At 71.7% G+C, this 57,259-nt stretch carries 47 protein-coding genes and 4 tRNA genes; 36 read left to right on the forward strand and 15 right to left on the reverse strand.

Annotated elements, in window-relative coordinates:
• Positions 1-150 precede the first annotated feature (150 nt).
• The 3 genes from murJ to ABZ806_RS18745 are packed head-to-tail and all read left to right on the forward strand — an operon-like array spanning position 151 to position 3,120.
• Positions 151-1,947, forward strand: coding sequence for a murein biosynthesis integral membrane protein MurJ (gene murJ, locus ABZ806_RS18735; RefSeq protein WP_500218572.1), 1,797 nt, complete (start codon positions 151-153; stop codon positions 1,945-1,947).
• Positions 1,948-1,994: 47 nt separating this feature from the next.
• Complete coding sequence (locus tag ABZ806_RS18740) at positions 1,995-2,420, forward strand: OB-fold nucleic acid binding domain-containing protein (RefSeq protein WP_500218573.1); 426 nt, start codon at positions 1,995-1,997, stop codon at positions 2,418-2,420.
• Between the two features lie 22 nt (positions 2,421-2,442).
• The gene (locus ABZ806_RS18745) at positions 2,443-3,120 is read left to right on the forward strand and encodes a DUF3159 domain-containing protein (protein WP_500218574.1); all 678 of its coding nucleotides are present in this window, start codon (positions 2,443-2,445) and stop codon (positions 3,118-3,120) included.
• A gap of 31 nt (positions 3,121-3,151) precedes the next feature.
• On the opposite strand, the gene ABZ806_RS18750 is transcribed toward ABZ806_RS18745, so the two are convergent.
• Both ABZ806_RS18750 and ABZ806_RS18755 read right to left on the reverse strand, forming a co-directional pair.
• Positions 3,152-3,811 (reverse strand): potassium channel family protein, encoded by a 660-nt coding sequence (locus ABZ806_RS18750; protein ID WP_500218575.1) that lies wholly within the window; start codon positions 3,809-3,811, stop codon positions 3,152-3,154.
• Complete coding sequence (locus ABZ806_RS18755) at positions 3,811-4,476, reverse strand: potassium channel family protein (RefSeq protein WP_500218576.1); 666 nt, start codon at positions 4,474-4,476, stop codon at positions 3,811-3,813. Before ABZ806_RS18755 ends, ABZ806_RS18750 begins: the two co-directional genes overlap by 1 nt.
• Positions 4,477-4,611: 135 nt before the next feature.
• Between ABZ806_RS18755 and ABZ806_RS18760 the strand changes: the two genes are divergently transcribed.
• The 3 genes from ABZ806_RS18760 to ABZ806_RS18770 are packed head-to-tail and all read left to right on the forward strand — an operon-like array spanning position 4,612 to position 9,188.
• Complete coding sequence (locus ABZ806_RS18760; RefSeq protein ID WP_500218577.1) at positions 4,612-6,645, forward strand: APC family permease; 2,034 nt, start codon at positions 4,612-4,614, stop codon at positions 6,643-6,645.
• Positions 6,638-7,975 carry a class I SAM-dependent RNA methyltransferase gene (locus ABZ806_RS18765; RefSeq protein WP_500218578.1) on the forward strand — a complete coding sequence of 446 codons (1,338 nt, stop codon included), beginning with the start codon at positions 6,638-6,640 and terminating at the stop codon, positions 7,973-7,975. Before ABZ806_RS18760 ends, ABZ806_RS18765 begins: the two co-directional genes overlap by 8 nt.
• A gap of 34 nt (positions 7,976-8,009) precedes the next feature.
• The gene (locus tag ABZ806_RS18770) at positions 8,010-9,188 is read left to right on the forward strand and encodes a GNAT family N-acetyltransferase (protein WP_500218579.1); all 1,179 of its coding nucleotides are present in this window, start codon (positions 8,010-8,012) and stop codon (positions 9,186-9,188) included.
• Positions 9,189-9,203: 15 nt separating this feature from the next.
• Here the strand turns inward: ABZ806_RS18770 and ABZ806_RS18775 are convergent, their stop codons facing one another.
• Positions 9,204-10,235, reverse strand: coding sequence for a glycoside hydrolase domain-containing protein (locus ABZ806_RS18775; protein ID WP_500218580.1), 1,032 nt, complete (start codon positions 10,233-10,235; stop codon positions 9,204-9,206).
• 191 nt (positions 10,236-10,426) lie between these two features.
• Here ABZ806_RS18775 and ABZ806_RS18780 point away from each other — a divergent pair, with 191 nt between their 5' ends.
• Together ABZ806_RS18780 and ABZ806_RS18785 are read left to right on the forward strand one after the other, a co-directional pair.
• Complete coding sequence (locus ABZ806_RS18780; RefSeq protein WP_500218581.1) at positions 10,427-11,071, forward strand: hypothetical protein; 645 nt, start codon at positions 10,427-10,429, stop codon at positions 11,069-11,071.
• Between the two features lie 43 nt (positions 11,072-11,114).
• On the forward strand, positions 11,115-12,041 hold the full coding sequence (locus ABZ806_RS18785) for an LLM class F420-dependent oxidoreductase (protein ID WP_500218582.1): 927 nt from the start codon (positions 11,115-11,117) through the stop codon (positions 12,039-12,041).
• A 60-nt stretch (positions 12,042-12,101) separates the two neighbouring features.
• Here the strand turns inward: ABZ806_RS18785 and ABZ806_RS18790 are convergent, their stop codons facing one another.
• Positions 12,102-13,808, reverse strand: a complete 1,707-nt coding sequence (locus ABZ806_RS18790; protein ID WP_500218583.1) for an MFS transporter — start codon at positions 13,806-13,808, stop codon at positions 12,102-12,104.
• A 173-nt stretch (positions 13,809-13,981) separates the two neighbouring features.
• On the opposite strand from ABZ806_RS18790, the gene ABZ806_RS18795 reads away from it, so the two are divergent.
• Positions 13,982-14,740, forward strand: coding sequence for a TetR/AcrR family transcriptional regulator (locus ABZ806_RS18795; protein ID WP_500218584.1), 759 nt, complete (start codon positions 13,982-13,984; stop codon positions 14,738-14,740).
• 8 nt (positions 14,741-14,748) lie between these two features.
• On the opposite strand, the gene ABZ806_RS18800 is transcribed toward ABZ806_RS18795, so the two are convergent.
• Positions 14,749-15,576, reverse strand: coding sequence for a TIGR02452 family protein (locus ABZ806_RS18800; RefSeq protein ID WP_500218585.1), 828 nt, complete (start codon positions 15,574-15,576; stop codon positions 14,749-14,751).
• Between the two features lie 65 nt (positions 15,577-15,641).
• On the opposite strand from ABZ806_RS18800, the gene ABZ806_RS18805 reads away from it, so the two are divergent.
• Complete coding sequence (locus ABZ806_RS18805; RefSeq protein ID WP_500218586.1) at positions 15,642-17,069, forward strand: 3' terminal RNA ribose 2'-O-methyltransferase Hen1; 1,428 nt, start codon at positions 15,642-15,644, stop codon at positions 17,067-17,069.
• Positions 17,066-19,612 carry a polynucleotide kinase-phosphatase gene (locus ABZ806_RS18810; RefSeq protein ID WP_500218587.1) on the forward strand — a complete coding sequence of 849 codons (2,547 nt, stop codon included), beginning with the start codon at positions 17,066-17,068 and terminating at the stop codon, positions 19,610-19,612. The genes ABZ806_RS18805 and ABZ806_RS18810 overlap by 4 nt, the downstream gene beginning before the upstream one ends.
• A gap of 74 nt (positions 19,613-19,686) precedes the next feature.
• Here ABZ806_RS18810 and ABZ806_RS18815 read toward each other — a convergent pair whose 3' ends face one another.
• The 3 genes from ABZ806_RS18815 to ABZ806_RS18825 all read right to left on the reverse strand — a co-directional run bounded on the left by ABZ806_RS18815 (position 19,687) and on the right by ABZ806_RS18825 (position 22,692).
• Positions 19,687-19,953: a TFIIB-type zinc ribbon-containing protein gene (locus tag ABZ806_RS18815; protein ID WP_500218588.1), complete on the reverse strand. Its 267-nt coding sequence runs from the start codon at positions 19,951-19,953 to the stop codon at positions 19,687-19,689.
• 67 nt (positions 19,954-20,020) lie between these two features.
• Positions 20,021-20,914: a phosphotransferase family protein gene (locus ABZ806_RS18820; protein ID WP_500218589.1), complete on the reverse strand. Its 894-nt coding sequence runs from the start codon at positions 20,912-20,914 to the stop codon at positions 20,021-20,023.
• An 8-nt stretch (positions 20,915-20,922) separates the two neighbouring features.
• Positions 20,923-22,692, reverse strand: coding sequence for an AMP-binding protein (locus ABZ806_RS18825; RefSeq protein WP_500218590.1), 1,770 nt, complete (start codon positions 22,690-22,692; stop codon positions 20,923-20,925).
• 675 nt (positions 22,693-23,367) lie between these two features.
• Here ABZ806_RS18825 and manA point away from each other — a divergent pair.
• From manA to ABZ806_RS18865, 8 genes are all read left to right on the forward strand, one after another.
• Positions 23,368-24,483: a mannose-6-phosphate isomerase, class I gene (manA, locus tag ABZ806_RS18830; protein WP_500218656.1), complete on the forward strand. Its 1,116-nt coding sequence runs from the start codon at positions 23,368-23,370 to the stop codon at positions 24,481-24,483.
• A complete protein-coding gene (locus tag ABZ806_RS18835; RefSeq protein WP_500218591.1) occupies positions 24,480-25,415 on the forward strand; it encodes an ROK family protein in 936 nt (311 codons plus the stop codon). The genes manA and ABZ806_RS18835 overlap by 4 nt, the downstream gene beginning before the upstream one ends.
• 51 nt (positions 25,416-25,466) lie before the next feature.
• Positions 25,467-25,733: a sigma factor-like helix-turn-helix DNA-binding protein gene (locus ABZ806_RS18840; RefSeq protein ID WP_500218592.1), complete on the forward strand. Its 267-nt coding sequence runs from the start codon at positions 25,467-25,469 to the stop codon at positions 25,731-25,733.
• A gap of 252 nt (positions 25,734-25,985) precedes the next feature.
• A tRNA-Ser gene (locus ABZ806_RS18845) sits at positions 25,986-26,070 on the forward strand.
• Position 26,071: 1 nt separating this feature from the next.
• A tRNA-Met gene (locus ABZ806_RS18850) sits at positions 26,072-26,144 on the forward strand.
• Positions 26,145-26,155: 11 nt separating this feature from the next.
• Positions 26,156-26,224 (forward strand) — tRNA-Arg (locus tag ABZ806_RS18855).
• 24 nt (positions 26,225-26,248) lie between these two features.
• Positions 26,249-26,320 (forward strand) — tRNA-His (locus ABZ806_RS18860).
• Between the two features lie 86 nt (positions 26,321-26,406).
• Positions 26,407-28,257, forward strand: coding sequence for a glycoside hydrolase family 3 protein (locus tag ABZ806_RS18865; protein WP_500218593.1), 1,851 nt, complete (start codon positions 26,407-26,409; stop codon positions 28,255-28,257).
• A gap of 76 nt (positions 28,258-28,333) precedes the next feature.
• On the opposite strand, the gene ABZ806_RS18870 is transcribed toward ABZ806_RS18865, so the two are convergent.
• The 5 genes from ABZ806_RS18870 to pdhA form a co-directional block, all read right to left on the reverse strand.
• Positions 28,334-29,443: an AAA family ATPase gene (locus ABZ806_RS18870; RefSeq protein WP_500218594.1), complete on the reverse strand. Its 1,110-nt coding sequence runs from the start codon at positions 29,441-29,443 to the stop codon at positions 28,334-28,336.
• Entirely contained in the window at positions 29,440-30,090 is a 651-nt protein-coding gene (gene pnuC, locus ABZ806_RS18875) for a nicotinamide riboside transporter PnuC (RefSeq protein ID WP_500218595.1), read from the reverse strand. Before pnuC ends, ABZ806_RS18870 begins: the two co-directional genes overlap by 4 nt.
• 165 nt (positions 30,091-30,255) lie before the next feature.
• Positions 30,256-31,590: a dihydrolipoamide acetyltransferase family protein gene (locus tag ABZ806_RS18880; RefSeq protein ID WP_500218596.1), complete on the reverse strand. Its 1,335-nt coding sequence runs from the start codon at positions 31,588-31,590 to the stop codon at positions 30,256-30,258.
• Complete coding sequence (locus tag ABZ806_RS18885; RefSeq protein ID WP_500218597.1) at positions 31,587-32,603, reverse strand: alpha-ketoacid dehydrogenase subunit beta; 1,017 nt, start codon at positions 32,601-32,603, stop codon at positions 31,587-31,589. Before ABZ806_RS18885 ends, ABZ806_RS18880 begins: the two co-directional genes overlap by 4 nt.
• Positions 32,604-32,614: 11 nt before the next feature.
• The gene (pdhA, locus tag ABZ806_RS18890) at positions 32,615-33,733 is read right to left on the reverse strand and encodes a pyruvate dehydrogenase (acetyl-transferring) E1 component subunit alpha (RefSeq protein WP_500218598.1); all 1,119 of its coding nucleotides are present in this window, start codon (positions 33,731-33,733) and stop codon (positions 32,615-32,617) included.
• A 151-nt stretch (positions 33,734-33,884) separates the two neighbouring features.
• On the opposite strand from pdhA, the gene ABZ806_RS18895 reads away from it, so the two are divergent.
• Positions 33,885-34,514, forward strand: coding sequence for a GntR family transcriptional regulator (locus tag ABZ806_RS18895; RefSeq protein ID WP_500218599.1), 630 nt, complete (start codon positions 33,885-33,887; stop codon positions 34,512-34,514).
• Positions 34,515-34,540: 26 nt separating this feature from the next.
• On the opposite strand, the gene ABZ806_RS18900 is transcribed toward ABZ806_RS18895, so the two are convergent.
• Entirely contained in the window at positions 34,541-35,230 is a 690-nt protein-coding gene (locus ABZ806_RS18900; RefSeq protein ID WP_500218600.1) for a GntR family transcriptional regulator, read from the reverse strand.
• Between the two features lie 130 nt (positions 35,231-35,360).
• Here ABZ806_RS18900 and ABZ806_RS18905 point away from each other — a divergent pair, with 130 nt between their 5' ends.
• The 14 genes from ABZ806_RS18905 (at position 35,361) to ABZ806_RS18970 (ending at position 55,397) form a co-directional block, all read left to right on the forward strand.
• Positions 35,361-36,590, forward strand: a complete 1,230-nt coding sequence (locus ABZ806_RS18905) for an NRAMP family divalent metal transporter (protein WP_500218601.1) — start codon at positions 35,361-35,363, stop codon at positions 36,588-36,590.
• A 3-nt stretch (positions 36,591-36,593) separates the two neighbouring features.
• On the forward strand, positions 36,594-37,193 hold the full coding sequence (locus ABZ806_RS18910) for a 5-oxoprolinase subunit B family protein (RefSeq protein WP_500218602.1): 600 nt from the start codon (positions 36,594-36,596) through the stop codon (positions 37,191-37,193).
• Positions 37,190-38,080: a 5-oxoprolinase subunit C family protein gene (locus tag ABZ806_RS18915; RefSeq protein ID WP_500218603.1), complete on the forward strand. Its 891-nt coding sequence runs from the start codon at positions 37,190-37,192 to the stop codon at positions 38,078-38,080. Before ABZ806_RS18910 ends, ABZ806_RS18915 begins: the two co-directional genes overlap by 4 nt.
• Positions 38,077-38,868 carry a putative hydro-lyase gene (locus ABZ806_RS18920; RefSeq protein ID WP_500218604.1) on the forward strand — a complete coding sequence of 264 codons (792 nt, stop codon included), beginning with the start codon at positions 38,077-38,079 and terminating at the stop codon, positions 38,866-38,868. Before ABZ806_RS18915 ends, ABZ806_RS18920 begins: the two co-directional genes overlap by 4 nt.
• Positions 38,869-38,888: 20 nt before the next feature.
• Positions 38,889-40,256, forward strand: coding sequence for a protein kinase domain-containing protein (locus ABZ806_RS18925; protein WP_500218605.1), 1,368 nt, complete (start codon positions 38,889-38,891; stop codon positions 40,254-40,256).
• Positions 40,257-40,441: 185 nt separating this feature from the next.
• A complete protein-coding gene (locus ABZ806_RS18930; RefSeq protein WP_500218606.1) occupies positions 40,442-41,725 on the forward strand; it encodes an ABC transporter substrate-binding protein in 1,284 nt (427 codons plus the stop codon).
• The gene (locus tag ABZ806_RS18935; protein ID WP_500218607.1) at positions 41,722-42,633 is read left to right on the forward strand and encodes a carbohydrate ABC transporter permease; all 912 of its coding nucleotides are present in this window, start codon (positions 41,722-41,724) and stop codon (positions 42,631-42,633) included. Before ABZ806_RS18930 ends, ABZ806_RS18935 begins: the two co-directional genes overlap by 4 nt.
• Complete coding sequence (locus ABZ806_RS18940; protein ID WP_500218608.1) at positions 42,630-43,520, forward strand: carbohydrate ABC transporter permease; 891 nt, start codon at positions 42,630-42,632, stop codon at positions 43,518-43,520. The genes ABZ806_RS18935 and ABZ806_RS18940 overlap by 4 nt, the downstream gene beginning before the upstream one ends.
• On the forward strand, positions 43,520-45,811 hold the full coding sequence (gene yicI / locus ABZ806_RS18945; protein ID WP_500218609.1) for an alpha-xylosidase: 2,292 nt from the start codon (positions 43,520-43,522) through the stop codon (positions 45,809-45,811). Before ABZ806_RS18940 ends, yicI begins: the two co-directional genes overlap by 1 nt.
• A complete protein-coding gene (locus ABZ806_RS18950; RefSeq protein ID WP_500218610.1) occupies positions 45,811-47,178 on the forward strand; it encodes a GH1 family beta-glucosidase in 1,368 nt (455 codons plus the stop codon). Before yicI ends, ABZ806_RS18950 begins: the two co-directional genes overlap by 1 nt.
• A 14-nt stretch (positions 47,179-47,192) precedes the next feature.
• A complete protein-coding gene (locus ABZ806_RS18955) occupies positions 47,193-48,443 on the forward strand; it encodes an MFS transporter (protein WP_500218611.1) in 1,251 nt (416 codons plus the stop codon).
• Positions 48,427-49,431, forward strand: coding sequence for a LacI family DNA-binding transcriptional regulator (locus ABZ806_RS18960; RefSeq protein WP_500218612.1), 1,005 nt, complete (start codon positions 48,427-48,429; stop codon positions 49,429-49,431). Before ABZ806_RS18955 ends, ABZ806_RS18960 begins: the two co-directional genes overlap by 17 nt.
• An 89-nt stretch (positions 49,432-49,520) precedes the next feature.
• On the forward strand, positions 49,521-52,511 hold the full coding sequence (locus ABZ806_RS18965; RefSeq protein WP_500218613.1) for a glycoside hydrolase family 3 protein: 2,991 nt from the start codon (positions 49,521-49,523) through the stop codon (positions 52,509-52,511).
• A 60-nt stretch (positions 52,512-52,571) separates the two neighbouring features.
• Positions 52,572-55,397: a beta-galactosidase gene (locus tag ABZ806_RS18970; RefSeq protein WP_500218614.1), complete on the forward strand. Its 2,826-nt coding sequence runs from the start codon at positions 52,572-52,574 to the stop codon at positions 55,395-55,397.
• 7 nt (positions 55,398-55,404) lie between these two features.
• On the opposite strand, the gene ABZ806_RS18975 is transcribed toward ABZ806_RS18970, so the two are convergent.
• Positions 55,405-56,238 carry a helix-turn-helix transcriptional regulator gene (locus ABZ806_RS18975; protein WP_500218615.1) on the reverse strand — a complete coding sequence of 278 codons (834 nt, stop codon included), beginning with the start codon at positions 56,236-56,238 and terminating at the stop codon, positions 55,405-55,407.
• Positions 56,239-56,340: 102 nt separating this feature from the next.
• On the opposite strand from ABZ806_RS18975, the gene ABZ806_RS18980 reads away from it, so the two are divergent.
• A complete protein-coding gene (locus tag ABZ806_RS18980; RefSeq protein WP_500218616.1) occupies positions 56,341-57,066 on the forward strand; it encodes an SDR family NAD(P)-dependent oxidoreductase in 726 nt (241 codons plus the stop codon).
• Complete coding sequence (locus ABZ806_RS18985) at positions 57,063-57,239, forward strand: hypothetical protein (protein ID WP_500218617.1); 177 nt, start codon at positions 57,063-57,065, stop codon at positions 57,237-57,239. The genes ABZ806_RS18980 and ABZ806_RS18985 overlap by 4 nt, the downstream gene beginning before the upstream one ends.
• The last annotated feature ends 20 nt before the right edge of the window (positions 57,240-57,259 follow it).

Consider the following 57,259-nt stretch of genomic DNA (forward strand, 5'->3'; position numbering starts at 1 on the left):
GTTCGACGTCCGCGAGGGCGAGGCGCCGCCGTTCCACATGCACACCCGCGAGGACGAGATCTTCATGCTGATCGAGGGCACCGCCCTGCTGTGGGACGAGGACGGGGACGCGCGCCCGCGGGCATACTGGCGCTTCCGGGGGTGGTGCCGATGGACGGGCCGGGCAAGCGCCGGATCCTCATGCCGCGGGTCATCGAGGAGGCCGAGCGCGCCGAGCCGCCCGGCGCGCCGGAACCGGGCCTCGTCCCGGTCCGCGACCCCGGCGACGTCGCCGATCCCGGCACCGCCGACCGGCAGGCCCCGGAGGGCGACGAGATCGGCGGCGCCGCGCAGGCCGCCCCGCCCGGCGTCGCGCACTCCAGCGCCGTCATGGCGGTCGGCACGGTCTTCGCGCGGCTGACCGGCTTCCTGCGCACCGCCGTGATCGGCGCCGCGCTCGGCACCGCCCTGCTCGGCGACGCCTACCAGGCCGCCGAGATGATCCCGTACACCGTGTACGAGTTGCTGCTCGGCGGGCTGCTCGCCAGCGTCTTCATCCCGTTCCTGGTGAAGCGCCGGATGCGGGACGCCGACGGGGGAGCGGCGACCGAGCAGCGGCTGCTCACCGTCGTCCTGCTCGCCCTCGCCGTCCTGACCGCCCTCGCCGTGCTGGGCGCCGGCCGGCTGATCGACCTCTACGCCGGCTCCTACGCCGGGCGGCAGCGCGAGGTCGCGGTGCTGCTCACCCGGCTGCTGCTGGTCCAGATCTTCTTCATCGGCGTGAGCGGCCTCGCCAGCACGCTGCTGAACGTCCGGCAGCGGTTCGGCGCGCCGATGTGGGCGCCCGTCGTGAACAACGTCATCACGATGGGCGCCGGGCTGCTGTTCCTCTGGATCGCCGGGCGCGGGCAGACCACCGAGACCGTCACCGACGGGCAGCTCACCCTCCTCGGCCTCGGCTCGGCGACCGGGACCGTCGTGCAGAGCGCCGTCCTCGCCTGGATGCTGCGCTCGGCCGGGTTCCGCTGGCGCCCCCGCCTCGGCCTGCGCGGCTCCGGCCTCGGGGAGGCCGCCCGCACCGCGACGTGGATGCTGCTCTACATCGTCGTCGCGCAGATCGGGGTCCTGGTGACCGCGAACGTCGCGACGCGCGCGGGCGACCGCGCCGGCGCCGCCGGGAGCGGCCTGGCCGCCTACAAGTTCGCCCTCGTCGTCTTCCAGCTCCCGTACGCGATCATCGCGGTCTCGGTCATCACGGCGCTGCTCCCGCGGATGAGCGCCCATGTGGCGGACGGGCGGCGCGACCTCGTCCGCGACGACTTCTCCCGCGGCCTGCGGCTGGCCAGCGCCCTGCTCGTCCCGCTGTGGCTCGGGATGCTGGTGTTCGCGATCCCCGGCTCCGTCACGTTCTTCGCCTACGGAAGCCTCACGGTGGACGGGGCCCGCCGCATCGGCGTCATCCTCATGGTGTTCGCCGTGATGGTGCTGCCGTTCACCCTGCACCAGCTGCTCATGCGGGTCTTCTACGCCCTCGGCGACACCCGGACGCCCGGCCTGATCGCCGTCCCCGCCGGGATCGCCCAGGCGGCCACCGCGTTCGCGCTGCTGTGGACGGTCCCGGCGCGGCAGGTCGTGATCGGGCTGCCGGCCGCCTACGGGCTGTTCTACGCGCTCGGCGCCGCGGGCGCCGCGCTCGTCCTGCGCCGGCGGCTCGGCGGCATGGACGGCCGCCGCATCCTCCGCGCGCTCACCCGCCTGCACCTGGCCGCCCTGCCCGCCCTGGCGTTCGCGGCGGCCGCCGTGTGGGCGTTCGGCCGGCTGCCCGGCGACCGCGTTCCCAGCCTGCTGGCGCTCCTGGTCGGCGGCCTCGGCGGCGGGACGCTCTACCTCCTCACGGCCCGCCGGATGCGCGTCCCGGAGATCGGCTACTTCACCGCGATGGCCCGGACGCGGCTGCGCCGTTCCTGACCGGGCGAAGGGGTCGATTCGCGTGGGGATGTCATACGCTTCGAGGTATGGACGAGGTTTCGGCCCGCACGCCGCCCCCGGCGGGCCCCGAGCCGCGCGGGCGCGGCCGGAGCGGCCTGCGGCGGTTCCTGCGGCGGATGACCGCCGGCAACGCCGAGCTCGAGGCCGAGGAGCTGCAGAAGACCACCGGCCACGAGGGCGCGACGCCGATCACCGACTGCGCCGCGCGCAAGCGGCACTGCGTGGCGGGTACGCTGCGTACCGTGACCCTGCGCCCGCGCGGCGGCGCGCCCGCGCTGGAGGCCGAGCTCTACGACGGCACCGACGTGATCAGCCTGGTCTGGCTCGGCCGGCGCAAGATCGCCGGCATCGACCCGGGCCGCCGGCTGCGCGCCGAGGGGCTGGTCAGCGTGCAGGACGGGCGCAAGGTCATGTTCAATCCCCGGTACGAGCTGCGCGGTGGCTCGTCGTGAACAGCGTGAACGAGGTGCGGGCGTGAGCGAGACGGCAGCGGAGACCGGGCGGGAGACCGCCGCGCACGACACCGTCGAGTCGGCCGTCCGCGCCCAGCTCACCAAGGCGCTCGGCGGCGTCCGCGGGATGCTGGAGGCCGCCGTCCCGACGATCGCGTTCACCGGCACCTACGTCGCGGCCGAGAACATCAAGCTCGCCGTCGGGGCCGGGATCGGCGCGGCGGTGGTGCTGCTGATCGTCCGGATCGCGCAGCGCTCCAGCCCGCAGTTCGTGCTGAACAGCCTGGTCGGCATCGCGGTCGCCGCGTTCTTCGCGCTGCGCTCGGGCAAGGCCGAGGACGCCTTCCTGCCGGGCATCATCCTCAACGCGGGCTACGCCGCGGCGATGATCTTCTCGATCGTGGTGCGCTGGCCGGTCGTCGGCTTCATCATCGGCTCGGTCACCGGCGACCCGACCGCCTGGCGGCGCGACCCCGGCATCGTGAAGCTGTGCTCGCGGCTGACCTGGCTGCTGGTGCTGCCGTGCGCGGCCCGCGTCGCCGTCCAGTACCCGATCTACCTGGCCGACGGCGACCAGAGCGGCCTGCTCGGCACCGCCAAGATCGTGATGGGCTGGCCGCTGCAGGTCGCCGCGCTGGCGGCGATGGTGTGGCTGCTCGCCCGGGGGCGCACCCCGATCGAGCGCGAAGAACCCGCCTGACCGGTCCGGCCGGGCGGGTCCCGTCGCGGCGTCAGCGTCCGCCGAGCAGCGCCGCCAGTTCGTCCTCGACGTCCTGGGTGGCGACGAACATCAGCTCGTCGCCCGGTTCGAGGGTGTCGTCGGCCGAGGGGACCAGCACCCGCCCCTCCCGCAGGATCGCCACGAGCGCGGTGTCGCGCGGCCACTCCACCGACCCGACCCGCTGCCCGCCGAGCGGCGCGTCGTCGGGCAGCGTCAGCTCCACCAGGTTCGCCTCGCCCTGCCGGAACGTCATCAGCCGGACGAGGTCGCCGACGCTGACGGCCTCCTCCACCAGCGCCGACAGCAGCCGCGGCGTGGACACGGCGACGTCCACGCCCCACGACTCGTTGAACAGCCACTCGTTGTTCGGATGGTTGATCCGCGCCACGACGCGCGGCACCCCGTACTCGGTCTTGGCCAGCAGCGACACGACCAGGTTGACCTTGTCGTCGCCGGACGAGGCGACCACGACCTGGCAGCGCTCCAGCGCCGCGTCGTCCAGCGCGGAGATCTCGCAGGCGTCGGCGAGCAGCCATTCGGCCCGCGGCACCATCTCGACCTTGATGGCCTTCGGGTTCTTGTCGATCAGGAGCACCTCGTGGCCGTTCTCCAGCAGCTCCTGGGCGATGGAGCGGCCCACCGCGCCGGCCCCGGCGATCGCGACCCGCATCAGGCGTCCTCCCCGTTCCGTGCCGCGACGGCGGCGTTGATGCGCTCCAGGTCCTCGGCGCTCGCCATCACGTGCACGATGTCGCCGTCCTGGACCACCGTGTCCCGGTCGGGGACGAGGGCCTCGCCCATCCGCGACACGAACGCCACCCGGGTCCGCGCGTGCTCCTCCAGCTCGCCGATCTTCTCGCCGACCCACAGGTGCCCGGAGTCCAGCTCGGCGAGGACGACCGCGCCGGTCGGGTCGCGCCACAGCGGCTCGGCGCCCTCGGGCAGCAGCCGGCGCAGGATCTGGTCGGCCGTCCACCGGACGGTCGCGACCGTCGGGATGCCGAGGCGCTGGTAGACCTCCGCGCGGCGCGGGTCGTAGATCCGGGCCACCACGTTGTCGACGCCGAAGGTCTCGCGCGCCACCCGCGCGGAGATGATGTTGGAGTTGTCGCCGCTGCTGACGGCCACGAACGCCGCCGCCCGCTCGATGCCGGCCTCGGCTATCACATCGCGGTCGAACCCGAACCCGGTGATGCGGCGGCCCCGGAATCCGCTGCGCAGCCGGCGGAACGCCTCCGGGCTCTGGTCGATGATGGCCACCGAGTGGCCCTTGTCCTCCAGGATGTGGGCGAGCGTCGAGCCGACCCGCCCGCATCCCATGATCACGATATGCACGGCCGTTCCCCGTTGTCCGTCAATGCTGCCTGCCGGGCTGCAAACCTACACATCCCCCCAGGCGAGCACTACCCAACCAGCTCCCCGCCCGGGCCCGCGGGACGCCGTCGGCCCCGCGGGCTAGGCTCTCTACCCGTGTCAAAGGTTCCGGACCTCACGAAGAGGCTCCTCCTCGGCCGCGCGCTGAGCAGTTCGCAGCAGCACGAGCAACTGCTGAAGAAGCGCATCGCGCTGCCGATCTTCGCCAGCGACGCGCTGTCCTCGGTGGCCTACGCCCCGCAGGAGATCCTGCTCGCGCTCGGGGCGGGCGGCCTGGTGATGTACCGCTACACGCCTTGGATCGCCGCGGCCGTGGTGGTGATCCTGCTCACCGTCGTCGCGTCCTACCGGCAGAACGTCCGGGCCTACCAGAGCGGCGGCGGCGACTTCGAGGTCGCCACCACCAACCTCGGCGGCAACTGGGGCGTCGTCGTCGCGAGCGCGCTGCTGGTCGACTACGTCATGACCGTCGCGGTGTCGGTGTCGTCCGGCGTGGAGAACCTCGGCGCGCTGCTGAAGTTCATGCAGCCGCACGAGGTCGCCGTCGCGATCGGCATCGTGGTGCTGCTGACCCTCGGCAACCTGCGCGGCCTGAAGGAGGCGGGCGTCGCCTTCGCGATCCCGACCTACCTGTTCATGTTCGCGGTCCTCAGCATGCTGCTGTGGGGCACGATCCGGCTGTTCACGGGCGCCGACCTGGAGGCCGAGACCGCGCACTACGAGGTCCGCGGCGACGAGATGGACCTCGCCGGGTTCGCCCTGGTCTTCCTGCTGCTGCGGGCGTTCTCCTCCGGCTGCGCCGCGCTGACCGGCGTCGAGGCGATCAGCAACGGCGTGCCCGCCTTCCGCAAGCCGAAGGGCGAGAACGCCGCCAAGACCCTGCTCGCGCTCGGCGTCGTCGCGATGACGATGTTCGGCGGCGTGACCGCGTTCGCCTACATCACCGACGCCAAGTTCGCCGAGCCCGACCAGGGCAGCCACCTGATCGACCCGGCCACCGGCAAGGCCGTCACCGACGCCGACCCGGTGATCGCGCAGGTCGCGCACACCGTGTTCAGCAACTTCAGCCTCGGTTTCGCGCTCGTCACCGCGATGACCGCGCTGATCCTGTTCCTCGCCGCGAACACCGCGTTCAACGGGTTCCCGGTGCTCGGGTCGGTGCTCGCGCAGAACCGCTACCTGCCGCGCCAGCTGCACACCCGCGGCGACCGGCTCGCCTACAGCAACGGCATCATCATCCTCGCCACCATGGCGGGGCTGCTGATCTACGCCTACGACGCCTCCGTCAGCCGGCTGATCCCGCTCTACACCGTCGGCGTGTTCGTGTCGTTCACGGTCAGCCAGATCGGCATGGTCCGGCACTGGAACCGGCTGCTCGCCACCGAGCAGGACCCGGCGCAGCGCCGCCGGATGAAGTCCTCCCGCGGCATCAACGCGTTCGGCGCCACCCTCACCGGCATCGTCCTCGTCGTCGTGCTGATCACCAAGTTCGCGCTCGGCGCCTACATCGTGTGCATCGCGATGCCGCTGCTGTTCCTGCTGATGAAGGCGATCCGGCGGCACTACGACCGGGTCGCGGCGGAGCTGGTGCCCTCCGGCGAGGACGTCACGCTGCCCGCCCGCAACCACGGCATCGTGCTCGTCTCCAAGATCCACAAGCCGACGCTGCGGGCGCTCGCCTACGCCCGCGCCACCCGCCCGTCCACGCTGGAGGCGGTGACCGTCGCGGTGGACGCCGAGGAGTCCCGGCGGCTCCAGGAGGAGTGGGACGCCCTCGACATCCCCGTCCCGCTGAAGATCCTCGACTCGCCGTACCGGGAGATCACCCGGCCCGTCCTCGCCTACGTCAAGAGCGTCCGCCGCCGCAGCCCCCGCGACGTCGTGACCGTGTTCATCCCCGAGTACGTCGTCGGCCACTGGTGGGAGCAGCTGCTGCACAACCAGAGCGCGCTGCGGCTGAAGGGGCGGCTGCTGTTCCAGCCGGGCGTCATGGTGACCAGCGTCGCCTGGCAGCTCCAGTCGTCGGACCGGCTCAAGGGACGGGTCGAGCCGCCCGGCCCCGGCTCGTCCCGGCGCCCGCCGCGGACCGGGGCACGCCCCGGTGCCGGTAATGTTTCGGATCGTGACTGAACTCGAACCCGACGTCCTCGAACTGGAGGTCGGCAACGTCGCCAACGGCGGCTTCTGCGTCGCCCGGCACGAGGGCCGCGTGGTCTTCGTCCGGCACGCCCTGCCCGGCGAACGGGTGAGAGCCCGCGTCACCGACCGGACGAAGAACTTCCTGCGCGCCGACGCCGTCGAGATCATCGAGGCGTCCCCGGACCGCGTCCAGCCGCCGTGCCCGTTCGCCGGGCCGGGCCGCTGCGGCGGCTGCGACTGGCAGCACGCCTCGCTGCCCGCCCAGCGGGCGCTCAAGGCGGCCGTGGTGCAGGAGCAGCTCCAGCGCCTCGCGGGCATCACCCGCCCGGTGACGGTCGAGGAGGTCCCCTACCCGGTCGACTCCGACGTGGCGCCCCCGCCCGGCCTGGGCTGGCGCACCCGCGTGCAGTTCTCCGTCGACTCCGGCACCGTGGGCCTGCGCAGGCACCGCTCGCACGACATCGAGCCCATCGACGAATGCCTGATCGCCCACCCGGGCGTGGAGCTCATGGGCATCGAGCGCAAGCGCTGGCCGGGGGCCACGGGCGTCGAGGGCATCGTCTCCGCCACCACCGGCGACCGCCTCGTCGTGCTGCGCGGCCGCGACCGCCGCAAGATCCGGGTGCCCCGGCTGGACGTGCCGGTCCGCCTGGTGCGCGGCAAGCCCGAGCCGGGCTCCGCGCTCCCGTACATCCGCGAGGAGGTCTCCGGGCGGCTGTACCAGGTCAGCGGCAGCGGCTTCTGGCAGGTGCACCCGGGCGCCGCGCAGCTGCTCGCCGACGCCGTCGTGGACGCCCTCGAACCGAAGCCCGGCGACATCGCCCTCGACCTGTACTGCGGCGTCGGCCTGTTCGCCGGCGTCCTCGCCGACCGCATCGGCCCGGACGGCCTCGCCGTCGGCATCGAGTCGGACGGGCAGGCCGTCCGCGACGCCCGGCACAACCTGCGCGACCTGCCGAACGTGTCGATCGAGCGCGGCCCGGTCGAGGAGGTCCTCGCCGACCTGGAGTTCGGCCGCGCGTCCAGCGGGTCCCGCACCCAGAACAAGCGCGGCGGCGGCCACCACCGGGGCGAGCGCGTCCGCCGCGCCGACGTGGTCGTCCTCGACCCGCCGCGCACCGGCGCGGGCCGCGACGTCGTCGAGCACATCACCCGGCTCGCCGACCGCAAGATCGCCTACGTGTCGTGCGACCCGGCGACGCTGGCCCGCGACCTGGCCTACTTCAGCGAGCGCGGCTGGACCCTGGAGACCTTCCGCGCCTTCGACGCCTTTCCCATGACTCAGCATGTCGAGTGCCTCGCGACCCTGGTCCGCGGCTGAACAACCGGTTGCGGTCCCGGCATACCGTGGACGAATGATCGAGATCAGGGACGTACCCGAGAGCGAGGCCGACCGCATGGTCGACCTCGCCGGGACGGCCTTCCACGTCCGCATCGACGACTACGAACGGGACTCCTGGAAACCGCGCCGCTCCGAACGCGCCGGGGCCTACGACGGCGGCGTCCTGGCCGGCCAGCTCGCGGCGCTCCCGATGCGCCTCGCCGTGCCGGGCGCGTTCCTCGACTGCTCGGCGATCACCTTCGTCGCCGTACTGCCGACCCACCGCCGGCAGGGGATCCTCACGTCCCTGATGGACCGCATGCACGCCGACGCGATCGCCGCCCGCCGCCCCGTCGCCGCCCTGTGGGCGTCCCAGGGCGCCATCTACGGCCGCTACGGCTTCGGCCTCGCCACCCGCGCGATCGGGCTGGAGGTCGACACGTCCCGTCCGCTGGCCCTGCGCACCGTCCCGGACGACCGGCCGCTGCGGCTGGTCGACGCCGCGTCCGCACCCGGACTGCTCGACCCGATCCACCGGCGCGGGCTCGCCGCCCGGCCCGGCGGCCTCGTCCGCGACCCCGAATGGTGGTCGCGCGCCGTCCTGCGCTCCGTCGACGTCGAGGCCGCCGGGTTCACCGAGCCGCGCGTCGTCGTCCATCCCGCCGGCTACGCCGTCTACCGCGCCCACGGGAACGGGACGATCAGGCTCGTCGACCTCGCGGCCGACACGCCCCGGGCCGAGGCCGCCCTCTGGCAGTTCCTGGCGTCGATCGACCTGACGTCCCGGATCCACGCGCCCAGCCGCCCCGTGGACGACCTGCTCCCGCACATGGTCGCCGACCCCGACCGGGTCGCCGTGAAGGAGGACTACGGCGCGCTGTGGCTCCGGCTGATCGACGTCCCCGCCGCGCTCCGCGCCCGGTCCTGGGCCACCGAGGACACCTTCGTCCTGGAGATCGAGGACGCCCGCATCCCCGCGAACGCGGGCCGCTGGCGCCTCACGACGGGACCGGACCCCGCGTGCGACCCGACGGCCGACCCCCCGGATCTCGCGCTCTCCGCCGCGGATCTGGCCGCCGTCTACCTGGGCGGCGTCAGCCCGGCCACCCTCGCGCGGATCGGGGCGGTCACCGAGTACACGCCCGGCGGCGCCGGCCGCCTGAGCGCGTCCATGGCCGTCCCGCTGGCCCCCTACATCAACGACGACTTCTGACGGCCCGGCGCCCGGTCAGCGCCAGAAGAGGAGCTTCGCGTCGGCGTCGGTGACGGTCGCCGGGCCGGTGCCGTGCTGGACGAGCTGGAAGCGGACGCGGTGCCCGGACGTGACGCTGTCGGCGGGCAGGCCGTAGACCAGGTTGGTCGTGTCGCCGGACGAGGGGAAGTCCTGGACGGGGCCGACCGAGTAGCGGCTGGTGTCCTTGATCTCGACCTCGATGGCGCGGGCCTGGATGAGGGTGCCGGCGGGGACGCCCCGCACGGTCGCCGACACCGTCAGGCTGTAGCGGGCGTGGCCGGCGAGCAGGCTCGGGTAGCTGCCCGGGTCGCCGTGCTGGTCGGTGGAGTCGGAGTACTCGTGGTCCCAGCTGATGGTCGTCCACTTGCCGGGGGCCAGCTGCTGGTCGGCGTCGGCGCCGAGGGACACGTAGTCGGGCATGTCGTCCTCTCCCGCGGGCGAGACGCCGATGCGCCACTGCCCGTAGTCGCTCTCCACGGCGCGGTCGTAGTCGACGCCGACGCCGTTGATGGTGTGGTCGTTGGAGTACTGCTGGAGTTGCGCGCGGGCGTCCCACCGGCCGCCGGACCACGCGTACGTCTGCCAGCCGTAGGCGATCTTCCCGGCGTCGAACGCGCGCTTGATGGGCGCGTAGCCGGCGTAGAGGCCGACGCGGTCGCGGCCGATGACGCTCGCGGCGCCGTCCAGGTAGGCGTTGATCTCGTCCTGCTGGGAGGCGGCGGCGTCCCAGTCGGCGGCGAAGTAGATGGGGCGGCCGTCCGGCATGCCGCAGGCCCGCGCCTGGGCGGCGGCGTCGCGCGCGTCGGTCGCGCCGGCGGACCGTCCGGCCAGCGGCCGCTTCGCGGTGGACTCCCAGACGACCACCACCCAGATGCCCGCGTCGGACAGGTCGTCGGCCTCCGACCGGGTCAGGTTCTTGCCGGTCGTGTCGTGCGACAGGTAGCGGCACGCGAACTTCGCCCCGGCCCGCTTCAGCGCGGTGGCGCCGGGGCGCCCCCACGCGTAGTCGACGCCGAAGACAGCCATGTCAGCTCCATGGGTCGGGGATCGGGTTTTGGCCCGATTCAACAGCTTTCACCGCGGCGTCGCAGCGGATTCGACATGTTCGCAGGCCGGGCACCGTCCGTGACGACACGCCGCCGAGGCGCTAGGCGGCCGGTCCGCGGCTCGCTAGAACGGACGTGTCCGTAACAAATCCGCAGGCCACGGGGGGTCTCATGAGGGTCCGGACACTGACGGGACGAAGTCTGGTGCTGCTGGCCGCCGCACCGTTGCTGGGGGCCGTGCCGTTCCTCGGCGCGGTGCCGGCGCACGCCGGCGGCCCCGGCCCGACGGCGCACAAGGGGGACAAGGGGAGCACCTCCAAACCGGCACCCCGCCCCAGAACACACACCAAGCCGAAGGCGCACACGAAGCCCAAGGCGCACGCCAAGCCGAAGGCGCACATCAAACCCAAGGGGCACACGAAGCCCAAGGCGCATGCGGTCGTGCTTCGTTTGAAGAGCCCGGAGCGGGCCGTTGTCCCTGGACGCACCTATGCGTGGACGTTCACGTTGACCGCCAAGGGGCCGGGGAAGCCCGGCAAGGCGGTGTTCAGGACGACGCTGCCGAAGTCGCTGGTGTTCGTGTCCGGTGAGAAGCACTGCACGCCGGCCGGGCGGAAGGTGGTGTGCCGTCTCGGCACGCTCAGGAAGGGGGAGAAGGTCACCGGGGAGATCAGGGCGAAGGTGTCCCGGCGCGCCGAGCCCGGCGAGACGATCAGTCCGCGCGGGACGGTGACGTGGGGCAGGGCGCACGCCACCCGCGCATTCCCGGCGGTGCGCGTCGCGCGGGCCGCCGCCCTCGCGCTGTCGAAGCGCTGACCTGGTGGCGCGACCGGGTCCCGGCGGGTACCAGGATGGAGCCATGCGTCTTCGGATCTTCACTGAGCCCCAGCAGGGGGCGAGCTACGACACACAGCTGGCGGTCGCCAAGGCGACCGAGGACCTCGGCTTCGACGCGTTCTTCCGCTCGGACCACTTCGTCAAGATGGGCGACGTGACCGGTGAGCCGGGCCCGACCGACTCCTGGATCACGCTGGGCGCGCTGGCCAGGGAGACGAGCCGGATCAGGCTCGGCACGCTGGTCACGGCGGCGACGTTCCGGTACCCGGGGCCGCTCGCCATCGCGGTCGCGCAGGTCGACCAGATGAGCGGCGGACGGGTCGACCTCGGCCTCGGGACGGGCTGGTTCGACCAGGAGCACACCGCCTACGGCATCCCGTTCCCGAGCCTGCGGGAGCGCTTCGAGCGGCTGGAGGAGCAGCTGCAGATCCTCGGCGGGCTGTGGGGGACGCCCGCCGGCGAGACCTACTCCTTCAGCGGCGACCACTACACGCTGGCCGAGTCGCCCGCGCTGCCCAAGCCCGCCCAGGCCGGCGGCCCGCCGATCATCATCGGCGGGTTCGGGGCGAAGCGGACACCGCGGCTCGCGGCCCGCTACGCCGACGAGTACAACGTCCCGTTCCACCAGGTGACCGAGACCGGCGAGGCGTTCGGCCGGGTCCGCGCGGCCTGCGCCGAGGCGGGCCGGACCAGGCCGCTCGTCTACTCCGCCGCCCAGGTCGTCTGCTGCGGCCGGGACGAGGCCGAGCTGAAGCGCCGCGCCGACGCGATCGGGCGGGAGGTGTCCGCGCTGCGCGAGGACGGCCTGGCCGGGACGCCGAGCGAGCTGGTCGACAAGATCGGCAAGTTCGCCGAGCTGGGCGCCGAGCGCCTCTACCTGCAGGTGCTCGACATGCACGACCTCGACCACCTGGAGCTGCTGGCCGCGGAGGTCATGAGCAAGGTCTGACAACGCCGGAAGGCCCGTGGCCGGGGGAGCGTCCCCCGGCCACGGGCCTTTCCGTTCCGGTCAGGCGGTCTCCTCTTCCGGGCGTGCGTGCATCGGCAGCAGGAACGTCGCGAGGAACGACAGGCCGAGCAGTCCGACCTCGACCCACAGCGTGATCTTCATGGCGTCGCTGAAGCCGGTCTTGGCCGAGTGCTCGCCGGCCTGCGCGACCGCCTGCTGGACGGCGGGCGCCGACTGCGGCGCGGCGGTGATGGCGGCCTCGACGTCGTCCTGCAGGCGGTGGCAGGACGCGGGGACGGCGACCGCGTCCTTGGCGGTGGCGCGGTCGTGGCCGCAGTCGCGCAGGCCGTCCACGACGCGGTCCTGCTGCGCGGCGGGGACGGACGCGGCGGCCAGGTCGCGGCGCAGCGCGGACGCGCCGTCGTCGGCGGCGGCCGCGACGTGCCCGCCGAGCAGCCCGAAGAAGATCGTGCCGAGGACGGCGGCGCCGAGCGCGCTGCCGAGCTGCTGGACGGCGGTGAGAGTGCCGCCCGCCGACCCGGTCTCCTCCGGCTCGACCCCGGCGAGGACGGTGTCGAAGAACGGGCCCATCAGCAGGCCCATGCCGAGGCCGGTCACGGTCAGGGCCGGGATGAGCTGCCAGGGCGTGACGTCGATCCCGGCGTACTGGAGCGTGCCGAACAGCCCGACGATGCCGGCCGCCATGATGAGGGCGCCCGCGTGGATCACCTTGCGGCCGAACTGCTGCACCGCCTGCATGATGCCGAACCCGATGATGATGCCGACCGACCACGGGATCTGCGCGAGGCCCGCCTTCAGCGGGGAGTAGCCGAGCCCGAGCTGGAAGAACAGCGCCAGCACCAGGCCGAGGCCCGCGACGCCGGAGAAGAACACCAGGCCGAGGACCAGGCCGCCGGTGAAGCCGCGCTTGCGGAACAGGCTCGGCACGATCAGCGGGTCGCCGCCGGACTTCTGCTTGCGGGTCTCGTACCAGGAGAAGACGCCCCAGACGGCGAGCGAGGCGGCCATCATCGCGAACGTCCACGCGGGCCAGTCGTGCTCGCGGCCCTGGACGAGCGGGTAGATCAGCAGGCCGGCGCCGAGCGAGGCCAGCGCGGCGCCGGTGAGGTCGAGGCGGGTCGCGTGCTCGGCGCGTCCGGCGGGCAGGAACTTCAGCCCGGCCAGCACGGCGGCGGCGCCGATCGGCAGGTTGATCAGGAAGATCATCCGCCAGCCGGTGCCGAAGAAGTCGGCGTCGATCAGCCAGCCGGCCAGCACCGGGCCGCCGACCGATGACAGGCCCATCACCGGTCCGAACAGGGCGAACGCCTTGCCCATCTCGGTGGCGTCGAACATCTGCTTGATCATCCCGATGCCCTGCGGCAGCATCAGCGCGCCGAACAGGCCCTGCATGGCGCGGGCGCCGATCAGCATGCCGGGGGAGACCGCGACGCCGCACAGCAGCGAGCCGAGCGTGAACCCGGCCGCGCCGACGAGGAACATCTGGCGGCGGCCGTAGAGGTCGCCGAGGCGGCCGCCGGTGATGAGGCCGACGGCCATGGCGAGGGTGTAGCCGGCGGCGAGCCACTGGATGGTGGCGGCCGATCCGCCCAGCTCGGCCCGGATCGTGGGTGCGGCGATATTGGTGATCAGCGCGTCCAGCATGTCCATGATCTCGCCGGCGAGGATCACGAAGAGGGCGACCCAGCGCCAGCGGTAGCCCGCGTCCGCGGTGCCCCTCCCGGGGGAGGTCAGTGTCTCGGTCATGAGTGGTCTCCGAATCTCCGAACGATGTTCGTAAGCACGAACGCTGTTTTAGATCCGAACGGCGTTCGTGTCAAGTACGATGTTCGTGTTCCATCGGTCTTCTCTCGCTAGTAGAGAAGATATATCGCGTTTCGCGATAGTCAAGATGTATCGCGAGATTGGGAGGTTCCGACGTGGCCACCGCACGCCCGGACAGGCCGGCGGCCGGGCCGCCGGCACGCGAGCTGCCGACGCCGCCCGGCCGCAGGCCCCGCAGGGCCGCGCCGCCGAGGCGGCCGCTCACCCGGGAGGCCATCGTCGAGACGGCGATCCGCGTCCTGGACGCCGAGGGCCTGGAGGCGGTCACCATGCGCCGCGTCGCCCAGGAGCTGGGCACCGGCCCCGCGTCCCTCTACGCGCACGTCTCGGGCAAGGAGGAGCTGCGCGAGCTGATGCTCGACCGGGTCGCCGCCGAGATCGGCCTTCCCGAGCCCGACCCGGCGCGCTGGCAGGAGCAGCTGAAGGAGCTGGCGCGCGAGGTCCGCCGCGTCTACACCTCGCACCGCGACATCGCCATGGTGTCGATGGGCCTCATCCCGACCGGCCCCCACCTGCTGGACGTCGCCGAGGCGCAGCTCGCGCTCATGCGGGCCGGCGGCGTCCCCAAGAGGATCGCCGGTATGGCCGTCGACACGCTCGGCATGTTCCTCGACGCCGACGCGATCGAGGGGACGGTCTACTACGCGAAGGCTCCCGCCGGCGAGGACCCGCACGCGTTCTTCGAGGAGTACTTCGGGCAGTTCAAGGAGTACTTCTCGGCCTTGCCGAAGGACCGGTACCCGGTCCTCACCGAGATGGTCGAGGAGCTCACCGACGCGGATGACGACGGGCGGTTCGAGTTCGGGCTCGACCTCATCGTCCGGGGCATCGCCTCCTACGTCGAGGACGAGTGACGTCCCGGTTAGGCGAAGGCCTCCTCGAAGGCGACCTGCCTCGGAGAGCCGATGGCGGTGTCCCACACCGCGAAGACGACGTGCTCGAAGCGTCCGGCGAACTCGCCGCCCGGCCGCAGCGGCCCGGCGAACGCCTCCGCGACCTCGGCGGGGTCGTTGCGGAACACGCCGCAGCCCCAGGCGCCGAGGACGACCCTGCCGTGCCCGTTGGCCAGCGCCACGGCGAGGACCTTGCGAGCGCGCAGCCCCAGCACGGCGGGGATCTGCTCGGCCTGGGCGGGGTCCCGGATCGCGCCGCGGTTCGGGGCCGGGGACGTCAGGAACGCGACGCCGTACGGGTCGTCCAGCAGCCGCCCGGCGTCGTCGCGGAACACCGGCACGCCGGGCGAGTAGATCATGTGGTCGCTGTAGAGGAGGTCGCGCTGGGCCCGGTGGAAGTCGTAGAACTCCCGGGCCGACAGCAGCGACGTGTAGAGGCCGGACGAGCGCGCGAGCCCCTCCTCCTGGGCGTGCGCCCCGTTCAGGAACCCGCCGCCCGGGTTCTTCGCGGACGCGAAGTTGAGCGCGAGCGGGACCGTGCCGCCGCCGCACAGCCTGCGGGCGGCGGCGAGCGTCGTCTCGCCGGTCACCTCGATGCGGCTCTCGGCGCGGGGTCCGGCGGGCGGCCGCTTCAGGAGGGCGTCCAGGTCGTCCGGCCGGTAGAGGACGGTTCCCTCGACCGCGCGGGCGAGGTCGCCGGCGATCGAGACGGTGCGGCCGGAGGGCGCCGTGTAGTCGCCGCGTTCGAGGACGGCCACGGTCTCCTGCGCGGTCGCCCGGCGGGGATGTCTGCTCATGTCGCGCCGCATTCTGCCGGAAAAATGAATATGGATCATCCGGTTATGTCCGCCACACTTGGCGCGTGCTCCTGACGATCACCACGACCCTGGACCAGGCGACCGACCTGGGATTCCTCCTGCACAAGCATCCGGACCGGGTGCAGCGGTTCGAGCAGTCCTTCGGCACGGCGCACGTCTTCTACCCCGACGCCGGCGAGCGGCGCTGCACGGCGGCGCTGCTGCTGGACGTCGACCCGGTCAAGCTCGTGCGCACGCGCGGCAGGGGCACACCGGACTTCTCTCTCGGCCAGTACGTGAACGACCGCCCTTACGCGGCGTCGTCACTGCTCGCCTCCGCGATGGCGAACGTCTTCCGCACCGCCATGCGCGGGCGCTGTGATTCGCGTCCCGGACTCGCGGAGTTGCCGATTCCACTGGAGATCGTCCTGCCGGCCCTTCCGTGCAGGGGAGGGCCGGGGCAGGCCGAACGCTTCTTCGGGCCGCTCGGCTGGGACGTGTCGGCGGTGCCGGTCCCGCTCGATCCGGAGTTCGCCGAGTGGGGCGACTCCCGGTACGTGACGCTCACGCTGACCGGGACGCTGCGTCTCGCCGACGCGCTCAACCAGCTGTACGTGCTGCTGCCCGTCCTGGACGACGCGAAGCACTACTGGCTGGCGCCGGACGAGGTCGACAAGCTCATCCGGGCCGGCGCGGGATGGCTCGGCGCGCACCCCGACCGGGGCGCCATCACGCGCCGCTACCTGGCGAACCGGCGTGCGCTCGTCCGTACGGCGCTGGGCCGTCTCGCCGACGCAGAGGACGCGCCCGACGAGGAACTCGACCCCGTGCAGGTCGAGGAGGAGCCGGCCCCCGCGGAGGACGACGCCGCCGCCCAGGAGGAGAAGACCGTCTCGCTCGCCGAGCGGCGCCTCCAGTCGGTCGTGCAGGCGCTGCGCGACGAGAACGCCCGGCGCGTCATCGACCTCGGCTGCGGTTCGGGGAAACTGCTCGCGCGGCTGCTCAAGGACGACTTCTTCGGCGAGATCGCCGGAACGGACGTCTCGCACCGGGCGCTCGCCCACGCCTGGCGGCGGCTTCGCTGGAACGACCGGCCACGCCGCGAGAACGACCGCGTCCGGGACGTCTTCCAGGGCGCGCTGACCTACGCCGACGAACGGTTCGGCGGCTACGAGGCGGCCGTGCTGATGGAGGTCGTCGAGCACATCGACCCGCCGCGCCTCGGCGCGGTCGAACGGGTCGTGTTCGGGCACGCCGCGCCCCGCGTCGTCGTCGTGACCACCCCGAACGCCGAGCACAACGTCCGCTACGAAGGGCTCGCGCCGGGCGCGATGCGGCACTCCGACCACCGGTTCGAATGGACGCGGGCCGAGTTCCGCGCCTGGGCCGACCGGGTCGCCGCCGCGCACGGCTACCGCGTCCGCCACGTGCCCGTCGGCGACGACGACCCCGAGGTCGGCGCGCCCACCCAGATGGGAGTGTTCACCCGATGACCGAGATCAAGGTCCCGGAGACGGGGCTCGTCGTGCTGGTCGGCGTGACCGGGTCGGGCAAGTCCCACTTCGCGCGCAGGCACTTCACGCCGACGCAGGTGGTCTCGTCCGACTTCTGCCGCGGGATCGTGTCGGACGACGAGAACGACCAGTCCGCGTCCGGCGACGCGTTCGACCTGCTCCACTACATCGTGGCCACGCGGCTGCGGCGCGGCCTGCTGACCGTGGTGGACGCGACGAACGTGCAGAGCAAGGCGCGGGAGGCGCTGCTGCGGATCGCCAAGGAGCACGACGTCATGTCGGCGGCGATCGTCCTGGACGTCCCCGAGGGCCTCGCCGCCGAGCGGAACGCCTCCCGTCCCGACCGGAACCTGCCGCCGCACGTGATCCCGCGGCAGCGGCGCGAGCTGCGCCGCGGGATGCGGGACCTGGCCCGCACGTTCCGCCGCTGCCACGTGCTGACCGGCCCCGACGAGATCGACGCCGCGACGGTCGTGTTCGAGAAGGCGTGGAACGACAAGCGGGAGCTGACCGGCCCGTTCGACATCATCGGCGACGTGCACGGATGCCGCGCGGAGCTGGAGGACCTGCTCGCGGGCCTCGGGTACGAGATCGAGCGGGACGCGCAGGGGCGCGCGGCAGCGGCGAACCACCCCGGCGGGCGCACCGCCGTCCTCGTCGGCGACCTCGTCGACCGCGGGCCGGACTCGCCGGGCGTGCTGCGCCTGGTGATGGGCATGGTGGCCGCCGGCAGCGCGCTGTGCGTCTCGGGCAACCACGAGGCGAAACTCGTCCGGGCCCTGCGGGGACGCAAGGTACGGATGACGCACGGCCTTGAGGTGTCCATGGAGCAGTTCGCGGCCGTGGACGACGACTTCCGCGACGCCGCACTGGGATTCATGGACGGACTCATCAGCCACTACGTGCTGGACGGCGGCCGCCTCGTCGTGGCCCACGCCGGGCTCAAGGAGGAGTACCACGGGCGTGCGTCCGGACGGGTCCGCTCGTTCGCGCTCTATGGCGACACCACGGGCGAGACCGACGAGTACGGCCTTCCCGTCCGGTATCCGTGGGCTCGCGACTACCGGGGCACGGCCATGGTCGTGTACGGGCACACTCCGGTGCCCGAGGCGGAATGGGTCAACAACACCATCTGCCTGGACACCGGTGCCGTGTTCGGCGGGAAGCTGACCGCGCTCCGCTATCCGGAGCGTGAACTGGTGTCGGTCCCGGCCGGGCAGGTCTGGTACGAGCCGACGCGTCCGCTGGACAGCGCCCCTGCGGGAGGGCATCGGGAGAACGAGGTCCTCAACATCGGTGACGTGCTCGGCAACCACGGGGTCGAGACCCGCCTCATGGGCCGCGTCGCCGTCCGCGAGGAGAACGCGATGGCCGCGCTGGAGGTGATGAGCCGGTTCGCCGTGGACCCGCGCTGGCTCGTCTACCTGCCGCCCACCATGGCGCCCGCCGACACCTCGCCGCTGCCCGGATACCTGGAGCACCCGGCCGAGGCCCTCGCCGCCTACCGCGCCAAGGGGATCGTCCGGGTCGTGTGCGAGGAGAAGCACATGGGCTCGCGCGCCGTGGCCGTCGTCTGCCGCGACGCCGCGGTGGCGGCGGAGCGCTTCGGCGTGGACGACGGGACGGCCGGCGCCGTCTACACGCGCACCGGCCGCTCGTTCTTCCGCGACCCGTCCCGCACGGCCGAGGTCCTGGAGCGGCTCCGCGCCGCGATCGGCGCCGCGGGGCTGTGGGACGAGCTGGACACCGGATGGCTCGTCATCGACGGCGAGCTGCTGCCGTGGTCGGCCAAGGCCATGGAACTCATCCGCACGCAGTACGCGGCGACCGGCGCGGCGGCCCGCGCGGCCCTGCCGATGGCGTCCGGCGTCCTCGCGCGGGCGCAGGCGCGCGGGCTCGACGTCGGCGGCCTCCGCGGGCACATCGACCGGCGCGCCGCGAACGCGTCCCGGTTCCGGGACGCCTACGCGCGGTACTGCTGGACGGTCGACGGGCTGACCGGCCTGCGGTTCGCCCCATTCCAGATCCTTGCGGGAGAGGGCCGCTCCTGGGCGGACGCACGCGACCACGAATGGCACATGACCGTGGCGGAAAGGCTCGCGAAGAGTGACGCGAGCGGATTCGTCCAGCGGACCGGGTCGGTGACCGTCGACCTCGGGTCGCCGGAGTCGGAGTCCGCCGTGACCGAATGGTGGGAGAGGCTCACCGCGGCGGGCGGCGAGGGCATGGTCGTCAAGCCGCTCGGGCCGTTCCCCGAGGACGCGAAGATCCAGCCGGGCGTGAAGTGCCGCGGGCCGGAGTATCTGCGGATCATCTACGGCCCCGACTACACCGAGCCGGAGAACCTCGACCGGCTGCGCCGCCGCTCCCTCGGCCGGAAGCGGTCACTGGCGATGCGCGAGCACGCGCTCGGCGCCGAGGCGCTCGCCCGGCTCGCCGCCGGGGAGCCGCTGTGGCGCGTCCACCAGGCGGTCTTCGCCGTCCTGGCGCTGGAGTCCGAGCCCGTCGACCCGCGGCTGTGAGCCCGCGCCGCGCCGCGAACGCGTGCGGCCCGCCTCGTCAAGGGGCGGGCCGCATCGGGTCGGACCCGGTCGGATCAGGTCGAGAACAGCATGTTGAAGACGCTGCCGTGGTGCGGGCGGCGGTGCCCGCCGTGGTGATGGTGGTGCACCGCCGGGGACGGTGCTCCCCAGCCCGGCGCCGCCGCGGGCGGCGGCGCGGCCCGGTACTGCGCCTCCATCTGGGCCAGGGCCTCCAGCTCGCCGTAGTCGAGGAAGATCCCCCGGCAGCTGTCACATTGCTCGATGTGGACGCCGCTGCGGGTGTAGGTCCGCATCACGCCACGACACTTAGGGCAGTGCATCGCCTTGTCGTCCTTCCGGTATGGATCCCCAGGTAGAGGCTAAATGTAGGGCAGGTTTCGCGCTACGTCATGCCGCGGCCCCCGCCGCGGATATTCTCACGCAGGCGTCGATCATCGCCTGCTCCGGCCCGTCGAGTGCCCGTTCATCCCTCCCTGCGGATATGACGCACGTGGCGGCTATCTGGATCGCAAGACTTCGTGCGGGTATGTCCAGGCTCGTCCAAGGGTCGCCCTGGGCGGGAACGGCCGGACCTCCCGCCGCCGTGTAGGCGCCCAGGAACCGCTCCCAATCGTCCGGGGGCAGGACCCCCGCGGAGTAGAGCGCCGCAGGGCGGGCCAGATCCCAGGCGGGGTCGCCCCTGCCCATGTCCTCGATGTCGATGAGCCGCCAGTGCCCGTCCTGGGCGCAGACCATCTGGCCCAGGTGCCAGTCCCCGTGGATGAGGTGTTCGGTCCGTGCCGGAGGCTCGTCCTCCTCGCCGCGTATCCAGGCGGGAAGGGTGGAGAACGCGCGCCGCACGGCGTCCTCGGCGGGACCTTCGCCGAGCCGGGAGACGAGGCGCGCCACACGGGTCGGACGCCCCCAGGGCGGCGCCCCTCCCGGAACGCTCTTCAAGTGGAGAGCCGCCAGTAGCCGGGCCCCCTCCTCCCAGGGAAGCTCCCGGCCAGGGTCGACCGGGTCACCGAAGGGTGCGGTGGTGACCGTCCGGCCGTCCACAGTGAGCGGCGGGTCGTGCGGCGCCAGGACGAGTTCCGGAAGCGTGGCCGCCAGCCGTATCCGTGCGAGGAACGGGGAGCCGTGCTCACGGTCGGCCTGATGCGCCTTCACCACCACGTCACCGACCCGCACCACGAGCACGCCATGCCGGTCGTACAGTGTCTCCGGGGACGCGGCGGCCTCGGCCGAATCGCGCCCGATTTCAACGAGCCGGGCGAAAAGCCCGGAGTGGACGGTCTGCACCCGCTCAGTCAACCACTCTGCGCCGATCCCATCCTCCCGTCCGGCGACCCCGGCGACGCGTCCGGCGACCCTTGCGAGGACTCCGCGAACTCGTCCCTCAGCCGCTGCCGGACGACCTTGCCCAGCAGGTTCCTGGGCAGTTCCGTGCGGGGGTGGAACTCCGACGGGACCTTGTAGTGCGACAGGTAGCGCTCGCAATGCGTCCGCAATTCCCCGGCCGAGAAGAGGTAGGCGGGGTGCTCCACCACGTGCGCGATGATGCGCTCGCCGCGCCGGGTGTCCGGCACGCCGACCACGGCGCAGTCGTGGACGGCGGGGTGGCGGCGCAGCACCTTCTCCACCTCGGTCGGGAACACGGTGAAGCCGCTCACCTTCATCATGTCGCGCATGCGCTCCAGGATGGTGATGAAGCCGTCCTCGTCCATCACGGCGATGTCACCGGTGCGCAGCCATCCCTTCGACAGGGTCTGCGCGGTGGCGAGCGGCGCGTTCCAGTAGCCGGCGAACACCTGCGGACCGCGCACGACCAGCTCCCCGGCCTCCCCGGGCGGCAGCACCTTCGTCGGCTCGTCCTCGGCGACGACGACGGCGTCGGTCATCGGCAGCGGCAGGCCGACGGTCAGGTTCCGGGCGGTGCCGTCCAGCGGGTTGCCCGTGACGGCGGGGGACGCCTCCGTCAGGCCGTAGCAGTTGATCAGCCCTTTCGCGCCGAGCCGCTCCAGCCGGTCGATCGTGCCCTGCGTCAGCCCCATCGCACCCGAGATGAGCACGCGCAGTGACCGCAGGTCGGCGGGCTGGAACCCCGGGCCGTCGAGCACCTGATCGTACAGCGTCGGCACGCCGGGGAAGATCGTCGGCCGGTACCTGCGGATCGCGCGGAGCACCCGGTCGCCGTCATAGCGGGGGAGGAGCACCACCGCCCCCGCCGTCACCACCGGTGCCACGAGGCAGCTCATCAGCCCGAACGAGTGGAACAGCGGCAGGACCGCCAGCGTCACGTCCTCGCCCGGCCGGCCCCCGCCGACGTCCCACGCGTGCTGCTGGCAGGCGTTCGCCACGAGGTTGCGGTGGGTCAGCATCGCGCCCTTCGGGCGCCCCTCCGTCCCGCCCGTGTACTGGATCGCGGCCAGGTGCCGCGCCGGATCGACGGGCAGCTGCCGCACCGGCCCCCGCACGGGCCGCTGCAGCTCCCTGAACGGGACGACGCCCGGATCGTCCGGCACGTCCGCGGTGATGGCCGCGCGGCGCCGCTGCATCTGCACCAGCGGCAGCCGCAGCGCGATCCGCCGGGGCATCGGGAGGTAGTCGAGCAGGGACGTCACGACGATGTGGTCGAGCCGCAGCCGCGAGCGCACCGCCCGGACCGTCGCGAAGGAGCGATCCAGCACCACCGCGACCCGCGCGCCGCAGTCGGCGAGCTGGCGGAGCATCTCCTCCTCGGTGTAGAGCGGGTTGTGCTGGACGGCGATGGCGCCCCGGCGGAGCACCCCGTAGAACGCGATGACCTGCTGCGGGCAGTTCGGCAGGATCAGCGCGACCCGGTCGCCGGGCTGCACGCCGAGCCGGTGCAGCCCGTCGGCGAAGCGGTCCACGGCCTCGCGCAGGTCGCGGTAGTCGATCTGCCGGCCGAAGAAGAACAGGGCGGGCCTGCGCGGATAGGCGTCCGCGGCATCGTCGAGGAACCGAGTGACAGGGATGTCCGGGATGTCGAAATCGACGGGAACCCCGGGCTGATACCGCTGTCGCCAGGGCTTGGACCGCAGTGACGAGTGCCACATAGTGCCCGATTCAACCATTTCCCGGGCGGCGGCGCCGCCCCTTCAAGATCTCTAAGAGTGCGTGGAACCTTTCCGGCGGGCGCCTCCTCCCCACACATGAGAGCAGATTCCAACGGGGAGGCATCATGTCACGGCCCATGCCCGCAGTGGAGGGTGTCGAGCACACCTTCGTCCAGGCGCGCGGCGTCCGCTTCCACGTCGCCGCGGCAGCGCGCGACCCTCCGGAACGCCCGGCGCATGTGGCACACGGCCCTGTGGGAGTACCCGCTCCTCGGCGGCTCCGCGGCATTCGCGTGGCCGGTGCGGCGCTCAGGGGCCTGCGGGCCGCCACGCGCCTGGCGGGTCAGATGCGGCCGGTGCCGCGGCAGACGTTGCAGCGCTCGTGGGTGGCGGTGCTGGTCCCCGTCCCGTCGCAGCCGGGGCACGACCGCGTCGCCGGCTTGTTGTGCTTGCCCACGTCCACCACCTCCCCCGCATCCATCGTAAGGGTCCGGCCCGCCGGGCGCCGTCCCCGTACAGCAGTTCGGGTCCGGCCTGCTGGGCGGTTCATCCGGAGTGTCGTATTGATCACGTGTGTCGGGACCCGCGCCCGCCGGCGTCCGGCACTTGTACCCTGTCCTTCACGAGCGCCGACCTGCCGACGTGGCGCACCGAGCAAGGAGAACGCGCGGGTTGGTGCCCCTGCCGCTGTCCACCGTGATCCGGCCCTACGACTGGGGGTCGCCGACCGCGTTGCCGGAACTGCTCGGCGCCCAGCCGACCGGTCGGCCGCAGGCGGAGTTGTGGGCGGGCGCGCACCCCGCCGCCCCCTCGTCGGTGGACGGGACGCCGCTCAACGTCCTCATCGAACGCGACCCGGCCGGGATGCTCGGCGCGCCCTCGGTGGCCTGTTTCGGCCCGACGCTCCCTTACCTGCTCAAAGTGCTGGCCGTCGAGAAACCGCTGTCCCTCCAGGTGCACCCCACCACGGCGCAGGCCGAGGCGGGCTTCGCCGCCGAAGAGGCGCGCGGCATCCCGATCGACGACCGCACCCGCACCTACAAGGACCCCTTCCACAAACCGGAAATGGTCTGCGCGCTCACCGACTTCCACGGCCTCTGCGGTTTCCGCGACCCCGCGGAAACGGCGGCCCTCCTCGAAGGCCTCGCCGTTCCCGAACTCCGCCCCTGGATCACCGCGCTGCGCACCGACCCGGCTCCGGCCGCGCTCCGCACCGTCCTGACCCAGATGCTGGACGAGAGTTCCCGCCCCATCCTCGCGGCGGTCGAACCCGTCCTCACCGGCGTCTACGCCGACATCGCCCTGGCCCACCCAGGCGACCCCGGAATCCTCGCCGCGCTCCTGCTCAACCACGTCGAACTCAAGCCGGGTGAAGCCCTCTTCCTCGCCGCCGGAGTCCCGCATTCCTACCTGGGCGGGCTCGCGATCGAGGTCATGGCGAACTCCGACAACGTCCTGCGCTGCGGCCTCACCGGAAAGCACATGGACGTCCCCGAACTGATGCGCGTAGTGGAATTCGCCCCCTCCGCCCCCGCCCGGGTCGAACCGGCCGGCGACCGGTACAGCACCTCCGCCGAAGAATTCACCCTCATCCGCCACAACCTTGGGGACGACCCGGAGGAACTGCCCACCGGCCTCCCCCAGACCGTCCTCTGCCTGGAGGGCGAGGCCCGGCTCGGACCCCTGACCCTCGCCCGCGGCGAGGCCGCCTTCATCCCCGCCGGGGCCCCGGTCGCGACCCTCACCGGAAAGGGCGCGCTCTACCGCGTGCTCCCGGGGATCGGGTCATGACCGTCCTCGCTGTCGACATCGGCGGAACCAAGTTCGCCGTCGCCCGCGTCGACCCGTCGGGGACGCTCCTCGACCGCGCCGAGCACCCCGTCGGCCAGTCGCCCACCGCCACCCTCCGCGGCCTCGTCGCCGACTTCGCCGAACCTGGCATCACCGCCGTCGGGATCGGCTCGGCCGGCCCGATCGACGCGGCCGCCGGCACGGTCAGCCCCATCAACATCCCCCGCTGGCGCGGCTACCCGCTCGTCGCCGCCGTCCAGCGCCTCGTCCCCGGCGTCCCCGTCTCCCTCGCGGGCGACGCCCAGTGCATGGCCCTCGGCGAATGGTGGCGCGGCGGCCACCCCGGCTCGTCCCTGCTCGGCATCGTCGTGTCGACCGGCGTCGGCGGCGGCCTCATCCTCGACGGCCGCCCCTGGACGGGACGGACCGGCAACGCCGGCCACATCGGCCACGTCCTCGTCGACCACGACGGCGAACCCTGCGTCTGCGGCGCCCGCGGCTGCCTGGAGACGGTCGCCTGCGGCCCCAGCATGGTCCGCTGGGCGCTCGCCCAGGGCTGGACCCTCGCGACCGGCCGCCCCGACGCCAAGGCCCTCGCCGCCGCGGCCCGCGACGGCGCCCGCATCCCCCTCGCCGCCTTCCAGCGCGCCGCGACCGCGCTCGCCACCGCCGTCCTCGGCACCGCCGCCGTCCTGGACATCAGCGACGTCGTCATCGGCGGCGGTGTCGCCGCGGCCGGCGACCTCCTCCTCGACCCGCTCCGCAAGGCGATCGCCGAACGCGCGGGCATGCCCTACCTCCGCGACCTGCACGTCGCCGCCACCACCCTCGCCCGCGACGCCGGCCTCTACGGCGCCGCCGCCCTCGCCCTCCTGGCCTCCGACACCCCCCTCACCCGACCCCCCCGAACCCCACCCTCAACGCTTCCTTAACGCGGGCATAAGGGCGGTGCCGCGGGGGCGGTGGGGTGCGAGGTTCGTGGCGTGGCACTGCGAATGGGCAAAGACACCGGTTCGTTCGTCCCCGGGATGCCGGGGCAGCGGATGCGCCCCGCGGTGGTCGTCCGGGCCTTCCAGGCGCTGCCGTCCGCGCACCGCGAGATCCTCACCGAGACGGTCTTCCGGGACCGCTCGGTCAACGAGGCCGCCGCCTCGCTGGGGGTGCCGGTGGACGTGGTCAAGGCCCGCGTCTACCACGCGCTCCGCGCCCTGAGCGCGGCCCTGGAGCCCCCGCGAGGACGGGGACGCTGAACGTCGTCCTCCGGGGCCGGAGCCGGCTTTCCGGAAGCTGGATTCGGCGCGTGAGCCGATAAATGGGTTGCCGGGGCTGGAGTCGGTCCGGCAGCATGGGCGTCAGACGGAATGGGACCGGGAGGAGATGGACGATGCTGCGCAAGCGAATGCATAGTAGCGGCCTTTCCGGTCTCGGGAATCGGCGACGGATGTGAGTAGTACGTCCTGATGCGGCCGCCCCGGGATCGTGGGCGGTCTTTTTCTTTTCCCGGAGGGTTGGCCGAGAGGGAAGGCAGCGGCCCGCTAAGCCGTGGTCAGGGTCACCCCTGCGCGAGTTCGAATCTCGCACCCTCCGCACCAGGTGAGGATGCTGGTGTATCCGGCGGATTCATATCCCGCAGCGGGCAGGTTCGATTCCTGCACCTGGTACGTCAGAGCAAGTCTCCGTGGCGCAGTGGAGAGCGCGCCGGGTTGCGGACCCGGAGGTCGCATCTGGTTGGCCAGGGCCAGCAGGGCTTCCTGCCGGAGATGCGGCCTTCGTGGTGTAGTGGTCTGCACGCCGGGTTGTGATCCCGGAGGTGTCGGTTCGATCCCGATCGAGGGCCCTTTGTCCTGTGCTGGGCGTCAGATATTGCCCATGCGCTGATGTCCGGTTGCGTTGCGTTTGATCAACTGTGGAAAAGCATTCCACATGTACAGATCCTCCCTGCACGCGATGCGGTCCCGTCTGCTGGCCTTCGGCATGCTGGCGGTGCTGGCGCTCATCGCCTACGGCGGGCCCGTACGGGCCGACCCGGGGCCCGCGCCCTACCTGGACCCGCACCTGTCCGTCCAGGACCGGGTCGACGACCTGCTCGACCGGATGAGCCTGGACGACAAGCTCGGCCAGATGACGCAGCCGGAGCGCAGGTACGTCGGCCCCCAGGAGATCACCCGTTACCGGATCGGGTCGGTGCTGTCCAGCGGCGGGTCAGCGCCCGACCCGAACACGCCGGAGAGCTGGGCGGACATGTACGACGGGTTCCAGAAGGCCGCCCTGGCCGGGCCGCTGCACATCCCGATCATGTACGGCGCGGACGCGGTGCACGGCGACAACAACATGGTCGGCGCGACGATCTTCCCGCACAACATCGGGCTCGGCGCGACCCGCGACCCGGCGCTCGTCCGCGCGATCGGTGCCGCGACCGCCGCGGAGATGACGGGGACGGGCGTGGACTGGGACTTCGCGCCGTGCGTGTGCGTCGTCCGCAACGACCGGTGGGGCCGGACGTACGAGTCGTTCGGCGAGGTCCCCGAGCTGCCGTCGATGATGACGACGATCATCGACGGGCTCCAGGGGGACGAGCTGGGCGGGCCCGCGTCCGTCCTGGCCACGGCGAAGCACTTCGTGGGCGACGGCGGCACCGAGGGCGGCGACGACCGGGGCGACGCGAAGATCTCCGAGAAGGAGCTGCGCGCCGTCCACCTGCCGCCGTTCCAGGCGGCGGTGAAGCGCGGTGTCGGGTCGGTGATGGTCTCCTACAGCTCGTGGAACGGGCTGAAGATGCACCAGAACAAGTACCTGATCACCGACGTGCTCAAGGGCGAACTGGGCTTCAAGGGGTTCGTCGTGTCCGACTACAACGGGATCGACGAGATCGACGGGAAGCAGGGTTTCACCAAGGACGAGGTCGCCGCCGCGATCAACGCCGGCATCGACATGGTGATGGTGCCGACCGAGTGGCGCCGGTTCATCGAGTACCTGCGCGACGCGGTGAAGGACGGCGACGTCCCCATGTCCCGCATCGATGACGCGAACCGCCGCATCCTGACGAAGAAGTTCGAACTCGGACTGTTCGAGCATCCGATGGCCGACCGCACGTACCTGAAGACGATCGGCAGCGCCGCGCACCGGAAGCTGGCGCGGCGGGCGGTCGCCGAGTCGCAGGTGCTGCTGAAGAACGACGACGACGTCCTCCCGCTGGACGACGACGACAAGGTGTTCGTCGCCGGCCGCAGCGCCGACGACATCGGCATGCAGTCGGGCGGCTGGACGATCACCTGGCAGGGCGAGCCGGGCCCGATCACGCCGGGTACGACGATCCTGGACGGCATCCGCAAGGCCGCCGACCCGGACGCGACCGTCACCTACAGCAAGGACGGCACCGGCATCGACTCGTCCTACGACGCGGCGATCGCCGTAGTGGGGGAGACCCCGTATGCCGAGTACCACGGCGACCGGACCGGCGACCTGCGCCTGGATGACACCGACCTGAAGACCATCGACCGGCTCCGCGCCGCCGGCGTCCCGGTGGTCGTGGTCCTGGTGTCGGGCCGCCCGCTCGACGTCGCCGAGGACCTGCCGAAATGGGACGCGCTGGTCGCGGCCTGGCTGCCGGGCACCGAGGGCGAGGGCGTCGCGGACGTCCTCTACGGCGACGCCGACTTCAGGGGCAGGCTCCCGGTCACCTGGATGCGGAGTGGCGACCAGGAGCCGATCAACAAGGGCGACGGAAAGAAGCCCCTCTTCCCGTTCGGATACGGCCTGACCTATGACGACTAGTCGGTGCCCGGCGTCTCGACCAGGCCGTACGGCTGGTGGGCCGAGGCCCGCTTCGCTCAGATCCCCGATCGGGAGGCTAGGGGGTCAGCGGGTTGCCGAAGGTCCAGCCCTCGGTGAGCAGGGCGTCGGTCGCGGCGACGGCGGTGGCCAGGCGGTGTTCGTGGGGGCCCGTCACGGTGATGTGCGGCAGGTCCCGTTTCTCGAGTTCCTCCTGGAAGCGGCCCGACATCCAGCCGCGGATCGACTCGCCGTCGCGCCAGCCGTCCTGCTCGAACGGGACGCCCTCCGGCGACGCCAGGATCCACAGATCATGCGGGACGCGCTCGTGGACGGCCTCCACCTCGGGTGCCGGGGTACCGACGTAGCGCTCGTGCCAGACGGCGGTGGCGAACGCGTCGGTGTCGCAGACTACCAGCGGCGAACCCGATCGCGCCGCCGCGTCCTCCAGGGCCGCGTGGTGCTCGGCGATCCGGCGGAACTCCGCCGATTCCCACACCAGGTCGTCCAGCCACAGCGACGGGTCGCCGGCGGCGCGGCGGGCGGCGGCCAGCTTCTCCTCGGTGAACGTCCGGCCGTACTCGGGCACCCAGCGGGTCGCGGCCCAGACGCCGCCCCGCGCCGCGTAGTGGGCGGCGAGCGCGCGGGCCAGCGTCGTCGTCCCGGTCGACTCGGCGCCGACGACCACGACCCGCCGCGCCAGGTACGCCCGGACGGGCGGTGACAGGAACTCCCAGTTCGCCACCGGATCGGCCCGCACGGCGGTGCCGCTGACCGGGAAGCGGCCGCGCGGCGGGTCGACCGCCACATGGACGGCGGAGAAGCGTGCGGCCAGCTCCGGCCCGTACGCCTCCGAGCTGAACACCGCGTCGACCGGCGGGACGGGCACGCCGAGCCCCGACCGCATCGCGAGGCCCGCCCGGAACGCCGCGACGTGCGCCGACCAGATCTCGTCGGACTCGTAGTCGATCTCGGCGTCGTCCACCGTGGGGAAGACCTCGACGTGCGGCTGCCGGTGCGCCTCGCGCAGCCACGCCGTCCGCAGCGCGAGCGGGATGCTCTCGACGGTGGACGCCGCGACGACCACGCTGACCCGGGCGCACGCCGCCGCCGCGGTGTCGATCAGATGGTGGTGCCCGGCGTGCGGCGGGTAGAACTTGCCGATGACGAGCCCGTGCGCGTACTTCACGCGGCCGCCGGCGCGGGGGTCGCGGTGCGGGCGTGCAGGTCGCGGCGCCACGCCAGCAGCCCGAACACGCACAGCGTCAGGAAGATGACGTACAGGACGCTGGTCAGCTTGAGGTCCTTGTAGAAGTAGAGCGGGATGTACACCAGGTCGGCGGTGATCCACAGCCACCACGACTCCAGCAGCTTCCGCGACTGCCCGTAGGTCGCCATGAGCGAGATCGCGGTGGTGAGGGCGTCCCAGAACGGCACGGTCGAGTCGGTCCAGACCGACAGCGCCCAGGTCAGGAAGGCGGTTCCGGCGGCGCCCGCCGCGATGAGCGCCGCCCATTCGGCCGCCCGCGTCCGCCGCACCGGGAGCGCGTCCCGGCCGTTCCCGCCGTACAGCCACACCCACCACCCGTACGCCTGGAGCGCGACGTAGACGACCTGGAGCCCGGAGTCGGCGTAGAGGCCGCCGTCCAGGAACACCAGCCCCAGCAGGATCACGTTCGCGATGCCGATCGGCCAGTTCAGGATGTTCTGCCGGACGACGAGCCACACGTTCACGGCGCCGGTCCCGAAGCCGAGCAGCTCCGCCCACGTCGTGGGCACCGACCCCAGGTGGAAGGCCGGATCGAGCAGCGGACCCAGCGGAACATGCAGCGACATGTCCGCAATGATCACATATCGTCAAAACGACGACAAGGCTCGGGCCGGACGGGGCGGGCGGCGTCGCGGCCGCCGCCCTCTTCCCCGCCTCGTCCCAGTCCGCCTGGCCGACCGGCCGCACGCTCGACATCGCGGGCGGCCGGGTCGTGCTCTGGCCCGGTACCGCTACGCGACGATCAGCACCGGGTTCTCCAGCAGGCCGGCCAGGCGGTCCAGGAACCTGGCGGCCGTGGCGCCGTCGGTGGCGCGGTGGTCGACCGACAGGGTCACCGCCATGCGCTTGCCGGGGACGACCTGCCCGTCCCGCACGACGGGCTCGTCGCGGACGGCGCCGACCGCGAGGATCGCCGCCTCCGGCGGGTTGATCACCGCGGAGAACGAGTCGACGCCGAACATGCCGAGGTTGCTGACGCTGAACGTGCCGCCGCTCATCTCGTTCAGGGAGAGCTTGCCCTCGCGGGCCCTGCCGGCGAGTTCGCGGGTCTCCGCGCCGATCTGCGAGACGCTCTTGCGGTCCGCGTCCTTGACGACGGGGACGATGAGGCCGTCCTCGACCGCCACCGCGACGCCGACGTTGATGCGCTTGTGGAAGAGCAGGTTCTCCTCGGTGTAGGAGACGTTCACCGCCGGGTGCTCGCGCAGCCCGGTCGCGACCGCCTTCACGATCAGGTCGTTCACGCTGACCTTGACCGGGGCGAGCGCCTCGTTCAGCGTCCTGCGGAAGGCCAGCAGCGCCTCGGCGTCCACCGTGCGGTTCAGGTAGAAGTGCGGCGCGTTGCGCTTGCTCTCGGTCAGCCGCTTGGCCGCCACCTTCTGGAAGCGGTTCAGCGGGACGGCCTCGACGTCCGGGTCCTCGGCGCGCGCCTGGGCGGACGGGGCCGACGGCGCGGCGGCGGGAGCCGGAGCGGCCGGGGCCTCGGCGGGGGTCCCGCCGCGGATCGCGGCCTCGATGTCGGCGCGCACGATGCGCCCGCCCGGACCCGAGCCGCTCAGCGCCGACAGGTCGATGCCGTGGTCGCGGGCCAGCCGGCGCGCCAGCGGCGACGACGGCGGGCGGGAGGCCGCGGAACGCTCCGGCGCCCGCGCGGGCGCCGCGGGTGCGGCCGGCGCGGCAGCGGCGGCGGGTGCGGCAGCGGCGGGTGCGGGTGCGGGCGCGGGGGCCTGCTCCGCCGCGGCCTCGGGCTCGGCCTTGGGCGCGGGTTCCGGCTGCGGCTCGGGTTCGGCCTTCCCGGCCGGTTCCGCGGGTGCGGCCTGCGGGGCGCCGCCCGCCGGGGCGATCCTGGCGATCGGGGCGCCGATCGCGGCGGACTCGCCCTCGGGGACGAGGATCTCCTCGAGCACGCCGGCCTCGTAGGCCTCGTACTCCATGACCGCCTTGTCGGTCTCGATGTCGACGATGACGTCGCCGACCGCGACCTCGTCCCCGGGCTTCTTCTGCCAGGAGCTGATGACGCCCTCCTCCATGGTGTCGGAGAGGCGCGGCATGAGGATGTCGGTCATGAGGTGGGCTCCAGGACGGGACGGCCGGTGGCGCGGAGCGTGTCGCGGACGGCGGTGAGCAGGGACTCGGCGGACGGCAGCGCCGCCGACTCCAGGGACTTGGCGTAGGGGAGCGGCACCTCGGCCATCGCGACCCGGCGGACCGGGGCGTCCAGCCAGTCGAAGGCGCCCTCCTGGATGGTCGCGGCGATCTCGGCGCCGATGCCGTAGGTGAGCCAGTCGTCCTCGGCGACGACCGCGCAGCCGGTCTTGCGGACCGACTCCACGATGGTCGCCCGGTCCAGCGGGCGGAGGCTGCGCAGGTCGACGACCTCGGCGGACACGCCCTCGGCGGCGAGCTTCTCGGCGACCTCGCCGGCGACCCGCGCCATCCGCGAGTAGCCGATGAGCGTGATGTCGGTGCCCTCGCGGGTGACGCCGGCCCGGCCGATCTCGGCGGGCTCGATGTCCTCGACCGGGGCGGGGAGCTCGGCCTTGGTGTTGTAGAGGGCGAGGTTCTCCAGGAACAGCACCGGGTCGTCGTCGCGGATCGCGGCCTTCAGCATCGCCGACGCCTCGGCCGGCGTGGACGGCGCGACGACCTTCAGCCCGGGGATGAAGGAGTAGAACAGCTCGACGTTCTGCGAGTGCGTGGCGCCGAGCTGCTGCCCGCCGCCGCCCGGGGTGCGGATCACCATCGGGACGCTGGACTGCCCGCCGAACATCCCGTAGATCTTGGCGGCGTGGTTGACGATCTGGTCCAGCGCCAGTAGCGAGAAGTTGATCGTCATGATCTCCACGACCGGGCGGAGGCCGAGCATCGCGGCGCCGATCGCGGCGCCGACGAAGCCCTCCTCGGCGATCGGGGTGTCGCGGACCCGCTTTGGCCCGAACTCCTTCAGCAGCCCCTCGGTGATCTTGTAGGAGCCCTCGAAGAGGCCGATCTCCTCGCCCATCAGCAGGACGTTCTCGTCCCGCAGCATCTCGGCGCGGAGGGTGTCCCGGAGGGCCTGGCGGTAGGTCACGGTTGCCATGGAGGTGCCTCTCAGGAACGGAATACGGGGTCGGCGGGGAACCGGTGGAGATCGCCCGGCACCGGCGTGGCGTAGGTGTAGTCGAACAGCGTGGAGACGTCGGGCTCCGGGCTCTCGTCGGCGAACTTCGCGGCCTCGTCCACCTCGGCGGTGACCTCGGCGTCGAGCCGGTCGCGGTCCTCGTGCGAGAGGATCCCGGCCTCCTCCAGGTCCAGCGCCATCTTCGCCAGGGGGTCGGCGGCCTTCAGCGCGTCCTTCTCCTCCTTGGTGCGGTAGCGGGCCGGGTCGACGACCGAGTGCCCCTTCAGCCGGGGGCTGATGGTCTCCAGCAGGTAGGGCTTGCTCTCGGCGCGGGCGCGCTCGACGGCGGTGCGCGCGGCGTCCCGCACCGCGACGACGTCGGTGCCGTCCGCGCGGGCGCTCTCCATCCGGTAGGCGGCGCCCCGCTTGTACAGCTCGGGCTCCGCGGACGACTTGTCCACGGTCGTGCCCATACCCAGGCCGTTGTTGATCACAACGAAGACGATGGGGAGGTCCCACAGGCCCGCGATGTTCAGCGACTCGTGGAACGCGCCGATCGCGGCCGTCCCGTCGCCCATCTGGCACATGACGATCTCGTCGCCGCCCTTGTAGGAGATGGCGAGCGCGGCGCCGGTCGCGAGCGGCAGCTGGCCGCCGACGATGCCGTACCCGCCGAGCATCCGCCGCTCGGCGTCGAACAGGTGCATCGACCCGCCCCACCCCTTGGACACGCCGGTGGACCGCCCGTACAGCTCGGCCATGACGCGGTCCGCGCCGATGCCCTTGGCGATGGCGTAGCCGTGGTCGCGGTAGTTGGTGAAGAGGTAGTCGTCGGGGCGCAGCGCGGCCATCAGCCCGACGACCGTGGCCTCCTCGCCGAGGTTCAGGTGGCAGTAGCCGCCGATCTTGGCCTCGGTGTAGGCGCGGGCCGCGCGCTCCTCGAACCGCCTGATCAAGAGCATCTGCCGGTAGTAGCCGACGAGCGTCTCGGCGTTCTCCGCCGGGACCTTCGGCGGCGTCGCGGCGGTGGACTCCGGGCTCTTGGACTCCGAGCCCTTCCCGCGCGTTCTCCGGCCTCGCGCCGGAGCGGCCTTGACGGTCTCAGCCATTCGGCGACCTTCCTCTGTCCGGGGCAGCGTCGTAGGATCGCCACAACACTCCCGATCATCATTGATCTATGATCGATCATATTCCACGGAGTCAGGATTCGCCTACCCCATCACGAGGTACTTACCCATCGTGGCGCTACGATCGAGTTTCGTGAACACGCCCGCCCAGCTGCTGCGCACCGGACTCGCCGACCAGATCCGGGAGTTCATCGTGGAGGGCATCAGCTCGGGCCGGTGGGAGCCTGGCGAGCGCGTCGTCGAACGCCGGATCGCCGCCGAGCTCGGGGTCAGCCAGGGCCCGGTCCGCGAGGCGCTCCGCCAGCTGGAGGCGCAGCGGCTGATCGAGTCGCTGCCCAACCGCGGCGCCCGCGTCCGCGAGTTCACCGAGCGCGACCTCGCCGAGATCTTCCCCGTCCGGGCCGGGCTGGAGCGGTCGGCCGTCGAGCTGGCGCTGCCCCGCCTCGCCGGCTGCGTGGACGCCCTGGAGGAGCACAACGGCCGGCTGGCGGAGGCCGTGCGCGAGGGCGATCTGCAGGCGCAGATGCGGCTCAGCATCGCCTTCCACCGCGAGATCGTCGAGACGGCCGGGAACCGGCTGCTCGTCTCGGTGTGGGAGGGGCTCGGCATCGAGCTGTGGACGACCCTGTCGCTGCGCCTCCACCACACGGAGATCTACTCCAAGTCGGCCGAGCACGCGGAGCTGATCGAGGCGTTCCGCGGCGGCGACCCGGAGGCGCCGCAACTGCTGCACGACCACGTCATGAACTACGCACCCCAGTGATCAGCGCCCCGTGATGGGGCGCCGGGTCACTCCTGCTCGCGGTAGGCCTTCGTGAGCTGGGCCTCGGCGTCGTCCAGGTAGGAGCGCAGTTCCCGCTCGGCCGCCGCGAACTCGCGCCGCGCGATCAGGTCGTAGAGGCGCCGGTTGCGGGCGAGGTACGGCTCGTGGAACTCGCGCGGCGAGCCCATCTCGTGGAAGACGAGCCGCATCTCGGCGAGCAGGTGCCGGGTCATCTCGTCCACCCGCGGGCTGCCCACCAGCGCGGCGAGGGCCTGGTGGAAGCGGATGTCGGCGGTGCCGACGTCCGGCCACCGCGCCGCCGCGGCTGCGCGCTCGCCGTCCACCACCGCGGCCTCCAGCCGGGCGAGGGCCTCGGGCGGGGCGTCCGGTGCGCACCGCGCGCCCTCGCCCTCCAGGATCCGCCGGACCCGGTACAGATCGGCGAGGCCGTCGGCGGTGACGCGGCGCACGAACACGCCCCGGTTGAACTCGTGGACGAGCAGCCGTTCCTGGACGAGCAGCCGGAACGCCTCCCGCATCGTGTTGCGGGACACCTTCACGGCGCGGCACAGGTCCTCCTCGGGGAGCCGCGCGCCGGGCACCAGGCGCCCGTCGGTGATCTGCTCGCGGAGCAGGTCGGCGACCCGCGCGGCCGTGCTCGACCGGTCCAGGCCGTGCCGCGCCGCCGCGATCTCGTCGAGCCACGACTGCGCCATCGACCGCCCTCCCGCGTGCGTGGGGGCCAGCGTATCCCATCGGCCGGAAAATCTCTCAACAAGGGGATTGCTGGATTGTTGAACAATCTCTACCCTGACGGAAAGCCGACACCCGAGAAGGGTCACCCCCATGACGGACCGGACCGCCCTGGACACCCCACCGGCACCACCCGCCTCGTCCCGCCGCGGCGCGCTCCTCGGCGCCATGTTCTTGATGGCCACCAGCGCCATCGGCCCCGGCTTCATCACCCAGACCACCGTGTTCACCGCCAAGCTCGGCGCCGCGTTCGCGTTCGCGATCGTCGTGTCCGTGCTGGTGGACATCGCGATCCAGCTGAACGTGTGGCGCATCGTGGGCGTCTCCGGCATGCGCGCGCAGGAACTCGGCAACCGCGTCCTGCCCGGCGCCGGCTACGGGCTCGCCGCCCTGGACGTCTTCGGCGGCCTCGTCTTCAACATCGGCAACATCGCCGGCACCGCGCTCGGGCTGAACGCGCTGCTCGGCCTGGACGTCAAGATCGGCGGCGGGATCTCCGCGCTGGTCGCCATCGCGATCTTCCTGATCCGGCGCGCGGGCGTCGCGATGGACCGCATCGTCGTCGTGCTCGGCGCCGTCATGATCCTGCTGACGCTGTACGTGGCGTTCGTGTCCGACCCGCCGCTCGGGGAGGCGCTCAGGCAGAGCGTCGCGCCCGAGACCGTCGACTTCCTGGTCATCACCACCCTGATCGGCGGGACGGTCGGCGGCTACATCACCTACGCGGGCGCGCACCGCATGATCGAGTCGGGGCTGACCGGGCCGGAGAACGTCCGGGACATCAACCGCAGCGCCGTCACCGGCATCCTCGTCACCGGCGTGATGCGGGTGCTGCTGTTCCTCGCCGTCCTCGGGGTCGTCGCCGGCGGCGTGACCCTGGCGAAGGAGAACGCCCCCGCGTCGGCGTTCGAGCACGCCGCGGGCGAGGCCGGGCTGCGGGTCTTCGGCCTGATCATGTGGTCGGCCGCGATCACCTCGGTCATCGGGGCCAGCTACACCTCGGTGTCGTTCCTCGTCTCGTTCTCCTCGTTCGTCGAGCGGTACCGCAACCGCCTGGTGGTGGGGTTCATCCTCGTCTCCGCGTCCATCTACCTCGCGATCGGCACCGCGCCGGCCAAGCTGCTGATCCTCGCGGGCGCGCTCAACGGGCTGATCCTGCCGTTCGGGCTGGCCGTGCTGCTGTGGGCCGCCGGGCGCCGCCGCGACCTGCTCGGCGGCTACCGGTACCCGGTCTGGCTGCTCGTCCTCGGCGCCGCCGCCTGGCTGCTGTCGCTCTACCTGGGCTGGAACGCGCTGTCCGAACTCGACGACCTCTGGAGCTGACGGGTGCGGATCCTCCCGAGCGGCGACGCGGCACTGCTGGTCGAACCACCCGACCCGCGGGCCCTGTACGCGGTGCTGGCCGCGTCGCCGCCGCCCGGCGTCGCCGACGTCGTCCCGGGGGCCCGCACGCTGACGCTGCTGCTCGACCCGTGCGCCGACCCGGCTGCGGTCGCCGCCGCCGTGCGCGCCACCAGGCCGGGCGCGGCGGACGGCGGCGCCGGCACCGTCGAGGTCCCCGTCGTCTACGACGGCGCGGACCTCGGCGAGGTCGCCGAACGCACCGGCCTCACCCCGGCCGGGGTGGTCGCCGCGCACACCGGGACCCCGTGGCGGGTCGCGTTCACCGGGTTCGCGCCCGGATTCGGCTACCTGGAGGGCGGTGACCCGCGGCTGGACGTCCCGCGCCGCGCCGTCCCGCGCGTCCGCGTCCCGGCGGGCGCGGTCGGTCTCGCCGGGCGCTACAGCGGCGTCTACCCGGTCGAGTCCCCGGGCGGCTGGCAGCTCATAGGACGCACGGAGGCCGTTCTCTGGGACCTCGACCGCGACCCGCCCGCCCTGCTCCGCCCCGGAATCTCGGTTCGTTTCGTGGAGCGGGAACCATGAAACGGGGCCTGGACGTTCTCCAATCAGGTCCGCTGGCGACAGTTCAGGATCTAGGCCGACCGGGTCTGGCGGCGCTCGGCGTGGGGGTGTCGGGCGCCGCGGACCCGGTTTCCCTTCGCCTCGCCAACCGCGCCGTCGGGAATCCCGCGGGCGCGGCCGCGATCGAGACCACCCTCGGCGGGCTGCGCGTCCGCTGCCGGGGCGGCCTGTTCGCCGCCGTCACCGGCGCACCCGTCCCGCTGCTGATCGGCGGCCGTCCCGAGGCGCCCTACTCGGTCTTCCACATCCCGGACGGCGCCGAACTCCGGATGGGCACCCCGCCCGCTGGCCTGCGCAGCTACCTCGCGGTGCGCGGCGGGATCGACGTCCCGCCCGTCCTCGGCTCCCGCGCCACCGACACCCTCGCCGGCCTCGGACCCGCCCCGCTCAAACCCGGCGACCTGCTCCCGGCCGGCCCGCCGCCACGCGAGGCCCCGCTGCTGGACGTCCTGCCCGTCCGCCCGCCGGCCGCCGGCGATGTCGGGCTGCGCGCGGTACCCGGGCCGCGCGCCGACTGGTTCGCCCCTGCCGCGCTCGACGCGCTCTTCACCGCCCCCTACACGGTGACCAGCGACATCGACCGCGTCGGCATGCGGCTCGACGGGCCGGGACTGGCCCGCGCGCGGCACGGCGAGCTGCCCAGCGAGGGGACGGTCACCGGGGCGCTCCAGGTGCCGCCGTCCGGGCAGCCCGTGCTGTTCCTCGCCGATCATCCGCTGACCGGCGGGTATCCCGTCATCGCGGTGGTCGCGTCCGCCGACATCGGGCGCGCCGCCCAGGCCCGCCCCGGCCAGCGGCTCCGTTTCCGGCCGCACCCGGCCCCGACTCTCGGAAGGGATCCACGATGACCGCACCGATCGACCCCGGCGCGCTCAGCCCGGACCAGGCCCGCTCGCTGTTCCGGGCCGGCCTCCGCGTCCCCACCTCCGGCTGGTGCGCGGGCTGGACGCAGGCGAACCTCATCAGCGTGCCCCGCGAGGACGCCTACGACCTGCTGCTGTTCGCCCAGCGCAACCCCAAGCCGTGCCCGGTCCTGGACGTCACCGAACCCGGCGGGACGTCCGCCTCCCTGTTCGGCGGCGACCTGCGCACCGACCTGCCCGGCTACGTTGTCTACGAGCACGGCGAACCGGTCGCCGAGGTGCCGGACGCGACCGCGTACTGGCGCGACGACCTCGTCTCGTTCCTCATCGGGTGCAGCTTCACGTTCGAGGACGCGCTGCGGGAGGCCGGCGTCCCCGTCCGGCACATCGAGCAGAACCGGAACGTCCCGATGTACCGGACGAACCGGATGTGCCGCCGCGCCGGCGCGTTCGGCGGCCCGCTCGTCGTCTCGATGCGCCCGGTCCCGGCCGCGCAGGTGGCCGACGCCGTGCGGGTCACGGCCCGGTACCCGTCCGTCCACGGCGCGCCCGTGCACATCGGCGACCCCGTCGAACTGGGCGTCGACGACCTGGGCGCGCCCGACTTCGGCGACCCGGTCGACATCCGGGTGGACGAGATCCCGGTGTTCTGGGCGTGCGGCGTGACCCCGCAGGCGGCGGTCATGGCGTCCCGCCCGAAGCTCGCCATCGGGCACGCGCCCGGCCACATGGCGATCACCGACGCCCGCGACACCCGGTACCTCGTCCCCTGACTCCGGCATAGGCTTCGTCCATGCCCGAGATCGTCGCCCCCGGCGACCGCCTGGGGGACCGCTACCGCCTCGACCGGCCCCTCGGCGCCGGCGGCATGGCGACCGTCTGGCGCGCGGTCGACCTCGTGCTCGACCGCGCCGTCGCCGTGAAGGTGCCCGGAGCGGGATGGCCCGAGGAGTTCACCCGGCGGCTCCGCCAGGAGGCGCAGGCCGCCGCCGGCCTCACCCACCCCAGCATCACCGGCGTCTACGACTACGGCGAGCAGGGCGGCGTGCCCTATGTCGTCATGGAACTGCTGGACGGGGAGAGCCTCGCGGCGCGGCTGTCGCGCGGGCCGCTGCCCTGGCGCGAGGCGGCCGGGATCTGCGCCCGCGTCGCGGACGCGCTGGCCGCCGCCCACGCCGCCGGGATCGTCCACCGCGACGTCAAGCCCGCGAACGTCTTCCTCACCTCGGTCGGCGTGAAGGTCCTGGACTTCGGCATCGCCTTCACCGGCCCCGCCACGGCCGGCGGGCCCGTCCTCGGCACGCCCGCCTACGTCGCCCCCGAACTCCTGACCGGCGCGCACCCGACCCCGGCCGCCGACATGTATTCACTCGGCGTGGTCCTGCGCGCGTGCCTGACCGGCGGCTCGGAGATCCCGGACGAGGTCGCCGCCCTCACCGGCGACTGCCTGCGCGAGGACCCCGAGACGCGGCCCACCGCCCGCGAAGCCGCTCGCGTCCTCGCGGACGCCGCCGGCGTCCAGCTGGCGCAGCTGCCCCCGGCCGGAGCCGCGAACGTGCCCGCCGACCTAGGCCGGCGCGAGCTCCCGGCCGAACCCGCTGCCGCGCGGGCGCCCGCCGGGCCGGAGCCGGAGGGCGAGCGGCAGAGGACGCGCGTCCTGGACGAGCCGCCGCCCGCGGACCGGCCGGCGGGGTCGGCGCGGCGGCCGCTGATCATCGCCGGGGCCGTAGTCGGCGCCGTGGCGCTGGTGGCGGTCCTGCTGGCCGCGCTGGCGCCCGATTCGTCCCACGAGCGGGCCGCACCGCCGTCCGCGAGCCCGTCCGGGACGGGGACGGCCGCGGCCACCGCCTGCTCGGTGTCCTACCGGGTGGACGGTACGTGGCCGCAGGGCTTCCAGGCGACGGTGCGCATCACGAACCTCGGTGACGGTGAGATCGACGGCTGGAGGCTCGGCTTCGAGTTCCCGGACGGTCAGGCGATCACGCAGCTGTGGAACGGCAGCCAGGTGCAGGAGGGCCCGTCCGTCACGGTGACGGCGGCGGACTGGAACCGGGCGATCCCGCCGCACGGCACCGCCGAGTTCGGGTTCCTCGGCCGCCAGGACGGCGGCAACGCCGCGCCGGCCGCCTTCACCCTGAACGGCGGCGCGTGCCGCGGCTGACGCCCGCACTGGGAGCGCTCCCAGATCATTTCCGCAGGTCAGTGGGGCCTTGGTCGAATTGATGCCGGGCGACCTATTGTGTCGCCCCTGGTCAAGGACTTAGCATCCGGGTCAATCGAAGCGCTTCGACAGATCACCGTTCGACAGGTCCGGCCCTCGGTCCCACCCCCCCCCGGAGGAAACCCATGATCAAGGCAGGCAGGAGCGCGGCCGTCCTCGCCGCCCTTGCCGCGGCGGCGCTGTCGCTCACCGCGTGCGGCGGCGACGACGGCGGCTCCGGCGGCAAGGAGCTGAAGCTCTGGCACTACGAGGCCCCGGACAGCGCCATGGGCAAGGCGTGGAACGAGGCCATCAAGGAGTTCGAGGCCACCCACCCCGGCGTGAAGGTGAAGTTCGAGGAGAAGGGCTTCGAGCAGATCCAGAAGACGGCGCCGATGGTCCTGAACTCCAAGAACGCCCCCGACCTCATGGAGTACAACAAGGGCAACGCGACTGCCGGTCTGCTGTCCAAGCAGGGGCTGCTGACCGACCTCACGCCCGAGGTCACCAAGCGCGGCTGGGACAAGCTGATCAGCCCGAACGTCCAGGTCACCGCCAAGTACGACGCCAAGGGCACGATGGGCGGCGACAAGTGGTTCGGTGTCCCGAACTACGCCGAGTACCTGCAGGTCTACTACAACAAGGACCTGTTCAAGAAGTACGGCGTCGAGATCCCGAAGACCTATGACGAGCTCGTCGCGGCGATGGACAAGTTCGTCGCGAAGGACGTCACGCCGCTGACCAACGCGGGCGCCGAGTACATGGCGCACCAGTTCGTCTACCAGCTCGCCCTCGACAAGGCCGACCAGAACTGGGTGCAGGCCTTCCAGCGCTACACCGGCAAGGTCGACTTCCACGACCCCGCCTGGACCTACGGGGCGACGACCTTCGCCGACTGGGTCAAGAAGGGCTACATCGCCAAGAACTCCGTCAGCCTCAAGGCCGAGGACGCGGGCGTCGCGTTCATGAGCGGCAAGTTCCCGATGATGTTCTCCGGCAGCTGGTGGTTCGGCCGGGTCGCCTCCGAGGCGAAGTTCGACTGGGAGACCGCCGTGTGGCCCGGCGCGAAGATGACGCTCGGCTCGGGCGGCAACCTGTGGGTCGTCCCCAAGGGCTCGGAGAACAAACAGCTCGCCTACGACTTCATCGACATCACGATGAAGAAGAAGGTGCAGAACATCCTCGGCAACGCGGGCGGCGTCCCGGTCGCCGCGGACCCGGCCGCGATCACCGAGCCCAAGGCCAAGAAGCTCACCGACGACTTCGACGCCCTCGCGAAGTCCGGCGGGCTCGCCTACTACCCGGACTGGCCCGTCGCCGGCTTCTACGACGTGCTGGTGTCGCAGACGCAGAAGCTCATGAACGGCGAGTCGCCGGACAAGGTCCTCGGCGGCATCCAGAAGGCGTACGAGGACGGTCTGCCCAAGTGACGGCGCAGGGCCGCGGCCGGTCGCGGGGGCAGTGGGGCTACGTGCCCTACCTGCTCCCCGGCCTGCTCCTGTTCACCGCCGTCATCGGCGTGCCGTTCCTGATGAACATCGGGACGAGCTTCACCGAGTGGACGGGCGTCGGCACCCCGAAGTGGATCGGGCTCGGCAACTACATGGAGCTGGTCCGGGACGAGCAGTTCTGGGCGTCGTTCGGGCACAACGCGCTGATCATCCTCGGGATGGCGGTCGTCCCGACGCTGATCGGGCTGGTGCTCGCCGCCGCGCTGACCGACCTGATCGGCCGGCACTTCGGGCCCCGGGCGGCGAGCGTGCTGCGCGCCTGCATCTACCTGCCGCAGGTGCTGCCGATCGTCATCGCGGGCGTGGTGTGGAGCTGGCTGCTGGCGCCCGAGGACGGCGCGGTGAACGTCCTGCTGGGCAAGATCGGGCTCGGCTCGCTCGCGCACGACTGGCTCGGCGACCCGGCGACCGCGCTGTGGAGCGTCATCGGGGTGATGGTCTGGATCCAGATCGGGTTCCCGCTGGTGATCTTCATGTCGGGGCTGCAGCGGGTCGACCCGTCGCTGTACGAGGCGGCGGAGATCGACGGCGCCACCTGGGGGCGGCGGTTCTGGCACATCACGATCCCGCAGATCCGGCCGGAGATCTTCGTGGTGCTGCTGTGGACGACGATCGCCGCGCTGAAGGCGTTCGCGCACATCTTCGTCCTGACGAAGGGCGGTCCGGGCGGCGCGACGAACGTCCCGGCGTACTACTCGTGGGTCAACTTCTTCGAGAAGTCGGACGTGGGCTACGGCTCGGCGATCGCGACCGTGCTGACCCTCGTCATCATCGCGCTGACCGTCGTCTTCCTGCGCCTGCAGGGGAATGAACTGGAGGAGCGATGACGGCGACGCTGACGAAGAAGGCGGGCGCGCCGCCGCGCGACCGGCGGACCGCGCCGCACCGCCGCCGCCGGGGGCCGTCCGCCTACGCGGTGCTGGTGGCGCTGACCGCGTTCGCGGGCGTGATGCTGATCCCGTTCGTGGTGGTGGTCTTCAACGCGCTGAAGACGCCGGAGGAGTACACCTCCAAGAGCCCGCTGGCGCCGCCGGACGGCTTCAACCTGGACGCCATGCGGGCGTTCTGGGAGCGCACCGACTTCGGGCACGTCCTGCTGAACAGCGTCCTGATCAGCGGGTCCGTCGCCGTCCTCGCCGTCCTGCTGTCGGTGCTGAACGCCTACGCGCTCGGCATCGGCCGCATCAAGGGGCGGATGTGGATGCTGGTCCTGCTCCTCATGGCGAACACGGTGCCGCAGGAGGCGCTCGTCTACCCGCTGTACTACATCTCCAAGCAGGTCGGCCTGTACGACACGAGGCTCAGCGTGATCATCGTGTTCACGGTCATCCAGGCCGCCTTCGGCACCTACCTCCTGTCGTCGGTGCTGGCCGCGTTCCCGCGCCCGCTGCTGGAGGCGGCCCGGATCGACGGCGCCGGCCGCTGGCAGGTGCTGTGGCGGGTGGTCGTCCCGGTGGTGCGCCCGACGCTGTCGGTACTGCTCGTCTTCTTCTTCGTGTGGACCTGGAACGAGTTCCTGATCCCCATGACGTTCCTGATCTCCAACGAGAACCAGACGGTCTCGGTCGCGCTCGGCGTGCTGCAGGGCCAGCGCCTCATGGACGCCACCATGTCCAGCGCCGCGTCCCTGCTCGGCCTCCTCCCGACCGTCGTCTTCTTCCTCATCTTCCAGCGCACTCTGTCGCGCGGACTAACTGCGGGGGCCATCAAGTAATGAAGTTCAGTGACGGCTACTGGATGATGCGCGAGGGTGTGCAGGCGTTTCATCCGGTGGAGGTCCTCGACGTCGACGCCGGGACCGATTCGTTCACGGTGCATGCGCCCGTCGAGCGGATCCGGCACCGGGGCGACCTGCTCAAGGGGCCGGTGGTGACGGTGACGTGCGAGTCGCCGATGCCGGACGTCATCGGCGTCACCCTCACGCATTTCGCGGGGGAGAGGCGGCGCGGCCCCGATTTCGGGCTGGCCACCGATCCCGGCGGTGCGGTGTCGGTCGACGACGACGCGGCGACGCTGACGTCCGGTGCGCTGTCGGTGCGGGTCGGGCGCGGGGAGGAATGGTGTGTCGACTTCTTCGCGGACGGACGCCGGCTGACCGGTAGCCCGCCCAAGGCGCAGGCCGTCATCGACACCGGGGACGGGCGCCATTACGTCCGGGAGCAGCTCGATCTGGGCGTCGACCACTTCGTGTACGGGCTCGGTGAGCGGTTCGGGCCGCTGGTGAAGAACGGCCAGTCGGTGGACGTGTGGAACGCCGACGGCGGCACGGCCAGCGAGCAGGCGTACAAGAACGTGCCGTTCTTCCTGACGAACGCGGGGTACGGCGTGTTCGTCGACCATCCGGGGCGCGTGTCGTTCGAGGTGGCGTCGGAGGCCGTCGCCCGGACGCAGTTCAGCGTCGAGGGCCAGTCGATGCGGTACTTCGTCATCTACGGTCCCTCGCCGAAGGCGATCCTGCGCAAGTACACCGCGCTCACCGGGCGACCCGCCCGCGTCCCCGAATGGTCGTTCGGGCTGTGGCTGTCGACGTCGTTCACCACGTCGTACGACGAGGAGACCGTCACGTCGTTCATCGACGGGATGGCGGAGCGCGACCTGCCGCTCAGCGTCTTCCACTTCGACTGCTTCTGGATGCGCGAGTTCCAGTGGTGCGACTTCGAATGGGATCCGCGGGTGTTCCCCGATCCCGCGGGAATGCTGCGGCGGTTGCGGGAGCGCGGACTGCGGGTCTGCGTCTGGATCAACCCTTACATCGGCCAGCGCTCGCCGCTGTTCGAGGAGGGGCGTTCGCTCGGCTACCTGCTGACGCGCCCCGACGGGGACGTGTGGCAGTGGGACAAGTGGCAGCCGGGCCTGGCCGTCGTCGACTTCACCAACCCGGAGGCCCGCGAATGGTACGCGGGCAAGCTCGAAGCGCTTCTCGACATGGGCGTGGACTGCTTCAAGACCGACTTCGGGGAACGCATCCCGACCGATGTCGTCTACCACGACGGCTCCGACCCGGAACGCGCCCACAACTACTACACCTACCTCTACAACCAGACCGTTTTCGACCTGCTCCGCAAGAAGCGCGGGGAAGGCGAGGCGGTGGTGTTCGCCCGGTCCGCGACGGTCGGCGGGCAGCAGTTCCCGGTGCACTGGGGCGGCGACTGCGAGTCGACGTTCGAGGCGATGGGGGAGAGCCTGCGCGGCGGCCTCTCCCTGGGCGCGTCCGGGTTCGGCTACTGGAGCCATGACATCGGTGGCTTCGAGGGGACGCCCGATCCGGCGCTGTTCAAGCGGTGGATCGCGTTCGGCATGCTGTCCTCGCACAGCCGCCTGCACGGCAGCCACTCCTACCGGGTGCCGTGGCTGTTCGACGAGGAGTCGGTGGACGTCCTGCGCGACTTCACCCGCCTGAAGATGCGGCTGATGCCGTACCTGGCCGGCGCCGCGCGGCAGGCGTCCGGGGAGGGCGTGCCGATGATGCGGGCGATGGTCGTCGAGTTCCCCGACGACCCCGCCTGCACGCACCTGGAGCGCCAGTACATGCTCGGCGACGACCTCCTCGTGGCGCCGGTGTTCTCGTCCGGCGGTGACGTCTCCTACTACGTGCCGGAGGGCGTGTGGACGCACTACCTGACCGGTGAACGCGTCCAGGGCGGCCGGTGGGTTCGGGAGCGGCACGGCTTCGATAGCGTTCCCCTGCTCGTCCGTCCGGGTGCGGTCATCCCCGAGGGTGCGGTGGAGGACCGTCCCGACTACGACCATGCGGACGGCGTCACGCTGCGCGTCTACGAGCCGTCCGACGGAACCACCGTCGTCACCCAGGTCGGTGACGCCGCCTTCACCACGGTGAGAAACGGTGAAAACGTGCGCGTGACCGGTGCGGGATCCTGGAACGTTCTCCTCGTCAACGCACGTGTGGCGGCCGTAGAGGGCGGCGAGCGGTCAGAGCATCCACAAGGTGTTCTCGTCAAAGCGACCGGTGACGAACTGGTCATCACCCTGGAAGAGGAGAGCTGATGGGGTTCCCGGAAGGGTTCCTGTGGGGCGCGGCCACCGCCGCCTACCAGATCGAGGGCGCCGCCCAGGAGGACGGCAGGGCGCCGTCCGTCTGGGACACGTTCAGCCACACGCCGGGCAGGGTCCTCGACGGCGACACCGGTGACGTCGCCACCGACCACTACCACCGGTGGCAGGAGGACGTCGCGACGATGGCGGCCCTCGGCATCGGCGCCTACCGCTTCTCGATCTCCTGGTCGCGCGTCCTGCCCGGCGGAACGCCCAACCAGAAGGGCCTCGACTTCTACTCCCGCCTGGTCGACGAGCTGCTCGACCACGGCATCGCGCCGGTCGCGACCCTCTACCACTGGGACCTCCCGCAGGACCTGGAGGACGCGGGCGGCTGGCCGGAGCGCGACACCGCCCGCCGGTTCGCCGACTACGCCGAGCGGATCGGGCGCGTCCTCGGCGACCGCGTCCACACGTGGACGACCCTCAACGAGCCGTGGTGCTCGGCGTTCCTCGGCTACGCGGCCGGTGTGCACGCCCCCGGCCGCACCGAACCGGCCGCCGCGCTGGCCGCCGCCCACCACCTCAACCTCGCGCACGGGCTGGCCGTGCGGGCGCTGCGCGGCGTGACCCCGCCGTCCGCGCGGCACTCCGTCACGCTCAACCTGCACCACCTGCGCGGCGACGCCGAGGCCGTCCGGCAGGTGGACGCCGTCTCCAACCGCGTGTTCCTCGACCCGATGCTGGGCAGGGGCTATCCCGCCGACCTGCTGGAGGACACGGCGTCCATCACCGATTGGGGCTTCGTCCGCGACGGGGACGAGGCGATCATCGCCGCGCCCCTGGACGTGCTGGGCGTCAACTACTACTCGCCGACCCTCGTCCGGGTGTGGGACGGGACGTCTCCGCGCCAGCACGCCGACGGCCACCGGCAGGGCGCGGCGTCGCCGTTCGTCGGCTGCGACCGCGTCGAGTTCGCCGAGCAGCCCGGCCCCTACACGGCGATGGGCTGGCCCATCGACGCGAACGGCATGGAGGAGCTGCTGCTCCGCCTGCACCGCGAATACCCCGGCACCCCGCTGATGGTGACCGAGAACGGCGCCGCGTTCGACGACCCGGTGGAGGACGGCCGGGTCCGCGACGCCCGCCGCATCGACTACCTGCGCGACCACATCGCGGCCGTGGAGCGGGCGGGCGAAGCGGGCGCCGACGTCCGCGGGTACTTCGCGTGGTCGCTGCTGGACAACTTCGAATGGGCCTACGGCTACTCCAAGCGCTTCGGCCTCGTCCATGTCGACTACCCGACCGGGAAGCGGACCTGGAAGGACAGCGCCCACTGGTACCGGGACACGATCGCCACCCACCGCGGGAAACCGTGAATGCGCGGTAGCCCATGAACGCACAGGAGCAGCTGAACACCGGCCGCGCGCGGACCGCGGTGCTGGCCCTGTCCCTCGCCGCGTTCTGCTTCGTCACGACCGAGAGCCTGCCGATCGGGCTGCTCCGCCTCATCGCGGACGACCTGGACGTCTCGCCCTCGGCCGTCGGCATGCTCGTCACCGCCTACGGGATCGTGATCGCGGTCGTGTCGGTCCCGCTCGTCCGGATGACCGCCCGGATGGGGCGGCGCCGGCTGCTCACCGGCGTGATGCTGCTGTTCGTCGTGATGTCGGCCGCCTCGGCGGCGGCGCCCGGCTACGGCTGGCTGCTCGGCGCGCGGCTGGTCACCGCGCTCGGGCAGGCGGTGTTCTGGCCGGTCGCCGCCGTGGCGGCGGCCGGGCTGTTCCCGCCGGAGCTGCGCGGGCGCGCCGCCGCCTACGTGTTCGCGGGCGGGTCCCTCGCCGTCGTCCTCGGCATCCCGCTCGGCACCTGGCTCGGCCGCCTCGCCGGCTGGCGGGCCTCCTTCGCCGCGCTCGGCGCGCTGTGCGTGCTGTCGCTCGCCGCCGTCGCCGTGCTGCTGCCGCGCGGCGGCGGGGACGGCGAGCACGCCGTGCCCGCGACCCGGCCGGACCCGCGCCGCTTCCGGCTGCTGCTGGTCACGGTGACGCTGGCCATCGGCGGCGTGTTCGCCTGCTTCACCTACATCACCGAGTTCCTCACGGGCGTCAGCGGCTTCCCCGGCTCGGCGATCAGCCCGCTGCTGCTCGCCAACGGCGCCGCCGACATCACCGGGCTGGTCATCGCCGGCATCGTGGTGGACCGCGGCCCGCGCGCCCTGCTCGGCGCGGCGGCCGGCGTGCTGGCGGGCGGCATGCTGCTGCTGTTCGCGTTCGGGACGGCCGCGGTCCCGGCGGTCGGCGGGCTCGTCCTGCTCGGGCTCGGGCTGCCCGCCTTCGTGACCGCGATGCAGGCCAGGGCGATGGAGTCGGCGCCCGGCAACACCGACGTGGCCTCGGCGTGGACGGCGTCGGCGTTCAACGTCGGCATCGCCGGCGGCGCCCTGCTCGGCGGCGCGATGCTGCCGCTGACCGGGGTCCGCGGGACGGCCCTCGCGGGCGGGGCGCTGGCGGCCGCGGCGATTGCCGTGGTCGTGCTGGAGCGGCCCTCCCGGACGGCCGTCCGGCCGCCGCCGGCCGCGGCTAGCATCGAACCCGCTTTGACACGCTTCGACGCTGACGGGACGGTCCGTGGTCAAGATCACTGATGTGGCGCGGCACGCGGGAGTGTCGCCGAGCACGGTCTCCTACGTGCTGAGCGGCAAGCGCTCGATCTCCGCGGAGACGCGGGGGCGCGTCCTGGAGAGCATCCACGAACTCGGCTACCGCCCGCACGCGGGGGCGCGGGCCCTCGCCAGCAGCCGCTCCAACGTGCTCGCGCTGATGATCCCGCTGCGCTCCGGCATCGCGGTGCCCGTCGTCATGCAGTTCGCGGTGTCGGTGGTGACCGCCGCGCGCCGGCACGACCACGACGTCCTGCTGCTCACCCAGGAGGAGGGCGAGGACGGCCTGCGCCGCGTCGCCGACAGCGCGCTCGTCGACGCGCTGATCGTCATGGACGTGCAGATGAAGGACCCGCGGCTGCCGCTGCTGCGCTCCCTGGACCGGCCGAGCGTGCTCATCGGGTTCCCCGCCGACGCCGACGACCTGACCTGCATCGACCTGGACTTCCACGCCGCCGGCGCCGTCTGCGTCGAGCACCTCGCCGGACTCGGGCACCGCGAGATCGCGCTGGTCGGGTCGCCGCCGGAGGTCTACGCGCGGCAGACCGGCTACGCGCAGCGGGTCGCGGACGGGTTCGCCGAGGCGGTCGCCGCGCACGGCCTCGACGGGGACGTCCACCCGTGCGAGGCGACGGCGGACGCGGCGCGGGAACTGGTCGCGCGGCTGCTCGCCGAACGTCCCGGGCTGACCGGCGTCCTCGTCCACAACGAGCCGATCGTCGGCCCGGTGCTGCGGGCGCTGCGCGCGGCCGGGCGGCGCGTTCCGCAGGACGTGTCCGTCGTCGCGATGTGCCCGGACGAGATGGCCGAGCACGCCGAGCCGCCGCTGTCGTCCGTCGCGATCCCGGCCGACGAGGTGGGCGGCCGCGCCGTCGACCTGCTGATGGCCAAGCTCGACGGCGGTGCCGTCCCCGCCGCGACCCTGCTCCCGCCCACCCTGACCCGGCGCGCCAGCAGCGCCGCCGTCCGCTGACATCAACGAGAAGGAGGCCCGGGGCCTTTCGCGGCCCGTTATCGAAGCGCTTCGATATGTCACTCGGGGGCAAGCCCAGAGGAGAATCGGTGAACAGACCCCATCGAAACCCCCGTCCCCCCGGCCGGCGCAGCCGGTCGCTGACCCTCGTCCTGGCCGCCGCGCTGGTGGCCCCCCTCACCTGGGCGGCCCCGGCCGCCGCCCGCGAGACCTACCCGTTCCGCGACCCCGGGCTGTCGGTGGACGCCCGCGTGGACGACCTGCTCGGCCGCCTCACGCTCGACGAGAAGATCTCCCTCCTGCACCAGTACCAGCCCGCGATCCCGCGCCTCGGCATCGGCCGGTTCAAGACGGGGACGGAGGCGCTGCACGGCGTCGCCTGGTCCACCGACGTCCACAACAGCGGCGCCGTCGTGACCGCCAAGGGCACGGTGTTCCCGCAGTCGGTCGGCCTCGGCGCCACCTGGGACCCGGCGCTGCTCAAGAAGATCGGCTCGGCCGTCGGCGACGAGGCCCGCGGCTACAACAGCGAGAACCCGGACGTGTGGGGCCTGCAACTGTGGGCGCCCGTCGTCAACCTGCTGCGCGACCCGCGCTGGGGCCGCAACGAGGAGGGCTACTCCGAGGACCCGCTGCTCACCGGCCTGCTCGCCACCGCCTACGGGCACGGCATGCAGGGCGACGACCCGGACCACCTCAAGACCGCGCCGGTGCTCAAGCACTACATGGCCAACAACAACGAGATCCGCCGCGACCAGACGTCGTCCAGCCTGCGTCCGCGTGTGCAGAAGGAGTACGACGAGGTCCCGTTCAAGATCCCGCTCTCGCGGGACGCGGCGACCGGGATCATGACGTCGTACAACCTGGTCAACGGCCGTCCCGCGACGGTCACGCCGGACGCCGGCGACCTCATCCGCTCCTGGACGGACCGGACGCTGTTCAACGTCACCGACGCGGGGGCGCCCAACAACATCGTCAACTCGCAGAAGTACTACCCCGACCTCCCCTCCGGTGACGCGGCGATCGTGAAGGCGGGCGTGGACAGCTTCACGACCGACGACACGAACTCGTCCATCACCGTCAACGCGATCAAGGACGCGCTGTCGCGGGGCCTGCTCGCGGAGGCCGACGTCGACCGCGCGGTGGGGCACATCCTCGGCATCCGGGTGCGGCTCGGCGAGTTCGACCCGGGCGGCGGCCCCTACGGGAAGATCACCAAGGAGGCGGTGGACAGCCCGGCGCACCGCGCACTCGCCCGCGAGGCCGCCGCCGAGCAGATGGTGCTGCTGAAGAACAAGGGCAGGACGCTGCCCGTCTCGTCCGGGAAGGTCGCGGTCGTGGGGCCGCTCTCGGACACGCTCTACACCGACTGGTACTCGGGCTCGCTGCCGTACCGGGTCACGCCGCTGGACGGCATCAAGAAGCGGGCGGCCGGTCCCGTGACGTCGAGCGAGGGCGTCGACCGGATCGCGCTGAAGGACGTCTCGACCGGGAAGTACATCGCGGGCGGGACGGGTCCGGGCGCCGTTCTGGCGACCGGTCCCACGTCGGCTTCGGACGCGACGGCGCAGTTCGACGTGTTCGACTGGGGCCAGGGCGTCGTGACGCTGCGCAGCGCCGCGAACGGCAAGACCGTCGGCCGCTACAACTGGGGCGACACGTTCGCCAATGACCAGGACCAGCCGAACGGATGGTTCGTCCAGCAGATGTTCAAGCTGGAGAAGCAGGACGACGGCAATTACCTGCTCCGGTACGCCGGTTACGAGAAGGCGTACGACTGGGCCGACCCGGCCAAGACGTATGTGAAGACGCAGGACGACGGGACACTCGTCCTCACCACCAAGGACGGTGCCTCCCGGTTCTCCAAGGACGTCGTCAGCAGCGGCGTCGACTCGGCGGTCAAGGCGGTGAAGGGCGCCGAATCCGCCGTCGTCGTGGTCGGCAGCATGCCGTTCATCAACGGCCGTGAGGACCACGACCGGACGACGATGGCCCTTGCCGAAGGGCAGTCGGAACTCATCAAGGCCGTCCGGAAGGCGAACCCGAACACGGTCGTGGTGGTGGAGAACAGCTACCCGACGACGCTCAACTGGGAGCAGGAGAACGTCCCGGCGATCCTGTGGACGAGCCACGCGGGCGCCGAGACGGGCAATGCCCTGGCGTCCATTCTGTTCGGCGACGAGAGCCCGTCCGGGAAGCTTCCGCAGACCTGGTACCGCTCCGAGAAGCAACTGCCCGACATCCTCGACTACGACATCATCAAGTCGGACCGGACGTACCAGTACTTCAAGGGGAAGCCGCTCTACCCGTTCGGGTACGGGCTCTCCTACACCACGTTCCGGTACGGCGAGCCGCGGCTGAGCAGCCATTCCGTGGGAAGCGACGGGACGGTCACCATCACCGTGCCCGTCACCAATACGGGTAAGAGGGCCGGGGACGAGGTCGTCCAGCTCTACACGCACCAGCGGACGTCGCGGGTCAAGCAGCCTCTGCAGAAGCTGCGCGCCTTCGACAAGGTCCACGTCGCCCCCGGAAAGACGGTGACGGCGAAACTCCGGCTCGACGCCTCCGACCTCGCCATCTGGGACGTCACCCGCGACAAGTGGACGGTCGAGAGGTCGAAGCAGGACCTGCTGATCGGCTCCTCGTCCGCCGACATCAGGCAGCACACGACGCTCAACGTGCGCGGCGAGCGCATTCCCGACCGGGACCTGTCGAAGGCGACCCGCGCCGCCGACTTCGACGACCAGAACGGCATCCAGTTGGTCGACGAAACCAAGGTGAAGGGCGACGCGGTCGCCGGCGCGGCGAACTCCTGGCTGAAGTTCGCGGACGCCGACCTGGGACGCTCGACCGGAACGATCACCGCACGTGTGGCGGGCACGTCGGCGACGACGATCCAGGTTCGCCTGGACCGTCCTGACGGGCCGGTCGCCGGAACGCTGAACGTCCCGTCCACCGGCGACGAGTACACCTACAAGGAGATCACCGCCGAAGTGCGGAACGCCCGTGGCGACCACGACGTGTATCTGGTCTTCAATGGCGAAACCCGACTGAGCACGTTCTCCCTCACCCGATGAATCCCTCGGCCCGCCCCGGCCTCGCCGGGGCGGGCCGGTCCGCTGCAAAGGACGCCATCCATGCGTGCCAACAGCAAACTCACCGCCATCATCGCCGCCGTCCTCACCGCCGCCGCGCTCCTCACGGCCCCGGCTCCCAGCCACCCCGCGCAAGCCGAAACGCACCACGTCGGCTACGACCGCTACTCGCTCACCGTGGACGGGCAACGCGTCCTGCTGTGGGCGGGCGAATTCCACTACTTCCGACTCCCGAGCCCGGCCCTCTGGCGGGACGTCCTGGAGAAGATCAAGGCCGCCGGATTCAACGGAGTGTCCCTGTACTTCGACTGGGCCTACCATTCACCGGCTCCCGGGAAATACGACTTCACCGGCGTCAGGGACGTCGACCGGCTCCTGCGTCTGACCGACGAACTCGGCCTCTATGTCGTCGCGCGCCCCGGCCCGTACATCAACGCCGAAACGACCGGCGGCGGCCTTCCCGCATGGCTGAAGACGGTTCCCGGCCGCGCCCGCTCCAGCGACCCGAACTACACCGCCGCCTACCGGGACTGGCTCGCCCACATCGACCCGATCATCGCGAAGCACCAGGTCACGCACGGCGGATCCGTCATCGTCTACAACGCCGAGAACGAGTACGCCGCCAACACCGACCCGGCCTACATGGAGGATATCCAGCGCCAGGCGCGCGCCCACGGAATCGACGTCCCGATCTCCCACAACCAATGCTGCGACGCGTCCTGGACGCCCACATGGGCGACGGGTCAGGGCGCCGTCCAGATCCCCGGCGTGGACGATTACCCGCAGGCATTCGAGTGCCGTGAGCCCGACATCTGGGGAACCTGGGGTGAGGGCGTGACCGAACGTCTCAGCTCCGACGCGCCGGCCTATGCCGCCGAGTACCAGGCCGGCGCCATCGACGCGAACCGCGCCGGCTACGACAGGTGCCGCGAACTCACCGGCCCGAAGTACATGAAGGTCTACTACAAGTCGAACCTGATCACTTCGGGCGCCACGATGTTCGGTTACTACATGGCCTTCGGCGGCACGAACTGGGGGCGGCTCGCCCAGCCGAACGACGTCTACACGTCCTACGACTACGGCGCGCCCATCACCGAGAACCGGCAGCTCACCGCCAAGTACGACGAGTTCAAACGCCAGGGCCTCTTCGTCACGACGGTGGCGACCCTCACCAAGACCGATCCGGCCGACGCTCCCGCGTCCGACAACCCCTCCGTCCACACTGAGGCCCGCGCGAACCCCGACACCGGCACGCAGTTCGTCCTCGTCCGGCACGCCGATCGCAAAACCGACGACGCCCAGTCGGCGAACCTCACCTGGAACACCCCGGACGGCACTTACGACCTTCCCGTGACCCTGAAAGGCAGGGACGCGAAAATCCTCCTGGCCAGTTACGACATGGGCGGCCAGCGTCTGGCAGCGACGACCTCCGAACTCCTCACCCACACGACCACCAATGGCCGGGACATCGCCGTCCTCTACGGCACCGAAGGCGTAGCGGGAACGACGATCCTCCGCTACGACTCACGGCCTGAGGTCAAGGTCCTGGACGGCTCGGTGCAGTCGGCCTACTCCAACGGCAACCTCAAACTCGACTACGAACACGAGGGCCTGACCCGGATCCAGATAACAGGCGGAGGCCGGAAGCCCCTACTGCTCCTCATCGGCACGGAGGCGGAAGCCGCCAAGTTCTGGCGTTCCGGCGACACCCTCGTCCGGGGCACCGACCTGGTCCGCTCTGTGCAAACCAAGAACAACACAGCGGAGATAAGAGCAGACCTGGCCGAGCCAGGCGACATCGAGGTCTTCACCTCAGCGCACCGCCTGACCCTCAACGGCAGGAACCTCCACGCCCGGACAACACCAAGCGGCACGCTCCTGGCCCACGCAAAGGGCCCACGCCCAGTCAAACTACCGTCCCTGAAGCACTGGCACGCAAAGCAAGGCGCCCCCGAAACCTCACCCGACTTCGACGACTCGACCTGGAAGGTCGCCGACCACACCACCACGGTCAGCCCCATCAAGCCGAAGAACCCGCCCGTCCTCTATGCCGACGACTACGGCTTCCACCACGGGCACGTCTGGTATCGCGGCCACTTCACCGCAAGGGGCGCCGAGAAGACCGTGAACCTGAACGCGATCACCGGTAAGCACGGCATCTACCAGGTCTGGCTGAACGGCCGCTACCTCGGTTCGGCGGCCGGCGGCGAACAGAAGGACGCAGACGCCCCGATCAATGAGAACCCGGGCCCCGGCAGCTTCGAAATCCCAGCCAACCTCCTCCATGAAGGCACAAAGGCCGTCCTCTCCGTCCTGGTCGAGAACATGGGCCACAACGATGACTGGACGGCGGACGACTACCGCCAGAAGCAACCTCGCGGCCTGGTCAACGCCGAAGTGACAACGAACCCGGTCACCTGGCGAATCCAGGGAACCCGAGCCGAAGACCCAGTCCGAGGCCCCCTGAGCACAGGTGGCCTCTACGGCGAACGAGAAGGCTGGCACCTACCGTCCGCCCGCACGAAGTCCTGGCGACTCGACTCCCCGACCGACCCCCTCCAGCCAGGTGTCCGCTGGTACAGCACCAACACCCACCTATCCATCCCGAAGGACCAGGACGTCCCCGTAACCCTGCACGTCGACAAGGGCACAGGCCATTACCGAGCCCTCATCTTCATCAATGGCTGGAACATGGGGGAGTACGTCAACGGTGAAATCCAGCAAGACTTCGCCCTCCCCGACGGAATCCTCCACCCTCACGGCAGCAACACCATCACTTTGGCCGTGATCGCAGAAGACACCTCCCACCCAGGTGAAGTCTCCCTGCGGGCCGCCGCGAACCTGAGAGGAGGCGTCCCGACCCCCTGACCCGGCATCACCCGGCGGCGGCCAGGCTCCGCAATGACCGCAGAGCCTCGGCCGCCGCCTCGGACCCTGCGGTGTAGAACACGGTCCACTGATCGCGCGCCGGATCATGCAGGGCATCGCACTCGAGATCGAGCCACCCCACCACCGGATGCCGGATCCGCTTGCGCGTGGAACGCCGAACCGCGACTTCACCCTCGTCCCACAGCGTCCGGAACTCGGCACTCGCCGCCAGCAGCCGCTCGACCAATCCCCGCACGCCGGGATCGCGCGGGTACCGAGCCGCCACCGCACGCAGATCGGCCACCGCCTCCCGAGCGAACCGGCGGGCGTCACCAGGATCGATCCGATCCCGGGACTGCGACCGTGCGAAGAACCGCCAGACGACATTGCGCTCGCCCTCGGGCTCCGAGCCGAAATCGCCCAGCAGCGCAGCCGCCATGGGATTCCACGCGAGGATGTCGTACTTGGCATCGCAGACGAGCGCGGGAGTATCGTCCAGCCGCTCCAGCAGATGCAGCAGGCCCGGCCGCACCTCCCGCACCGGCGGGTGAGGCGGCGCCGGCACCTCACCCGCCAGATAGTGCAGGTGCGACCGCTCGTCGTCGGTCAGCCGCAGCGCCCGCCCGAGCGCCGCGAGCATCTGCCGCGACGGCCTCGGCCCCCGCCCCTGCTCGAGCCGGATGTAGTAGTCCACCGACATGCCCGCCAGTTGAGCGACCTCCTGCCGCCGCAGCCCGGGCGTGCGCCGCCGCCCTGGCTCGAGACCGACGTCGGACGGCTGGATCCGCGCCCGCCACCGCCGCAGGAAGGCGGCCAGCTCCGCCCGATCCCCGTACTCCACGCACCCAGTCTCGCCGTCCGGCGCCCCCTCCACCATGGGACCGCCGATACCAGCCTCAACAGTGCTCTCCCGCTTCGCGCCGCCCACCGCGAGGGTGTCCCCATGACCAGCAAGAAGATCGTCTTGATCACCGGTGCCAACAAGGGCATCGGCCTCGCGACGGTCGCCGCGCTCGCCCAGGACGGCCACACCGTCCTGCTCGGAGCCCGCGACCCCGGCCGCGGAGAGACCGCCACCGCCGGCCTGACCAATCGAGCCCTGGACGCACGCTTCGTCCACCTGGACGTGACGGACCCCGCGACGATCACGTCCGCGGCCAAGCTGATCGAAGCCGACTACGGACGCCTGGACGTCCTCGTCAACAACGCCGCCATCACCCGCGACCAGTCACGCCCACCCGGCGAGATGCCGGTAACGGCCGTCCGCGAGATCTACGAGACCAACGTCTTCGGCGTCATCGCCGTCACCAACGCCATGCTCCCGCTCCTCCGCCGATCGCCGTCCGGTTACATCGGCAACGTCACCAGCGGCCTGGGCACCTTCGCGTTCCTGAGCAACCCTGGCGAGGAACTCGCCCAGTACGCGAACCTGCTCGGCTACAACTCGTCCAAAGCGGCCCTGAACGCCATAACGCTCATCTATGCCAACGCCCTACGCGACTCGGGCATCCGGGTCAACGCGCTCTCCCCGGGCTTCTGCGCCACCGACCTCAACGGCCACACAGGCACCCTCACCGCAGAAGAGGGCGGAGCCCACATAGCCCGCCAGACGTCCGCCCCCGAAACCGGCGTCTTCCTCAACGAAACCGGCGGCACCTACCCCTGGTGACCGAAGCCGTGACCGGTCACGGTGCTGCCGAGGTGTCGCCGCCGCTGCATCCGCATGGCCCGTCCGCGGCAACCATCACCAGTCTGACCCGGGACGAGGCTGGCGTGTTCGACCAGTTACGTGTCGCGTACCTCGGGCGGGCGCCGACCAGCGCGTGTTCCGGTCCGTGGTGAGCTTCCCCCCGTTCCACGGA

Origin of the sequence: Spirillospora sp. NPDC047418 (genome assembly GCF_040643275.1) — a bacterium.
Lineage (GTDB): Bacteria > Actinomycetota > Actinomycetes > Streptosporangiales > Streptosporangiaceae > Spirillospora.

Excerpts from the sequence above, each read along its gene's own strand:
- ABZ806_RS18915 (WP_500218603.1), top strand. The coding sequence starts at position 37,190 with ATGAAACGGGGCCTGGACGTTCTCCAATCAGGTCCGCTGGCGACAGTT.
- ABZ806_RS18810 (WP_500218587.1), top strand. The coding sequence starts at position 17,066 with ATGACCGAGATCAAGGTCCCGGAGACGGGGCTCGTCGTGCTGGTCGGC.
- pdhA (WP_500218598.1), bottom strand. The coding sequence starts at position 33,733 with ATGGCTGAGACCGTCAAGGCCGCTCCGGCGCGAGGCCGGAGAACGCGC.
- ABZ806_RS18785 (WP_500218582.1), top strand. The coding sequence starts at position 11,115 with ATGCGTCTTCGGATCTTCACTGAGCCCCAGCAGGGGGCGAGCTACGAC.
- ABZ806_RS18925 (WP_500218605.1), top strand. The coding sequence starts at position 38,889 with ATGCCCGAGATCGTCGCCCCCGGCGACCGCCTGGGGGACCGCTACCGC.
- ABZ806_RS18865 (WP_500218593.1), top strand. The coding sequence starts at position 26,407 with ATGTACAGATCCTCCCTGCACGCGATGCGGTCCCGTCTGCTGGCCTTC.
- ABZ806_RS18905 (WP_500218601.1), top strand. The coding sequence starts at position 35,361 with ATGACGGACCGGACCGCCCTGGACACCCCACCGGCACCACCCGCCTCG.
- ABZ806_RS18955 (WP_500218611.1), top strand. The coding sequence starts at position 47,193 with ATGAACGCACAGGAGCAGCTGAACACCGGCCGCGCGCGGACCGCGGTG.
- ABZ806_RS18980 (WP_500218616.1), top strand. The coding sequence starts at position 56,341 with ATGACCAGCAAGAAGATCGTCTTGATCACCGGTGCCAACAAGGGCATC.
- ABZ806_RS18825 (WP_500218590.1), bottom strand. The coding sequence starts at position 22,692 with ATGTGGCACTCGTCACTGCGGTCCAAGCCCTGGCGACAGCGGTATCAG.
- murJ (WP_500218572.1), top strand. The coding sequence starts at position 151 with ATGGACGGGCCGGGCAAGCGCCGGATCCTCATGCCGCGGGTCATCGAG.
- ABZ806_RS18885 (WP_500218597.1), bottom strand. The coding sequence starts at position 32,603 with ATGGCAACCGTGACCTACCGCCAGGCCCTCCGGGACACCCTCCGCGCC.
- ABZ806_RS18750 (WP_500218575.1), bottom strand. The coding sequence starts at position 3,811 with ATGCGGGTCGCGATCGCCGGGGCCGGCGCGGTGGGCCGCTCCATCGCC.
- ABZ806_RS18815 (WP_500218588.1), bottom strand. The coding sequence starts at position 19,953 with ATGCACTGCCCTAAGTGTCGTGGCGTGATGCGGACCTACACCCGCAGC.
- ABZ806_RS18775 (WP_500218580.1), bottom strand. The coding sequence starts at position 10,235 with ATGGCTGTCTTCGGCGTCGACTACGCGTGGGGGCGCCCCGGCGCCACC.
- ABZ806_RS18835 (WP_500218591.1), top strand. The coding sequence starts at position 24,480 with ATGACCGTCCTCGCTGTCGACATCGGCGGAACCAAGTTCGCCGTCGCC.
- ABZ806_RS18970 (WP_500218614.1), top strand. The coding sequence starts at position 52,572 with ATGCGTGCCAACAGCAAACTCACCGCCATCATCGCCGCCGTCCTCACC.
- ABZ806_RS18800 (WP_500218585.1), bottom strand. The coding sequence starts at position 15,576 with ATGAGCAGACATCCCCGCCGGGCGACCGCGCAGGAGACCGTGGCCGTC.
- ABZ806_RS18920 (WP_500218604.1), top strand. The coding sequence starts at position 38,077 with ATGACCGCACCGATCGACCCCGGCGCGCTCAGCCCGGACCAGGCCCGC.
- ABZ806_RS18900 (WP_500218600.1), bottom strand. The coding sequence starts at position 35,230 with ATGGCGCAGTCGTGGCTCGACGAGATCGCGGCGGCGCGGCACGGCCTG.
- ABZ806_RS18880 (WP_500218596.1), bottom strand. The coding sequence starts at position 31,590 with ATGACCGACATCCTCATGCCGCGCCTCTCCGACACCATGGAGGAGGGC.
- ABZ806_RS18950 (WP_500218610.1), top strand. The coding sequence starts at position 45,811 with ATGGGGTTCCCGGAAGGGTTCCTGTGGGGCGCGGCCACCGCCGCCTAC.
- pnuC (WP_500218595.1), bottom strand. The coding sequence starts at position 30,090 with ATGTCGCTGCATGTTCCGCTGGGTCCGCTGCTCGATCCGGCCTTCCAC.
- ABZ806_RS18930 (WP_500218606.1), top strand. The coding sequence starts at position 40,442 with ATGATCAAGGCAGGCAGGAGCGCGGCCGTCCTCGCCGCCCTTGCCGCG.
- yicI (WP_500218609.1), top strand. The coding sequence starts at position 43,520 with ATGAAGTTCAGTGACGGCTACTGGATGATGCGCGAGGGTGTGCAGGCG.
- ABZ806_RS18940 (WP_500218608.1), top strand. The coding sequence starts at position 42,630 with ATGACGGCGACGCTGACGAAGAAGGCGGGCGCGCCGCCGCGCGACCGG.
- ABZ806_RS18740 (WP_500218573.1), top strand. The coding sequence starts at position 1,995 with ATGGACGAGGTTTCGGCCCGCACGCCGCCCCCGGCGGGCCCCGAGCCG.
- ABZ806_RS18790 (WP_500218583.1), bottom strand. The coding sequence starts at position 13,808 with ATGACCGAGACACTGACCTCCCCCGGGAGGGGCACCGCGGACGCGGGC.
- ABZ806_RS18780 (WP_500218581.1), top strand. The coding sequence starts at position 10,427 with ATGAGGGTCCGGACACTGACGGGACGAAGTCTGGTGCTGCTGGCCGCC.
- ABZ806_RS18770 (WP_500218579.1), top strand. The coding sequence starts at position 8,010 with ATGATCGAGATCAGGGACGTACCCGAGAGCGAGGCCGACCGCATGGTC.